This is a genomic window from Sediminispirochaeta bajacaliforniensis DSM 16054 (assembly GCF_000378205.1).
Lineage (GTDB): Bacteria > Spirochaetota > Spirochaetia > DSM-16054 > Sediminispirochaetaceae > Sediminispirochaeta > Sediminispirochaeta bajacaliforniensis.
Window position 1 is genome coordinate 1 of the sequence record NZ_KB899432.1, and the last position, 46,229, is coordinate 46,229.

Consider the following 46,229-nt stretch of genomic DNA (forward strand, 5'->3'; position numbering starts at 1 on the left):
CTTTCGAAGCCGTCGGCTACAAGGTCTTCGTGGATGTTCATGTCTGAGGTGAGGGAGGCTGAGGATGCGAGGCATTGGTGGGCAAGGCGGCGGATACGGTCTGAGACGGTGGAGCAGGAGACGTTAAGGATACGAGAGAGGTCTCTGATGCCGGAGCTGGTGACGAGGTGAGCGAGGATGGTTTTGTAGGAAAGGTGGAAATGGGTCCAGTAGTCGATGCTGAAGGTGCGGGTGGAGAAGGAGAGGCGGCAGGTTTTGCATTTGAACTTTTGGATGCGGGGGGAGGTTTTGGTGGAGTAGGAGCCTGCTCTAAAGAACCAGTGGCCTTTTGGAGAGAAGTGGTTGAGGCAATGGGGATTGGGGCAGAAGGGGGGATGGAACATGGAAACACTCCTTTTTCGTAGCGTTCTTACTATAAGTAACTACGAGAAAAGGAGATTTTATTCATTTTTCACCACGATTCCGGACAGTAGTTACTGTTTACGGCCAGTAAGGATTGCCACATAACGATCTCCCGGAAGCGGCTCCTCTTTATGCCGCTTCAACATGGCAATCAAACCCGCAGTAGACGCAGGAAGGACATTTAGCCCCTCTTTCTCCCGGATGATCCTTGCAAAGGCAACCATCTCCTTATCGGTGGCATCCATAGCCCAGCCTCTGGAGTTGTAAATCGACGAAAGTGCCTGATCTCCGTCGATAGAGTGCCAGTTTATCAGTGGTTCATTAACCGCCGACTCGTGTATCGAATCGGGAGCAAGATCGGAACATTCCGAAAAACCGCTTTTAAAGGCTTTGATGATCGGATTTTTTTTGGTTGCAGACCCTGCGATCAATTTCGGCATTCTACTTGTTTTTCCTCTTCTGTATAGACTGATAAAACCGCGTTGTATTCCCGCCAGGGTTGATCCATTTGAAACGGGGATTGCAACGGCAGCGGGAGCATCACGAAGTTCGTCGTACAATTCATAGGCGATCTGGCCATAGGCTTCCATCTGTAGCACTGAGTTTGTATCTCCCGGGTTTGCATCGTAGATGTCCTTTTCCGTAGCGTATTCCCGACATCGCTCTACAGCATCTTCGTAGTCTCCCGGCGTTCGGATGATTTCCACGCCGTACCCCTGCATCTCGCTGATTCTACGGGTTTTATAGCTCTGAGGAATAAATGCCGTACAGGAAAGTCCCGCGAGCCGGGCGGCAAAGGCCATGGCTCCTCCGTAATTTCCGCAAGTTGCTATGGCGATACCGCTATAACCTCGACGCATCGCATCGCGAACATGGGCGAAGGCAATCCGGTCCTTTTGGGTTCCCGATGGATTTCCTCCCTCGAATTTTAGATAGAGCTGCCTGAGACCGAATTCCCGTTCGATGTTTCTCGCCCGAAGCAGAAGGGTATCTCCGACTTCTGAATCGATGATATCTTCAAAAGCCGATATGCGTTCCTGAATGGGACGGTCATGATCTGAGGCGATAGCCGCTGCATCGTAGATGGCTTCCTGAATCTCCGGGAAGGCGTTCGATGCGTCTGCAAGGAGATCAAAGGTTTGATACTCCGATAGATTTTCCATGGGGCCGATTATATGGACTTTCTTCAATTTTGGCGAGATGATCATGTTTGTACTTTGTTGTTTTTCTGCATTACTATTATCTGTAAGCTAAATGATTTCTTTGGAGGAGGTCCCATATGGCGCCGAAGATCATCTATATTACCGGATTTCGACAACATGCGGGAAAAACGGTAACCAGTCTTGGCCTTATTCATCTTCTTAAGCGATGCTATCCACCGGAGAAGATAGGATATATCAAGCCTGTGGGACAGGAGCTTGTCGAACTTTCGTCCGGGCTTACCGTTGATAAGGATGTGAAGATTGTGACGGCGTTTACCGGGATTGATGATACCGAGACGGAATTTGCTTCTCCTGTTCAGCTTCGTTCCGGCTTTACGAAGGCCTATATCGCTAATCCCGATCGCGAGATGGTCACGATGGAACTTCGCGAGGATATTATGAAAGCGATGGCCCATTTTGCCTCAATGGATGTCATTGTAGCCGAAGGAACGGGGCATCCCGGGGTTGGCGGCATCATAGGCCTTTCGAATGCGGAAGTCGGAAAGCTGCTTGGAGCGGATGTGGTCTTCCTTTCCGGGGGAGGGATCGGCAAGGCTCTGGATATGCTGGAGGTCGATCTCTCGTACTTTATGCATAAAGGGTGCAATGTTCGAGGCATTATTTTTAATAAAATATTACCGGACAAGATTGATCAATCTCGCCGTTATCTCACTGAAGAGCTTCTGCGTAGGGCCTACCCGGGTTTCCCGGAACCTCTTCGAATCCTTGGTTTTCTTCCTGTGATGTCGGATTTGCCAAACCCTTCAATGGACCTTATCAGGCGGAAGTTTAAGGACGCAGAGGTCGTGGGGAATTTTGAAGAAAAAAGTTGGCACAGGCCCTGTCGAAGCGTCCGGATTATTAGTCTGCGTACCGAATACCTCGATCTCGCTCGCTATATCGGTTCCGGAGATCTCATCATTATAGGATCTGGCTCTACCGAAAGACTCCGAAAGGTCTTGGAACACAACGCGAAGCTTACCGATCCTGTCGGCGGGATCATCATAACCTGTAAGGATGATGCGACTCTTGATCCCGAGATCCACCGTATGCTTGAAGAGGCTGATATCCCAACACTTCTTATTGACCTTGATACTGCCGGAACCGAACAGCAGGTGATGCAAGTCTTTGAGAATACGAAGCTGCAACTGTACGATAATGATAAGTATCAGAAAATATGTTCTCTTTTCGAAGAATATTTCGACTTTGAAAAATTTCGGGAGTTGTTTCTCCCCTGAGGGGATAGAGCATGAATCTGCTTTCCCTTGCTTCCTATACTGGATTTCTTGTTTCTATGGTGGCGGGGATTGATGGGCTTCGGCGAAACTCCAGAACGATGAAGGGAGTTCTTTTTTTTCTTTTTTCGCTTTCGGTTGGGATATGGTGTTTGGGGTATGCTTTTTTATATGCGGCCGACAACGAAACCGTCGCCTGGTTCTGGTATCGTCTGACCGCGCCTGGCTGGTGTTTTCTCCCTGCGCTGGTCTTTCATTTTGTCATGATACTTACCGAAACAAAAGACCTGAGAAAAGGTGTTACATCGTTTTTGTATCTGATTGCCCTGGTTTTTTCATGGAAGGCACTCACCGGCGTGCTTATGGCAAAAGAGTTTCTATTTCGTCCAGATGCTTTTGCCACTATTGAGGTCCATGCGGTAGAGTCCCCCTGGTACCGGGCATATCTTGTTTACCAGATTGGATCATTATCGGCAGGCTTCTTTCTTCTTATCAAATGGCGTATGCGGACTAATGTGCTACGCTTTAAGAAACAGGCCAATTTAATTATTGGTTTTTTTCTTGTTACGCTTCTGTTTTTGAATGCCTTTAGTTTTCTTCCTTCTTTTTTTTCTTCTCCTTGGCCGAATATCGCACCGGCCGTTTTAGTCCTTATCATGATCGGTACATGGTATGCAATCACCCGCTACCGTATGCTCGATGTTACTCCTGAGCTTGCTGCCGGTTATATTCTGTCTAAAATGCTTGATGGAGTTTTGTTGGTGGATGCTGCCGGTACTATCCGTGATGCCAATAACCGTATCATTGAAATGCTTGGAATCCGTCGGAGAGCACTTATCGGGCAGAGGCTCATTCGTCTTTTCCCTGCAACGGATTCTTTTGATCCCATGACCGAATTTGATATCGATAAACTTGATTCAACTGCAACCCTGGAACGCGAGGTTTTATGCGGTTTTTCTCCGGAAGATGCAATACCGGTACTGGCTGCCTTTTCTCTGCTTCTTGATTCTGCCGGTGAAGTCGGAGGAGCCGTAGTTGTTGTTCACGACCTTCGGTTTCGTCGGGAACTGGAGACGGCTAAAATAGAGGCGGAGAAGGCCGATCGGGCAAAGGCGCGTTTTCTTGCTCATATGAGTCACGACATCAAAACTCCGCTGAACAGCATTATCGGATATGCACAGCTTTTGGTTTCCGATGATGAACTCTCTTCCCGTAATCGGCGTTTGAGTATCAGTATTTGTGAAAGTGGTAATCACCTGCTCGAGCTCCTTAGCGACATTCTTGATGCTACACAGATGGAAGCGGGAAGGATGGTCATAGAGCGAAAGGGTTTTCCCTTTAGGAACCTTCTGAGAGAGATAGCAATAGGCTACCGCCTTACGGCAAAAAGGCATGGTCTTGATTTTCGGGTTTGCCTCGGATCAAATCTTCCTATGTTTTTGCTTGGTGATAAAAAGAGGATTTTACAGATATTAAACAATATTCTTTCGAATGCCGTGAAATATACCCCTGTGGGAGGGCGGGTGGAATGCAAGGTGGAAACCTCCTTCGATGAAACAACTTCCATCCGAGTCCTCCGCATCATCGTGAGCGATACGGGGCCGGGTATTTCCGAAGAATTACAGAAAAGTATATTTGAGCCTTTTGCCCGGGGAGCGGAATATGCCGGTAGGGTTGAAGGGCAGGGACTTGGACTGACCATCAGTCGTGAGCTTACCAGAATGATGGGGGGAATCCTTGAATATCGGGATGCCGAGATTGGGGGAAGCTCCTTCATCTTTACAATTCCTGTTGAAATCTGTGATGAAAAAAACGATGCTCAATGGTGTGAGGAGGCTTTTGTGCATAGCACCGAAAAATATCGTATGGGAATTGACTCTCGTGTTCCCATCATAGACCTTTTGCCTTCGGAGATTCCTGCTGTCTCTGTTCTTGGGCAGATGCGTTCTCTTATCGGTGATGGAGATATCGGTGCCTTTATTGAGTTTGTCGACGGACATGGAAAAAGTCGTTTCCCTGAATTTTTCAACTACTTTCGTACTTTGGCGGAAGGTTTCCAAATTCACCGTATTCAGGATGAGCTTGAAATCTTTATGTCTTCGGAGAGAGCGCGATGAATGATGACATTATCAATGTTTTAATTATCGATGATACTCCGATTAACCTTGCCCTGCTATACGATGTGCTGGAGGTTAATGGCTGCAAGGTCTTTGTCGCTCAGGACGGACGAAAGGGGGCCGAACTTGCAAAGAATCGACAACCGGACATTGTTCTTCTTGATGTCATGATGCCCGATTTTGACGGCTTTGAAACCTGCCGACTTTTACAAAGCGATGAACACACCAAGGATATTCCCGTGATTTTTCTTTCTGCGCTTTCCGATATGGAAAGCACATTAAAAGGGTTTCGTGCTGGGGCCGTTGATTATGTAACCAAACCACTCAGGCAGGAAGAGGTCCTTGCACGGATACAGGTACAAGTTGAATTGAAGCGGAGTCGTGAGCGTATTCGTGAACTGGAACGAAAGAATACCGTTCTTGCGATGGCGGTCACAACGGCCCATGAAATAACACAGCCCCTGACTATTTTGAAAGGCGCTCTTGATTTACTTTCCATGGAAATCGAGGTCCATGATATATCGAGAGCCATGGAATATGTCGGTCGCTGCCGGATGGCTGCGGCCCGTATAGAACGGCTTATGGAGAAGTATCGATCCGATGTAGGTGTCGGTATCGGAGAATATGGGGGCGGAAGTTCGATGGTCCTTTTCCCGGAAAAGTCGGATTAGCGTTTGAATGGTTGCTGAGTGCGATGGCTTGCTTGACACTGCCGGAGCAAGATTCTACTATTTTCCAGTCCCCATCTGGGGATGACAAGGGGTTTATACATGAAGAAGCTGTATGAGTATCTCGATGAGAAAAATATGCTCTTTACCGATTCATCGGTGAAGGATGACATTTTGGAAACAATGGTTGATGTCTGTTTCTCCGCGGGGAAGGTGAAGGACCTTGAGGAGTTCAAGACTGCCATCTTTGAACGAGAAGCGATCATGAGTACAGGGATCGGTCTTGGAATAGCGGTCCCTCATGCAAAAATTGGGTGTGTTGAAGATTTTTTTATTACCGTCGCCATTCTTGGAGAAGAGGTGGACTGGGGTGCCATCGATGATAAACCTGTCTCCATTGTCTTCCTTATTGGCGGACCGGAAAATCAGCAAACCGAGTATCTTGGGATTCTTTCGAAAATTGTTTTATTTACGAAGAGTGAAACAAGAAGAAAGGCCTTATCCTCGGCTACGACACCGGAAGAGGTTATCAAAATCTTTCGTCCTCTTAACTGACGGGTATTGTTTGTTATGGAATTGAACGTATTTCTCTATCTGTCGGCAATATTTCTTGCCGCCTTCGTCATGAAAGGAGTTACAGGGAAGCTGAAAATTCCCGAAGTAACAGGATACGTATTGGTCGGCGTCATGCTCGGTGTGTCGGTCTTACGGCTCCTCTCTTCCTCGGTCCTTGACCACCTCTCGTCGGTTTCCACCATTGCTCTTGGCATTATTGCCTTTATCATCGGTGTGGAGCTTCGGATTGACGTGATCAAGAAACTTGGAAAGACGATCCTTTTTATTGTTTTGTTTGAGTGTCTGACCGCCTTTGCCTTTGTTTACATCGGCATTATGCTGCTTTTCCCTGGGAACCCCGAGACGGCGCTTTTGTTGGGGGCTGTTGCCTCTGCCACGGCCCCGGCCGCCACGGTTGCCGTTATTAAGCAGTATGGTGCCCGCGGGCCGCTTACCAGTACCATTATGGCGGTGGTCGGTATTGATGACGCGATGGCGCTTATTATCTATGTTATCGCGTCCGCTTTTGTTAAGGCGTCTATCATTGGTGGACAGGTCCACGTATCGAAGATCATCCTTTCGACTCTCGTCTCAATCGGAGAATCTTTGGCCCTTGGCGTCTTCGCGGCTTTTCTGTTCGGTATTATATTGAAAAAGAGTAGAAGCACCGATTGGATCAGACTGTTACTTGCTGCTACGATTCTGGGGCTCCTGGGCCTAAGTGAACTACTGGGCTGTTCCGAGTTGCTGGCGGTTATGGTATTTGGTGCCATGATGATAAATCGTTTCCCGGTGCTTGGAAAAAAGAGTGGTTCAATCATCGATGACTTAAGCCCTTACTTCCTTGCCGCTTTTTTTATCCTTGGAGGAGCTCATCTCGATCTCCGTTCGATCAGCAAGATTGGCGTCATGGGATTAGCCTATTTCGGACTGCGGAGCAGCGGTAAAATCGGGGGTGCTTCGCTGGGAGCGATACTTGGCAAAGCGCCGAAGAATGTTCGTAACAATATCGGTCTGGCGCTACTCCCTCAGGTGGGGGTAGCCCTTGCCCTTGCCTTGTCGATTAATAAAGAGTTCACCAAGCCTGAATATGGTTCGGCCGGTGCTGGGATGGCTAGTGCCATCATTAATATATTGCTTTTTACCACGGTGATAACCGAAGTGGTTGGGCCGTTGCTGACGCGTTTCGCCTTGCGAAGGTCCGGGGAAGCGAAGGGTTCTTCAGAGCACGCTCCCCAAGGAGGATGAAATGTACTATATGATTCTTGAGGTAGCCGATCCCGATTTGAAAGAGGATGTTTTTCTTGCTCTTCAGAGTATCGGGATCACTCATGCTTCCACTTTTGACGGACAGGATATTTCCGGAGCACTTTCCGATGAACTGAATCTTTTTTCGGGCTTTTTTCGCGGAGATAAGATCGAACGCGGAGAGCTGATGGTGATTACAGCCCAGGTTCGAACGAGGGAGCAGGTTCGGGACTTGCTTACCAACCTCCGGGAAGCGGAAATTGACATCGATCGTCAGGATATCATTAATCTGACACTTGTTCCCGCAGTCATGACTTTCTCAAGCCATCATGGCTTCTTCGAGGAAGGAGATAGCTGATGAAGGATATCGACGGGTTCCTTGCCGAGAAGGGGCTGCTTCCCGAGAGCGTTTCTTTCGAAGAAGGGGTTGCGGGATTCCTCACTGAAATGGAAAGAGGGCTTCATGGCGACTCCTCGAGCCTTGCCATGATTCCCGCCTGGGTTGCCGCCGAGGGTGAGGTACCGAAGGAGAAGCCCGTAATCGTCCTTGATGCAGGTGGAACAAATTTTCGTTCGGCTACGTTTCATTTCAATAGCGATGGAGAGCCGGTGATGGAGCATTTCTCGAAGAGTGCGATGCCTGGAACCGGGGGACCTGTCGGACGGGAATCCTTTTTCGAGCAGATTGCCGAGAAAATGGAGGCTTCCGTAGCCGATGCCGATACCATCGGATTTTGTTTCTCCTATCCCACGGAAATTCTGCCCAATAGAGACGGGCGTCTCATTCGTTTCACCAAGGAAGTTGAAGCGCCGGAGGTAGAGGGTGCTCTCATCGGAGAGTCCCTTAACCGGGCGTTGCTGAAGCGGTACGGTTCTTCGCCGAAGCAGATTACGGTCCTTAACGATACCGTTGCAACAATGCTTGCGGGGAAGGCCAGAAGCGGAGAAGGGCGTTACTCAGGGTATATCGGTTTTATCTTCGGGACGGGAACCAATTGTTCCTATCTTGAGAGGACCGATGCTATCGGAACCCTCAAGGCGCCTGCTACCGGGGCCTATATGGCCATCAACATGGAGACCGGAGGATACGCCGGTTTCCTCGGAGGCGAGATCGATCGTGATTTTTTTGCCTCCACCGATAAACCTGATTTATTTCATTTTGAAAAAATGATATCCGGAGCCTATTTGGGCCCTCTTTGCCTTGCCGCTGCGGTGCGTGCTTCGAGGGAGGGGTTTTTTTCCGCTTCCCTTGCGGATTTTTTTCAGGCAAAGCAATCAATGACTACGATGGAGATGGATCGTTACCTTCACGAACCACGGGATCGTGAGCATCCTTTTTATCAGAAGGCCTCAAACGATGAAGACCGGAAGAATCTTTTCCTTTTGTTTGATTCCATTGTTGCCAGGGCCGCGAAGCTTGCCGCCATCAGTTTGGCTGCGGTTGTGTTGAAAACCGGAGAAGGGAAAGATCCAACTGTTCCTGTCGCCATTGTTGCCGACGGAACCACCTTTTATAAGACCTGGGCCCTTGCCGAACGAACCCGGTGTTATCTTTTTCGTGAATTGACCGAAAAGCATGGCCGTTATGTACGATTTCTTTCTGTCGATAATGCACCGGTGATAGGTGCCGCCGTTGCTGGTTTGCTTAATTAGAGAATACGGTAAAAAAATACTGGTAAATTATTGAAAATGTAAAAAAGTTTGTGTTTTTTTGATGTAAAATTCTTTTTTCTTATTTTTTTGTTGCCATTTGTCTCATTTTGTTGCATAATTGACACTACATAACCCAAAGCAGGTGTATAGCGACCAATTGATTTGTTCTCCCATTGTGGAGAATCAAAAGGAGGCACTATGGCGAAAAAGCTTGATCCGACTATTATGCAAGATTGGGAGATTGCCGCAGAAGCTGAAAAAAGTATGAAACCTATTCAGCAGCTGGCTGACGAATTTGGGGTCTTAACCGAAGAGCTTCTTCCCTACGGCCATTATCTGGGAAAACTTGATTACCGAAAGATTCTTTCTCGTCTGGCCGATAGGCCGAATGGGAAGTATGTCGATGTTACCGCTATAACTCCGACACCCCTTGGGGAGGGGAAAACCACAACGACCATGGGCCTTGTCGAAGGGCTTGGCCTTCTCGGAAAAAAAGTTTCGGGAGCAATCAGACAGCCTTCCGGCGGACCCACCTTTAATATCAAGGGGTCGGCCGCCGGTGGCGGTTTAAGCCTTTGTGTGCCGATGACGGATTTCAGTCTCGGCCTTACCGGGGATATCGATACCATCACGAATGCACACAATCTTGCTATGGTGGCAATGACGGCCAGAATGCAGCATGAGTTTAATTATGGTGATGATGTTTTAGAAAGAAAGAACCTAAAGCGACTTAATATCGATCCCTATAATCCCGCAATTGGATGGGCCATCGATTTTTCCGCCCAGGCGCTCAGGGAGATCATCATTGGAATTGGTGGCAAGATGGACGGCTTTATGATGAAAAGCGGTTTTCAAATTACCGTCTCTTCGGAACTGATGGCGATTCTTGCCGTTGCCAAGGATTTAAAGGATCTTCGAAGTCGTATCGCCCGGATGCAGATTGCTTGGGACCGAAAAGGCAACCCTGTTACTGCCGCGGACCTCGAAGTGGACGGTGCCATGACGGCCATCATGGTGAAGGCGATGGATCCGACCCTTATGCAAACTATTGAAGGGCAGCCTGTACTTGTTCATGCCGGCCCCTTTGCCAACATTGCCATTGGGCAGTCCTCCATTATTGCGGATCGTATCGGCTTGAAACTTTCGGAATACCATGTAACCGAGAGCGGATTCGGTGCTGATATTGGGTTTGAGAAATTCTGGAACCTCAAGTGTCGCTACAGTGGTTTCGTACCCGATGCCGCCGTTATCGTTGCCACGGTCAGGGCCCTAAAGATGCATGGCGGAGGCCCCAGGGTTACACCCGGAAAGCCCCTTGATGAGGCCTACACCAGCGAAAATGTTGCGCTTGTTGAGAAGGGATGTGAGAATCTTATTGCTCATATTGAGAATGTCAAGAAAAGTGGAATCACGCCGGTGGTCTGCATCAACCATTTTTATATGGATAGTGAAAAGGAGATTGCTGCGGTTAGGAAAGCGGCCGAAGAAGCTGGTGCCAGAGTTGCTCTTTCCAGGCATTGGGAATTAGGGGGCGAAGGGGCCAAAGATCTTGCCGGTGCGGTTGTCGAGGCTTGCGAAGAGAAGAGCGATTTCCGGTTCCTGTATGAAACCTCTATGCCTCAAAAGCAGCGGATAGAACTCATTGCCCGAGAAATCTACGGTGCAGAGGCTGTCTCCTATACGCCGGAAGCGGATGCGAAGCTTCGTCGGATTCAGGAAGATACCAAACTCGCTTCCATGGGAACCTGTATGGTGAAGACCCAGCTTAGTCTCTCTCACGATCCGGAACTGAAAGGCCGGCCAAAGGGGTGGACCCTTCCCGTTACGGATGTTCTTGTCTATCAGGGAGCCGAACTTATCGTTCCCGTTGCGGGCGGAATAAAGCTCTTACCGGGTACAGCATCGGACCCGGCCTTTCGCCGGATAGATGTAGATACCGAGACCGGCAAGGTTACCGGACTGTTCTGATCGTTTTGCGGGGGGAAAGCACTAATAACTGCTTTCTTCCCGCTTTTTCTTTCTCTTATTTGTTTACAGTACTAAATAATTGACCTGCGTATGTTATTCCTATATACTGCTCTCTAAGGAGCAAATATGATTAAATTCCCCAAGAAACAGAGTGATCTTGCTGAAAAAATAGATAATGGAGCAGGTTTTACCAAATGGAGAGACTGGCGATGGCAGTTGAAACATTCAATACGAAATATATCAAGTTTTGAGACCCTTACCGGAATACAATTCGATAAAGATAAACGGCAAGAACTCGAGGCAACGGTGTCCCAATTTCCCCTTTCTATTACTCCCTATTACCTCAGTCTGATTGAAAAGGATGATTACCAAAACGATCCCATTTTCCTTCAATCCTTTGCCGATCCCAGGGAGTTGGTGGTCCAGAAGTGGGAGCGGGAAGACCCTCTTCATGAAGATAAGGACAGTCCTGTGGAGGGGCTGACCCACCGTTATCCCGATCGTGTTCTTTTCCATGTTAGTAATGTATGCTCTATGTATTGTCGTCACTGTACCCGAAAACGAAAAGTAGGAGATGTCGATTCCATTCCAAACAAAAAGCAGATCATGAAGGGTATTGATTACATTCGAAATACTCCATCGGTCCGTGATGTCCTGCTTTCCGGTGGCGATCCCCTTATGCTTGACGACGACTATCTCGATTGGATTCTGACCGAACTGCGCAGAATCGAGCATGTTGAGATTGTTAGAATTGGGAGCCGCATGCCTGTAGTTTTACCCTATCGTGTCACCGATGATCTGGTCTCGATGCTCAGAAAGCATCATCCGATTTGGCTCAATACCCATTTTAATCATCCTAGAGAGCTGACACATGCAAGTCGAACCGCTCTCGCAAAGCTTGCCGACGCAGGAATTCCCCTGGGCAACCAATCGGTACTGCTTGCCGGGGTAAACGATTGTCCCAGACTCATGAAAACCCTTGTGCAAAAGCTTGTCTATTCCAGAGTCAGGCCCTACTATCTGTATCAGTGCGATCTCTCCGAAGGCCTTACCCATTTTCGTACACCGGTGGGAAAGGGGATTGAAATTCTCGAAAGTCTGATCGGACATACCTCCGGTTTTTCCGTTCCCACCTATGTGATTGATGCCCCGGGAGGCGGGGGAAAGATCCCGATCATGCCGAACTATCTTTTGAGCTGGTCTCCCAACAAGGTCGTGCTTCGTAATTATGAGGGGGTTATTACTACCTATCGTGAGCCCGAGCAATATCACAACCCAGGCTGTGACGGTACGTGTGAAGAGTGCACCCTTCAATTGAAATTTGCCGATGCCGAAGAGCGAAACGCCATCGGTATCGAAAAACTCCTTTCTGAATGGGATGAGACCTATTCTCTTACTCCCGAAGACAATGAAAGGATCGGCCGACGCAATGAATGATGTTATTCAGCAGCTTGAAGGGGCTCTGATCCAACACGGCCCCGACGGAGATCGTATCTATCTTATGGCCTTGGCTGACGAGGCCTCCGCCACGATAGCCATGCAGAAGGACGAGCGGCTGATAGCTTCGCTTTTGATTCTCTATCATAAACGTGGTTATTCAAAGATTTTTGCCAAGGTTCCCATGAAACGGATTGTCCCCTTCCTTCTGGCCGGCTTCTGCATTGAGTCAACCGTTCCGCGGCTTTTTCGCGGTCAGGACGATGTCGCCTTTCTTGCCTACTATGGTGACGAGGGGAAGGAGAGAGGTGTGTCGCAGCGTAGGCAGGTTGATAGAGAGGAAATGCGATCCTTCCAAAGCCTGCTTGCACAGGTGGAACAGGTATCATTCCCTCCTCTCGCTGGACGATATCGATGGTTTCATTGTGTTCCCGATGATATTCCGGAAATGGCGAAACTGTACGGTCGGGTCTTTGACCGTTACCCGTTTCCAATTGATAGCCCCGCATATCTGAAGAAAACAATGGAAAGCCATGTCGAGTATTTGGGTATTAGAGATAGAGAAGACAGGAGACTGATCGCTCTTGCCTCGGTCGAATACCACGCTTTTTCCCGTTGTGTGGAAATGACTGATTTCGCAGTACTCCCCGAAGCCAGGGGGTCAGGCCTTGCTCTTTTTCTCCTCGGTCGCATGGAACAGGAAACAGTGGAAAAAAAGATACCGGTAGCTTACACCATCGCCAGGCTGAAGAGTCTCGGCATGAATGCAACTTTCCTCAAAGGGGGCTACCACTATGCCGGGACTCTACCCAATAATACCTTCATCGGCGGCGGACTGGAAAGCATGAATGTCTATTATAAGGTTCTCCTGCCCGTTTGCCGATGACGCTCTTTCCCGCTTACTCTTTTTTCCCTTTTGTCGATATGCCGAGAGGAATGTAGAGTGGGCAGAAGGCGAAGATAGCGGTAGCAAGGAATATCACCCCGAGGACTCCAATAATTACGGCTAATGGGCCGTTAATCTGTCCCGTGAAGAGCAAAATCGCCGCAATAATCGCAAGAGCGATCCGTATGAGCCGGTCACTGGTTCCTATATTCTGTTTCATCTGTGTTATCCTCCTATATAATTAAAATAATATATTTATGAAATAAGGGCAATTTTTCTTCATACTCGTTTTCTGTTGCGCTTTTCTCCGTTGAATCAGCCCCGGCTTCACGCTACAATGTGTCGTATCCTGTTAAGGAGGATATATGGCTGAAAAAAGCGGTTTCGACGGCAATGCCGTTGTTTATTGCGAAGGCTTTTTTAATACCCCTTATGGCAAAACGGCCCATGGTTTGGTTCGTTTTACCAAACGCTACAAGGTAGTCGCTCTCCTTGATAGCCGCTATGCCGGAAGTGATGCCGGCTTGATACTCGATCGGAAGGCAAACGGCATTCCAATCTATGAAAGTCTTTCCCATGCACGGGAAGCGGCCGAAAAAAGCGGAACCCCCCTCACCCATTTTGTGATTGGCCTCGCTCCCGATGGGGGTGTCCTTTCCGAGAATGCAAGAGCAGCAGTGCTTGAGGCTGTCTCGGCCGGGCTCTGTGTTGATTCCGGACTCCACAGCTTTTTGTCGGATGATCCCGAAATCGCGTCTCTTGCGAGGAAAAACGGGGTTACGCTCCGGGATATTCGAAAGACCCCCGAACGGAAATACCTGCATCCCTTTACCGGTCGTATATCCGAGGTTGAGAGCTATCGGATTGCTTTGCTGGGAACGGACTCCGCGGTGGGAAAGCGAACCACGGCATGGAAGTTGAAAGATGCCTTGGATGCTGCCGATATCGATACCGCCTTCATAGGAACCGGCCAAACGGCTTGGCTCCAGGGGGCCCGCTATTCACTCATTATGGATAGTCTTATCAATGATTTTGTTGCCGGAGAAATCGAACATGCCATTCTTTCTGCCTGGGATGCCGAACATCCCAGGGCCATGGTGATCGAAGGGCAGGGGAGTTTGATGAATCCGATTTATCCCGGTGGTTTTGAAATCCTTGCCGCAGGTAGACCCCAGGCCGTGGTGCTGCAGCATGCTCCCGCCCGCAAGGAGTATGATGGGCTGCCCGGTTACCCCTTGCATTCCCTTGAAACCCAAATTCAGGCGATCGAAATGCTTTCGGGGTGTCCCGTTGTGGCCATCACCATCAACCATGAGGGGCTTGAACCGGAGGCGGTTCCCTCTATATGCGAAGAGATCGCCGCGGCCACGGGATTGCCGACGGCCGATCCCCTGCTGCAAAAGCTCGATGCCTTGGTTGACCTTTTTAAGGGCCGGATCGCATGAAAATTCTTCGCTGTGAGGTGTGGCCGGTGACCCTTAAACTTCGGGCCCCTTTTACCATTGCCTACAGCACCCTTGATGAGACGGTGAATGTCTTTTTTCGCATTGTAACCGATACGGGGCTTACCGGTTGCGGGGTCGCGGCTCCCGATGAAATGGTAACGGGCGAAAACGAAACGACGATTTTGCCGGCCCTTCGTGAAACGGCAGAGCCGCTGCTGCGTGGCAGCGATCCTCTAAAGATGGGAATGCTTATCGAAAAGCTTGGAAAGGCCTTACCCAAGGAGCCGACGGCCCGGGCGGCCGTAGACATGGCCCTCTTCGATCTGCTTGGTAAAAAAGCCCATCTTCCCCTCTTTCAGCTACTGGGCGCTTGCCGCAGCAGCATAAAAACCAGCGTCACCGTTGGTATCATGCCCCTCGAAGAGACCCTAGAAGAAACTCGTCGCTGGATCGCCAAGGGCTTTTCCGCGATTAAACTGAAGGGAGGGCTTAATCTGGAAGAGGACATTCGCAAGGTGCGCCGCCTGCGGGAGCTTCTGGGGCCGGGAGTCGGCCTGCGCTTTGATGCGAATCAAGGTTATAGCGTTGAAGAGGCCCAGCGTTTTATTGAAGAAACCGCCTCAGCAAAACTGGAGGCGATCGAACAGCCGACGCCGGCAGCATCTCCTGCGCTTCTCGGAGATGTTCGTGCCGGTGGTCGCGGGGTTGTTCCGGTTATGGCCGATGAAAGCTTGCTGAAACTTTCCGATGCTTTTCATCTTGCCCGTAAAAAGCTGGTGGATATGCTTAACATCAAGCTCATGAAAACAGGGGGTATTCGCCCTGCCGAGCGCATTGCCGCTATCGCCCGGGCAGCCGGACAGGAGATCATGGTCGGCTGCATGGATGAGGCAGGCCTCGGTGTGGCTGCCGGCCTCCATTTCGCTCTTGCCCAGCCCGATGTTCGCTACGCCGATCTGGATGGCTGTTTCGACTTCACCAACGATACCACGGCTGCGGCGGTGCGGGTGAAAAATGGACTTCTCTCTCCCACCGGAGAACCCGGCCTTGGCTTTGAGGTATCGATGTGAAAAAGCTTCGCTCCAATGTTCTTGTCGTCCTCACCCTTATTTTGAGTGTTATAACTCTTTTTGTGGAACAGAGCAGCCTTGCTGTTGATTTTGCCTTTTATTCGAATATCCTTGATTTTATTGTTCTTTTCCTGCTTCTTTTCGAGGTGTATCGCGATTTTGCCGAGGCAAAGCTGAGATGGCTCTATTTTCGGCGAAACATCCTTTCCCTGCTCTTTGTTCTCGCTTTTGCCGTACTCTTTGTCTATAACAAGCTTATCTATGTCGGTCGGGCACCCGACGATCTCATGGGTCTAAGTCTCGGTGTTGTCATCGTGAGGAATATTTTTATTCTTTTAAAGACCTTCAGCAGAATCATGCGCCTGAATACCTTTGTAGAAAGCATCTCTGTTCATCCTGCCCAGACTATCCTGTTTAGCTTTCTGTTGGTGATCCTGACCGGAGCCCTTTATCTTATGGCTCCCTTCACTACCATCTCGCCGGGGGGGCTCGGTTTTCTTGATGCGCTTTTTACCTCTACCAGTGCTGTTTGTGTTACCGGATTGATTGTGGTGGACACCGCTACGGTTTTTACCTTCTGGGGACATCTTGGTATCCTGATTCTGATTCAGATCGGCGGCCTCTCGATCATGATCATCAGCTATTTTACCATCTTCCTTTTTCGTCGTCAGGTGAGCCTGGAAGAAAAGCTGTTGATCAGTTATATGCTCAGCGAAAAGGATATGACCAATCTTGCCAGAAATCTACGAACAATCATCTTTTCCAGCTTTTTTTTAGAGGCGGCCGGCGCCCTTTTGCTCTATTTCCCCATGAAGGGAGCAGCTGGTGGAGGTTCTGAGAGTGCCGTGTTTCTCGCAGTTTTTCATGCCGTATCCGCCTTCTGTAATGCGGGTTTCGCCCTCTTTTCCGACAGCCTCGAGCAATTTCGCGGCATGCTTTCGGTGAACCTTGTGGTGGCGGCGCTTATTATCATCGGCGGAATCAGTTTTGCGGTGATTAGCGATCTCCGACATTTTTTTTCTGTCCGTATCGTTGCGCTTTTTCGCAGACGGCGACCGGGAATAGGCTCTATTAGTTTGAATAGTAGGCTGGTTCTCGTGGGAACGGCCGTTCTTCTGCTTTCCGGTACCTACCTTGTTTATGGTCTGGAGCATACGGGAGCCCTTGCGCAGCTTCCTCTTGCGCAACAGTACCTCTCTGCTTTTTTTCAGTCGGTAACCCTGCGAACGGCCGGCTTTAATACCATCCCCTTTGATTCTCTGAAGAGCCCCACCCTTTTAGTTATGATCGTGTTTATGTTTATCGGGGCTGCTTCGGGAAGTACGGCCGGCGGTGTGAAAATAAACAATATTGCAATTGTGTGGGCTTATATTCGTTCGGTACTTCGCGGAGGGGGGCAGGCGACGATCATGCGTCGTTCCATCGAACCGGAGCAGGTCAACAGCGCCTTTCTTGTGCTCCTTTTTGGGGTTTCCGCTGTTTTCGGGGGGACTATCCTGCTTTCCGCCAGCGAACGTGCTCCGCTGGATCGGATTCTTTTCGAGGCGGTTTCTGCTTTTGGTACCGTCGGTCTTTCGACGGGAATCACCGCAGGGCTAAGCAGTATGGGGAAATGGGTGATCATTTCTTTGATGTTTATGGGGCGTCTCGGTCCCTTGACGATTCTTGCCGCCGTTTCCAGGCAGGGGAAACGGTCCCCGGTTGCCTATCCTACAGGTAATATTTCTACGTGATGTGTGACGAGAGGGAGGAAATATGGCACGAGAGCGTGTTTTTGCGGTAATCGGACTTGGTACCTTTGGTCGCCAGGTCTCTCTTGAACTTTCGGCTCGGGGAGGAAAGGTGATCGCCGTTGATAATCAGCCTAAACAGGTGGAGGCTGTGAAAGATGCGGTGACACAGGCCGTTTTGGTGGATGCCACCGACGAGGAGGGGCTCTCCGCTCTTAGCCTTGAAGAGGTGGATGTCGCCATCGTGGCAATAGGCGACGCCGTTGAATCGGGGATTCTTACCACCGCCATACTCAAACGCAGCGGGGTTCCCTATATTGTGGCCAGGGCCATCAGTGAGATTCACGCCCAGGTTCTTCGGCAGGTAGGTGCCGACGAGGTGATCAACCTTGAAGTCGATGAAGGAAGAAGGATTGCCCAGCGACTTATTGCCCCCCATGTTCTTGATCGAATCCCCATAAGCAGTTCCATCAGCTTTGCCGAGGTCTATGTCCCCCGCAGCTTCGTCAACAGTACCCTGGTTCGACTCGATCTTCGCAAACGCTTCTCCATCAACGTTATCGCCATAAAACGGACCACCCTTTCGGTGGATGAAGTAGGTAATCCCCTGAAAAATGAAGAGGTGATATTCCCGGACAGCGAAACGGTACTCCTCGAGCAGGATGTTTTGCTGGTAGTCGGAAAAAATGAGGATATAGAAGCGGTTAAAGATTATTAGGAGCTGATATGATCATTGTATCGAAGCGGAACATTCTTCTTCTTGGATTTTTAACGGTTTTGACCGTTCTTGTCCTCGGAGTAATCGGATATCGGTTTTTTCTCCACCCCGAGCTTGCTTCCCAGCTTGGTTTTAAACTGACGGCGGAGCGTTTTTTGTTTATTGCCGTGGTTGTGGCTACAATCCTTGCACTTTTTTACGGTGCCGCACTGATGCGAAGCCGCAACGTGAGTCGTGAAATCGAAAAGATGATCGAACATACCGGTTCCGATGATTACAAACCGGAAGTGAGCTTGAGAAAACTTGGGCGCCTGGGACGGCAGATCAGCCGTCTCTACACCAGGCTCAACGAACTCAACCGTAAACTTGTGCTCAGAATCGGAGCCCAGTCTTCTCTCATCGGTTTTCTTGTCGGCAATATGAACCAACCCATCCTTATCACGGATATTCTTGGCCGTATTCAGTACATCAGCAAAGGCTATGTGGAAAAAAAGAAGGCAAGCCGTTCCGAATTGCTAAGCGATTTTGTGGAGAATCTTTCTGCGGATATTGTGACCCAATCGATTTTGTCCAAGGCTGCAAACAGCCATGCGGCCGTCGATGTTTACCTTGAAAAGGAAAAAGAACAGATCACCGTTCATCCCGTCTATAATCGTGACGGGGATGTATCCTACCTTGTCTTTGATTTCAGCCATGAGCACTTCTTTTCCAGGGAAGCCCTCGTGCCCGAGACGCGGGATGCCGAGGGTGGACGACAACATCGGCCGAAAAAAGACTCTTTTTTCGGCGGGATTGGTGCTATCTTTAGACGCAATGGAAAGAAGGGCTAAGAAACAGCAATTGGAGATTTTTTTTCGTTGAATATCCTTCGCCTTTTCGTTAACCTTAGTGCTGTTTGAATTCATGAATGCCTGTCCGGTGGAGTGGGGTGGTGTTCCACCGGCGGACAGGCGCTCTTAAGCGAAACTATAACTGGGAGGACAATGGTGTCGTTACAGAAGAATGCTCTCAACGATCTGGGAAGAAAAATCTTTCTTGATCGATATGCATTGAAAGACGGATCGAAGAAATCACTGAAAGTGGGGGATATTGTTGTCGTCGTTAGCAATCCCCAAACCGGTCAGCGGGAGATCGGTTCCGTCACTGCAATGGAAAACGGCACCGTTATCGTCAAACTTGATACAGGCGAAGAGGTCGAGCGGAACCTTGAGCATGTAGATAAGCCTCTTGAAACGACCCCTGCTCAGATGATAAAGCGAGTGGCCTCCGGTATTGCCATGGAGGAGAGCGAAGAGAAGCGTGAAGAGTGGACGGAACGTTTTCGCTGGCTTCTCGAGGATTGGCGTTTTGTGCCCGGCGGACGTATCCTGACAGGAGCGGGAACCGATCAGAATCTTACCTATTACAACTGCTACGTTATTCCCAGCCCCGAAGACAGCCGGGGCGGGATCATCAAAACCCTGGGACACATGACCGAGATCATGAGCCGGGGCGGTGGGGTCGGTATCAATCTTACCTCGCTGCGGCCTCATCACGCTTATGTGAAAGGGGTAAACGGCCGTTCTTCCGGATCCGTAAGTTGGGGAGCCCTCTATAGCTTTGTTACAGGTCTGATCGAGCAGGGGGGCAGCCGTAGGGGGGCCTTGATGCTTATCCTCAATGTCTGGCATCCCGATATCCTCGAGTTTATTTCAAGTAAGCGGCAGATGGGGCAGATCACCAATGCGAATATCAGCGTCGGTATTACCGACGACTTTATGAAGGCCGTCAAAGAGGACCTTGATTGGGAACTGGTGTTTCCCGATACCAATTATCCCGGTTATGATAAGGAGTGGGACGGCGACTTCGTGGCCTGGAAGGCTGCGGGCAAGCCTGTTAATGTCTATCGTAAGGTGAAAGCTCGGGAGATTTGGAATTCCATTATCGAAAGCGCCTGGGCAAGCGCCGAGCCGGGAATCTTTTTCGTCGATCGCTACAATGCCATGAGCAATTCCGGTTATTACGCCAGGATCCAGTGTACCAATCCTTGTGGGGAGCAGGGACTGCCGAGTTGGGGGGTCTGCAATCTCGGGGCGGTCAATCTATCGCGCTTTGCAAAAGGTAACGATGTGGATTGGGATAACCTTGGCCGCACCGTTCGCTATGCCGTCCGTTTTCTTGATGATGTAATCGACAATACTCCCTATTTTTTTGAGGCAAACAAAGAGCAGCAGCTTTCGGAACGAAGGGTGGGGCTCGGCACAATGGGCCTTGCGGAATTGATGATCAAGCTGAAGATTCGCTATGGTAGTAAGGAATCCGAGGCTTTTCTTGATAAACTGTATCGCTTTATAGCTGTTGAGGCGTACCGTTCCAGCAGCGATACCGCCAAAGAGAAGGGAAGTTTCCCCAAGTTCGAGGTCGTACCATTTCTTGAAAGCGGCTTTATGAAAGGGATGCCTGAGGAAATTCGGAAAAAGATCACCGAGAATGGTATGAGAAATGTTACGCTTCTGACCCAGGCTCCTACCGGGACTACCGGAACAATGGTTGGAACTTCCACAGGAATCGAACCCTATTACTTTTGGGAATGGGAACGACGCGGAAGAATGGGGAGCAATATCGAGCGGGTTGGTGTCTATGACGAATGGCGGAAGGCCAATCCCGATGCGGAGCAGCTTCCCGACTATTTTGTTTCTGCCATGGATCTTTCTCCGGAAGAGCATGTCAGGGTCCAGGCCTCCATCCAGCGCTGGGTCGATTCAAGTATCAGTAAAACCTGTAACGTCCCCAACCAGTACACCGTAGAGCAGACAAAGCAGCTCTATGAACTAATGTATGATCTTGGCTGTAAGGGTGGCACCATCTATCGTGACGGCAGCAGAGACGAGCAGGTATTGAACCTGAAGAAAGAGGAAGAAAAGAAAGAAGGTCCGGTCGATGTGAAGCAGATCAAGCCGAGGGTCCGTCCTACGATGCTTCGCGGAGTCACCTATCGCAAACATACTCCCATCGGAACCGCGTACATTACCGTTAATGCCGACGGTGCCAGTATGGAAGAGCCCTTCGAGGTCTTTATCAACGTTGCAAAGGTGGGATCGGATGTTGCTGCCGATGCCGAAGGTCTGGGACGACTTATTAGTCTCATTCTGCGCATACCCAGCCCCCTGGGGCCGGTCGAGCGGGCAAAGGCAGTGATTGCTCAGTTACGGAGCATTGGCAGCGGCCGTCAGCGTGGTTTTGGAAAGAACCGGGTGATGAGCCTTCCCGATGCGGTGGCCCAGGCCCTGGAAGAACATATCGGTACGGTCTTCGGTGAAAGCAGCTATCCGGTACTGCCGGATGAGGAAGAAGAGGAGGCTGCAAAGCAGTTCGCCTTTTCCTTCGATGCACTTCATGCCGATATCTGTCCCGTCTGCGGAAATGCTACCTTTATGTTTATCGAGGGCTGCAAGAAGTGTCACAGCTGCGGCCATAGCGAGTGCTGAGCCCTTTGGGGAGCCATTGCCCATGGCTGCTTTTGATATGCATAAGCGAAAATGAAAAAGGCCGGCCGCAGTAAATGTCCTCGGCCGGCCCTGCCGTCTTTTATGCTTCTGTTATGTATGCTGTTGTCACTGATTTTCCTGCAAAAGCAGCCATATAGAGATCTTTGATCTCATTGATGAGAGGGTAACGGGGATTTGCCCCGGTGCACTGATCGTCGAAGGCCGCCTCTGCCATGGCATCCAGCTCCTTCGTAAAGGCTTCTTCCTTGATACCCGCTTCAGCAATACTTTTCGGAATATCCAGCTCCGCTTTTAGTTTTGTGATCGCATCAAGCAGCTTATCGACCTTTTCCTCCATTGTCCCTCCCCCGAGACCGAGATAATCGGCGAGCCTGGCGTAGCGCTCTGCCGCCTGGGGATGAGTGTACTGGGGAAAGGTACCTTGCTTTGCCGGAGCCTCCGAAGCGTTGAAACGCACTACCTGGTTGATCAGGAGGGCGTTTGCCAGCCCGTGGGGGAGGTGAAAAAAGCTGCCGAGCTTGTGGGCCATGGAATGACAAACCCCGAGAAAGGCATTTGCAAAAGCCATTCCTGCCATATTCGAAGCATGGTGTACTTTTTCCCGTGCCTCCATATCGGCCGCACCGAATCGATAGGCCCTTGGCAGATATTCAAAGAGAAGGCGTATGGATTCCATAGCCAGAGGAGTTGTATATTCAGTGGCAAGCATACTTGCAATTGCCTCAAGTCCATGAGTGACTGCGTCGATACCGGAGTATGCTGTCAGCCTTGCGGGCATCTGAGCGGCAAGTTCCGCATCGCAGATTGCCATGTCGGGGGTAAGGGCATAGTCGGCAATGGGATACTTGATGCCTGTTTCATCGTCGGTAATGACCGCAAAAGGGGTTACTTCGCTTCCCGTTCCACTGGTGGTGGGAATTGCGATGAGGCTCGCCTTTTGGCCCATCTCGGGAAAGCGGTACACCCGTTTTCGGATATCCATAAAACGCGCCGCGAGATCCTGAAAGTGCACCTCCGGGTGTTCATAGAGAACCCACATGATTTTAGCAGCGTCCATGGGGCTTCCGCCGCCAAAGGCAATAATCAGATCCGGTTGAAAGGCGTCCATCCGCCTGACCCCCGTTCGGGCGTTGGAGAGGGTGGGATCGGCCTGTACCTCGCTGAAAATTTCCGTTTTGATGCCCATCCTTTCAAGACGGTCGGTAAGCACCTTGGTCATTCCCGAGTCGAAAAGAAAGCGGTCGGTGACGATGAAGGCTTTCTTTTTCCCTTCAAGTTCTTCGAGGGCAACGGGAAGCGAACCTCTTTTGAAAAAAACCTTTTTTGGGGCACGAAACCACAACATGTTTTCCCTCCTTGCCGCAATGGTTTTATAGTTGAGTAATTGTTCCGGTCCGACATTCTTGCTTACGGAATTGCCTCCCCAACTCCCGCAGCCAAGGGTAAGGCTCGGCTCCAGTGAAAAATTATAGATATCGCCAATGGCACCCTGACTCGCCGGCATGTTGACCAGGGTCCTTCCCGTTTTCATGGTTGCTCCGAATCGTTCGATTCGTTCTCTGTTTGCAGGGTTGGTGTAAAGCACACTGGTATGACCAAGCCCTCCGAAGGTGACCAAAGCTGCGGCTGTTTCCAGGGCCTGTGAAAACTCTTTTTTCTTGTAGAGGGCCAAAACCGGGCTTAGTTTTTCAGCGCTCAGCGGCTCCTTGCTTCCCACTGCTTCGACTTCGGCAACCAGCACTTTAGTGGATTCGGGAACCGTGAAACCCGCCATTCCGGCAATAGTCGAGGCTTTCTGGCCGACTACTTTGGGAGATAGTTTTCCTTCGCCGAACATCAGCCGACCAAGCTTTTCTTTTTCCTCTTTGTCGAGAATGTAAGCGCCGCGGCACACCAGCTCGCTTTTTACCTCTCGGTAGATTTTCTCGACAACCACAACGGACTGTTCACTGGCGCAGATCATGCCGTTGTCGAAGGTTTTGCTCATCAAAATGGAACTCACCGCCATTTTGACATCCGCACTCTCGTCTATCAGTGCCGGAGTGTTACCGGCTCCGACACCTATGGCTGGGGTTCCGCTCGAATATGCCGCCTTTACCATGCCTGGGCCTCCTGTTGCGAGGATAAGGCTGATAGACGGGTGTTCCATCAGTTGCCTGCTTAGTTCGACCGAAGGTTCTTCGATCCAGCCGACGATATCTTTCGGTGCCCCTGCAGCCACCGCTGCTTCAAGAACGATCCTGGCGGCCTCTATGGTACACACCTTTGCCCGGGGATGGGGACTGAAGATGATACCGTTTCGTGTTTTAAGGGCAAGGAGGGCCTTGAAAATGGTTGTGCTTGTCGGGTTCGTTGTAGGCACTACACCGGCAATGACACCAAGTGGTTCGGCAATTTTTGTGACCCCAAAGGTGAGGTCCTCCTCTATGATCCCACAGCTCTTCATGTCTTTATACTTATTGTAGATATATTCCGATGCAAAGTGGTTTTTGATCACCTTATCCTCGGTGACTCCCATTCCTGTTTCCTTGGCGGCAAGCTTAGCCAATTCGATTCTTGCCCCGGCCGCCGCCATGGCAGCGGCTCGGAAGATGGCGTCCACCTGCTGTTGATTGTATCGGGCATAGCGGGCTTGTGCCGCCGCTACCTTCCGAATACTGTCGTTAAGCATTGCTTCACCGCCGATCGGCTGTGCTTTATGTGGTTCCCGCTTGAGTTTGCTTTCGATAGACATGGTTACCTCCTTTAATCGATAAAAAAATATCTAAAAACTGTGTATATAGTATCGAGTAATTATCGAAAAGGCAAGTATCGATAAATAAATATCGTGTTAAAAAGAACGAAATCTGCCAATAAAGAGAATATTTTTATTACTACTGTAATAGTTACTATGCGTTGCGTCATTTTAAAAAAATGTATACCATATCTTCTCATGATCAATGTGACCAATGAGATAGGAACGTTGCGGTCTGTGCTTGTACATCGCCCCGGCCGGGAGTTGGAGCGGCTTACCCCAAGATACCTGGAAGAGATGCTCTTTGAAGATATTCCGTGGTTGAAGAAGATCAGGGAAGAGCACGACCTTTTTGCCCAGACACTTTCAAAACGAGGATGCAAGGTCTACTACTATCACGATCTCCTTGCCGATATTCTCAGGAAGGAGGTCGTCTGTCGTTCCATGATCGACGACGTACTCTCTGCCTGCCGAATCGGATCGACCCTGCTGAAAGAGTCCATTCGGGATTATCTGCGTGGGATGGAGGCGGAACGGCTGGCAGAGGCTTTCATCTCCGGTTTGGAGAAAAAAGAGATCGATCGTTTGGCCGGTCGGTCACGTCTCTCGAGCTACATTCGGGAGGCTTACCCTTTCTACATCAACCCTCTTACAAACCTCTACTTTACACGGGACCCCGGCGCTGTCATCGATTCGGGGCTTGTCGTCAGTGCAATGAAGACTCCGGCGAGAAACCGTGAATCGCTGATACTTCAATATCTTCATGATTATCATCCTCTGTTCGCCGATCCTCAGGGTGAGGGACAGATTCCGCTCTGGTACAAGCCTTCTGATCTGGATAGTATTGAAGGGGGAGATATCTTGATGCTCTCTCCCGAAGTTGTCGCGGTGGGATGTAGCGCGAGAACTGGGACCGAAGGGATAGAGCGGCTTGCCGAGCGGCTTTTTTCCGGCCCCTCCGGGATACAAGAGGTCCTGGTAATACAGATCCCCTTTGCTCGTGCTTTTATGCACCTTGATACCGTCATTACCATGGTAGATCGGGACACATTTACTATTTTCCCCGATATTCGGGAGAAGATTACGCTCTTTCGCCTTAAGCCGACAAAAAGAGGAGGAATAAGCATCTCTCCTCTTGACAGTTTAGAGAAGAGCCTGAAAGAATCTCTCAGGCTTCCGGCGATCCGTTTGATTGAAAGTGGTGGTGGCGATGATTTGACCGCCGCCCGTGAACAATGGAATGATAGTACCAACACCCTGGCCCTTGAGCCGGGAGTCGTCGTTACCTATGATCGAAACGTCGCCTCAAACGATACGCTTCGTGCTGCAGGCATCGAGGTGGTCGAGATAGAGGGATCGGAGCTTGTTAGGGGCCGGGGAGGCCCCCGCTGTATGAGCATGCCGCTTCAACGTGAAGCGATTTGAGAAGGCACGAGATAAGGAGGAACCCATGCCTGTAAATTTGAAAGGAAGAAGCTTACTGACCTTGAAGGACTACACACCTGAGGAGATTCGCTATCTTCTCGACCTTTCTGTTGATCTAAAGCGTAAGAAACGTTCAGGAATTCGGGGGAACCTGCTTGTCGGAAAGAATATCGTTCTGCTTTTTGAGAAGGCCTCTACCCGTACCCGTTGTGCCTTTGAAGTTGCTGCCTTCGACGAGGGTGCCCAGGTGACCTTTCTCACCAATAGCCAGATGGGAAAAAAGGAATCGATCGAGGATACCGCCCTTGTACTTGGCCGTTTCTACGACGGTATCGAGTTCCGGGGATTTAAACAGGAAACGGTTGAGGCGCTTGCACGGTATTCCGGGGTTCCTGTATGGAACGGTTTGACAGACCTCTATCATCCCACACAGATTCTTGCCGATTTTATGACCATTATGGAACATGTGGACAAGCCGCTTTCAAAGGTGAAGCTTGTTTTCGTAGGTGATGCCCGCAATAACATGGGCAACAGCCTTATGCTTGCTTCGGCGAAAATGGGAATGACGTTTGTCGCCGTTGCTCCAAAGGAACTCCACCCTTCTGGTGAGATGGTTGATTATGCCGCTTCGGTTGCGAAAGAGACCGGTGCCGTTATCTCCATGACCGACAATATCGCCGAAGGTGTAAAAGATGCGGATGTCATATACACCGATGTATGGGTTTCGATGGGTGAGGAAGCCCAGTTCGCCGAGCGGATCAAGCTGCTGAAGCCGTATCAGGTCAATATGAAGATGATGAAATCGACAGGGAACCCCGACACCCTTTTTATGCATTGCCTTCCTTCTTTTCACGACCTCGAAACCAGTATCGGAAAAGAGATTCACACTAAATTTGGTCTTGCCGAGATGGAGGTTACCGATGAGGTGTTCCGCAGCAAACAATCGGTAGTCTTTGACGAGGCTGAGAACAGAATGCACACCATCAAGGCTGTTATGGTCGCCACGATCGGGGCCCTATAGCCATATAAGCCAAACCTATTCTTGCAGTAAGGCGTTTCAGCCAGGCAGGCTGAAACGCCGATGTGAGCATTGATGGTGGTTTCCCTGGATTATCCTATGATTATCCTATCTCTCCGCCTTTGCCGGCCGAAACCAAGCTTGAATCCTTTATCTCGGGAAAGCTGATGAAAAAGGTCGTGCCCTCTTTTCCATAGCAACAAACCGATCCATTGAGCTGTTCTACAAGCAGATGCACCAGCTGGAATCCCAAAGAGCGTTTTTCGCTGAACAAACTCCTCGGAAATCCCTTCCCATTGTCGGAGACCGTGAGCTCCACCATTTTCTGTTTATCGCGATTCCCTTTGATACTTATGCGTGCCTTCTTCTCGTCCGAAAAAGCATGACGAAGAGCATTGCAAACCAGTTCGGTAAGGATAAGGCCGCAGGGCATGGCCTGCTCGACAGAAAGGTTGAGATTGTTTGCATCGACCGTGAAGGAAATAGCGCGGCCGTTTACCGTGTGCATTTCGGCAAGATGTCCCACAACGGCCAGAAGATAGGGTTCCAATTCTATATGGTCGAAACTATTACTCTGATATAGCTGTTCATGGACGAGGCTGATGGAATAGATATGAGCAATACTTTCGTGGAAACCTATAGCTTCTGCCGAACCGCGAAGCTGTGACTGCTTGAGATTGAGAAGGCTGATGATCAGCTGCAGATTGTTTTTTACCCTGTGATGGACCTCTTCAAGGAGTACCTCTTTTTCCCGAATTGCTTTTTGAAGACGAGTAATATCCGAGCCGACCGAAAGGATTTCGACGAGGTCTCCTTTTTCGTCTCGAAGCGGCATCGAGGTCCACTGAATCCATGCAAGCTCTCCGTTTCCCTTATGATTTATATTTTTATACGAGGAGAAGGATTCGGGATCATTCCAGATGTCGGCGGATAGGATAGGGTCGTTTGCTATTATTATGCGGGCGAGAGGAATAGGCTGTATGGTGCTGTCGAAATTGAAAAAACGGGCGGCAAATTCGTTGTAATAGGTGATGAAACCTTCCTTGTTCCAGCGAATGATGATGGTCTGAGCGTTTTCTACAAGCAGACGGTAGTTTTTCTCACTTTTCTGTAGTTCCAACTCTCTGGTTCGGATTCGTTCGGCCATGGTTTTCATTGCATTGAGAAGCGCCTCCGCTTCCCTGAAGCTCTTTTTGCCATTAACCTCGTACCTGCCGTCTGCTATCAATTGTGCTTGTCTGGTTAATGCTTCAATGGGGTTGACGATACGCTTGCCAAGGAAAAGGATGATCCCGATGAGGAAGATCGAAAATATGACGGTTACAATAATAACGGTGAAACCTAAGGTGTGTACCGGAGAAAAGAATTCATCTGCGGGAGAGAGGACATAAAGAGGCCAACCCGTCTTTTCTATGACCAGCCGTCGGGAGAAGTACCGGGTTCCCGCGATCTTAAGAATTTCCGACGGCCGCTTTTGATGGTCCGAAAAGAGCTTATGCTGTTGTTCCACCAATGTTTTATTTTCAAAGGTGATGACCGTTCCCGTTTTATCGGTTATAAGGATCGACCGATTCCCTGATTGTCTGACATCCTGTACGAAAGCCGACAGAATGTCCAGGTTAAGATCTGCCATGAGCACTCCCGCTTCGAAGGGAACACCATAGCGGATTGTAGGTTTCGACGTAATCGAAGAGATGAAAGAGTTGCTCCAGTATCCGGTCTGATCTGCTTTCACGGTACGAAAGAACGTGGTGTTTCCCAAATTACTGCCGACAAAGTTCTCATCGTAGGGAACGGTGGTCACGACATCGCCGGAAGCATTTAAAATCGTTAGTCGTCTAAAAGGGGGAATCGTTTCAAGCAACGAGGAGAGGAGTTCTTCGTAGTCATTTGATCTCTTATTTTGCAACCAGATACTCTCTTTTGTAATTGTTTGTGTCATGGCCGTCGCTCCCTCCAAAAAAAGTGAAATTTCCCTTTGAATAGAGCGGGCAAGGAATTCATTATCCTGTCGAATTTGCCGTAGTAAGATGTCCGATGTGGTTCTGTACATGATGATGGAGAAGAGTAAGATTGAGGGGACCAGCAGCGGAAAAAGTACTAAGGTGAGCAAGCTTCTGATACCCCGCCGTCCCTTGCTACCGAATAGTGGCAATATGTCCATCCTTTATGTTGCTGATGAGCACCGGAGTAATCGTTTTTTGCTTATAGAGCTGTTGTGCTGTATTACGGATGGTTAACCTGTTCCTATCCATGGGAAGATTATAGGGGATTCACCCGCTCCTGGAAAGAATTAATGCTGGAGAGAGACAGGTAAATGGGTTAGACTCTTCCTATATGAAACGATCTATTTTTTATGCAACGGCATGTTTCCTTGTGCCGCTTTCTTTCTTTATGACGGGGTGTGGTTCGAAGATGGCTGAAACCGCCGCTTTCGCCCCTATGGTCGAAAAGAGCGTTGGCAGTGCCGATTTGCGGCGCAGTGTGGAAAACTTCGCAAGCTTTGATACCGGCGGAGGGGCCCTTGCACAGGCGGCTCAGGAAGCTCCTGATACAAGTGATCGAAAGCTTGTAAGTACGGGTTCGATGGAACTTGAGGTCGACGACCTTGATATTGCCGAGAGCGCCGTTCGTAAGGCGACGGATTCGGCCGGCGGCTATGTGCAGTCTTCGAGCAGATATGAAGATACCCTTTCCATGGAATTGAAAATCCCCGCAGAGGCTTTTTCTTCGTTTCTTGATGCGGCAGAAGGATTCGGTCGGCTGGAGTCCCGCAGTATCAATGTAGAAGATGTTTCCGATCGCTATTACGATCTGGAGCATCGGATCAAAAATAAGGAGATCCTCGTTGAACGCTATCAGAAGTATCTGCAGGATGCAGAAAGTGTTGAAGATCTTCTGACAGTGGAACGGGAACTAAACGATGCAACAACGGAGCTCGAGCAGCTCAAGGGCTCTTTTCAGAACCTTGACCATCGGGTTTCTTTCTCGACCCTTCATATGATGGCTCACTTACCCTCCTGGGAACAGCAGGAAGATCCGTTGCCCTCTATTCGGGCAGGCCTGAAACGTTTCGGACGAATGATCATTCAGGTCCTTTATGTGATTCTTTTCCTTTTGCTTGGGATTATCGTCTTTGGGATTCCCGGCGTGCTTGTGGTCGGGGCCTTGTATTGGCTTGCCTTTGGAAGGGTCGGCCTGGTACGCCGATTCTGGCATAGACTACGGCCCAGCCGACGGACAAAGAAAACAACGGAAAAGGAAGAGAAATAGATGGAAGATCGAATTGCTTACGCAACCCTCGATCATGCGATTCCCGCATCAGGACCGCAGGGAATTGTCCGAAGAACCCTTGCCTGGAATAAAGAGGCCATGACCTGCCATTTTCTACTCGAAAAGGGGGCTGTTATTCCGATGCACCGCCATTCGGCGGTACAAAGCGGTTATGTCATCCGCGGGAAAGCAAAATTTATGAGAGGAAACGGGGAGTCTTTTATCGGCGAAGCCGGAACGAGTTATGTGTTCGACCCGGATGAAGAACATGGGGTGGAGGTCTTCGAAGAGAGTGAAATCATCGAATTTTTCACTCCCGCACGGCCCGAATATCGATAGTATTATGAGGAAGTCATAATACTATGCTGGCCTTTCTTCGCCTCTTCGACGAGAAAAGCGTGGAGGCGGAGAGCCAGGGATTCGTCGAGTCCCGCTTCAAAAGCAATCCGTTTGTAACGTTCTATCTGCTCTTGTTCTCTGTCTGGATCTGCGATTGCCCTTTGCTCTTTCTTTTTTAGATTGCCTATCTTTTCCGTCGTTTTGAATCGTTCCGCCATGAGACGGAGTAAGGCGGCATCAATATTATCGATACTACGTCGTAAATCATTCAACTGATCGCTGCTCATATGCATGAGCTTATGCTAATTACCCTCCGGGGACAAGGGGTTTTCGTCTTCCGGGGAAATGGAAACCCTGTTCCTTCCACTCCTTTTTGCCGAATAGAGCGCCTGATCGGCCAGTTTGACAAGAATGTCCCTGTCGGTCCCAGGGCGTACATGTTTTTCCGCTATTCCCAGGCTTACGGTAACCACGGGAGCAACCTCCGAGTAGGCATGAACGATATTGAGATCCTGGATCCCCTGCCGCAATCTTTCCGCTACCTTTGCCGCACTTTCCAGCGGATGCCCCGGAAGAAGGATGATAAACTCCTCTCCACCATAGCGGGCGACAAAATCCTCACCCCGTTTTAGACTTTCCTGAACCAGGGTCGCAATTTTCTTTAGGCAGATATCTCCCGTAGGGTGGCCATAGTTATCGTTATACGCCTTGAAATAGTCGACGTCCATCATAATAAGGGAAAGGGGCAGATCTTCCCGTTCACTGCGTCGCCATTCTCCCGTATATACCTCCTCAAAGTAACGTCGGTTTGGAATCTCCGTGAGAGGATCGATTCTTGAAAGCCGTTCTAATCTTTGATTCACCTGCCCAAGTTCCCAGGTCCGCTCTTCTATCTTTTCTTCGAGTTGATCATTGAAGAGTTTGACTTCTTTCGCCAGGTGCTCCGCCTTTTTGTAGGAACGGTCGAGCTTCCAAGAAAGAAAATACGCCTGCAACAATAAAAAGAAAAGGATTCCGAAGCTTAGAAGTTCCGGCATATTGATGTTATTGATTTCTCTAAAATAATCGGAAAGTGCAGCGGTCAAAACAATGACGCCGCCGACCGTCAACAAAATCGTCCCCGTTTTACTCGTGAGTACCTTCCCGGAAAATATAACCACTATAACGTAACAGCCGAAGGCGATGGATATGAAGAGTGCATACTGAAAAAACCAATCATAGATGCTCACAGGAAAAAAAAGCAGAAGTACACCGGAAGCAATAAGTAGCCCTCGTGCCAGCATGAGCGGCAGGCGGGATGCCTTATTGCCGGCAATACCCCAGATATAGAGAATGATGAGCGGCAATAAAAGGAAAACCGGCATATAGCCAAGTTTCATCATTACTTCACCAGGCATGCCGGGCCATAACCGAACAAGAATTCGTTCGTCGACGATTCCTTCTCTCAATGCCGTTATGAACGCAATGATCGCAAAGTACAAAAGGGTTTTGTCCCTTCTGTATGTGAGGAAAAGGAGCATATGATAGAGCGAGAGCATAAGCAAGCTGCCGAAAAGGATGGCATCCCGGATGATATGGCGATGGGTCATTTCCCGTATGGCTGTCTCTGTTCCAAACAGAATTCTATTCAGACTCATCCGACGATGGTGGTAGTTTGCGACTTGAATGACGATGTCAGCTCTTTTTCGCCTGGTCGAAAACTGAATAACCCGAGGGATATATCGAGGAATAAAGGGAGTGATGGAACCGGTGATCATCCGAAGGGAACCGTCGATCCATACCTTAGACGCCGCCCCGAAATAGGGCATTTTAAGGGCAAAATTGTGCATCCTGTTCCCATCGTTCATAGGAAGTTTCAGTCTCAGGCGTAGGGTCGCCGTACCCCGATAACCGATCAGCTCCTTGGGAAGCATTAGGAAGCTGGGGGGCTCACTCTCGGTAAATTCTCCCGGTTTTAGGAGCATCTGAGGATAAAACTCCCACCTTCCATCCAGGGGAACGATTCCCATAGTTTCATAGCGTCTCATGCTGAGGTCGACCATGGCGTCGTCGACCGTCTTTGACGCATATATCATAAGAGGGCTTATCAAAGAGATAAAAAATATAAGGCAAAGGCGACAACGATTATACATCACAAAAATGATAGCGAACGGGTTACTATCATGCAAGACGAAAAAGTAGCGCTATTTTTCTAGAAAGCCGGAAAATGCCGAATCGATTTCTTTTACAAGGGTACCCTGAAGTTCCTGTTTTAATTTGGTGATTTTGCGATAGTCACTGAGCAGATGTTGCTCTTTTTCCGGAAGAAGCAACTGATATGGTTCGAGCTGTAATGCCGAAGCCAGCCTTACAAAGGTATCTGCCCCCAACCAGCGTCTGGAACGTTCGATATCGTTCATATGACCAGTAGAAATTTCAGCCCGTTCGGCAAGTTCCATCTGACTTAAGCCTTGAGATTTACGCGCATTGCGGATATTTATAGCCAATAATTCCAGCAGTTGTTCCGATTTCATTATGTATGAGTATCCGATCGTTGTCTTTGATTGCCAATAGTGTGTAAGCGTAAAAAATATGTAGCACATAACGGATGACTTGTAGACACAAATCGTTTAATTTGATCAAATACTCCCATGTCGTTATTGCCGAGAATGCAAACGTTTATCCTGGTAGAGCCGAACGAGCTTTATCGTCTTGGGCTGGCACTGCTTCTTCGGTCTGTGGGATGTGGGGTCTTCCCCGTTTCTTCGGGCGGTGCTGCCGTTACGCTCATGTACAGTAGGGAATTCTGCGACGGGATATTGATGAATAGCAACCTGGGGGCGGGGGTGAATGCCGCCGATGCAGTCTCCATGATTCGGAGCTTTTCACAGGTTCCCATTCTTCTTTTTGATGCAACTTTTCATGTCAGGCCTTGTGATTCGTTTTGTTGTGAGAGTATGCCCTTTTGACTATACTGAAACCGGGGGTGCAACATGAAGATGATTTCCCGTTACACAAAGAAAATCGGGCTGCCTCCCGGAACGGTAGTACATACCGGAGACCAAAAGATCAAGGCGGCGAAGGTTTCCGTGATGCACTACTCCGGAGCCAGTTGCGAGGAGCACGTCCTTGATACAGAGACCGATTTCACTTCTTTGGCAACGTTGAAAGGGGTTACCTGGATCAATATTGATGGTCTGCACGATATTTCCCTGATTCAGCGTATCGGTACGGCCTTTGATCTTCACCCTTTAATTCTGGAGGATATTACCAACATTGGGCAACGGCCGAAGTTCGAGGAGTATGGCGACCGCCTTTTTGTTATTCTGCCCATGATCAGTTTCGACGATCACAATATGGCTATTGACGTGGAGCAGATCAGTCTGGTCTTCGGGAAGGGGTTCGTCTTATCGTTTCAAGAGCGAACCGGTGATGTACTCGACTGTGTCCGGGAGAGGATACGGCATGGGACAGGACGGCTCCGTAAGGAGGGGGCCGACTATCTTACCTATGGACTGATCGATGCCATCGTCGACAATTATTATCTTGTCCTCGAGCGGATGGGTGATAAGATTGAGCTTCTTGAGGATGAGCTTATCGGTGAGCCCAACGAAACAACGCTCCACCGAATTCACGATTTGAAGCGGGAGATGATAGGGCTCAGGCGTTCAATCTGGCCTCTTCGGGAGTTGGTAAACGGTCTGATACGTAGTGAATCGCTTTTGATCGGGAAAACTACCCGAATGTATGTACGAGATGTGTACGATCATACCGTCCAGATCATCGATACCCTCGAAAGCTATCGTGATATGACCTCTTCTATGCTGGATATTTATCTTTCCAGTGTCAGCAATAAAATGAATGTGGTGATGAAGGTCCTCACCATCATCGCCACCCTCTTTATTCCCCTTAGCTTCATTGCCGGAGTATACGGCATGAATTTTCGTTACATGCCGGAGCTGCAGTGGCGGTGGGCCTATCCCATATTTTGGCTCGTCTGCTTTTTAATTTTGATCGGAATGGTGATTTTTTTCAGAAAAAAGCGATGGATATAAGTTCTTTACTTGACTTTTATGAACAATGTTCATAAAGATATAAGGGAATGCCGAAGCTTATCAAGAATATTGAGTCTCGTCTTATAGATGAACTTGAGAACATGATTTTTACCGAGGGCCAGGAGCTGACGCTCCGGTCCCTTGCCGAACGTGCAGGAATTGCTGTCGGAACAATCTACAATTACTTTCCGGATAAAGACGATCTCCTGAAGGCTCTCTTCCAGCGGGAATGGTCCAACGTTATTGCCGAGATTGTGAAGGAGTTGGATTCTGTCGAGGCATCTCGCAACGATCAAATCCGGAAGATTGTCGGTATGATTTATTCGTTGAGTGAACAGGTTGGGCGAACGCTTCCCCAACGAAAGACGTTACTCGGCGGCTGCAAGGAAAAAGGTGCTTTTCGCCTGCCAAGCTATCCCCATCGGCCTGAGGGGTGGTTCTGGCTTAGGGAAGCATTTCGTCCGATCTGGAATCGGGTATTTCCCGATTCCAATATTGATGTCGATCGGCTTACCATTATGGTAGTCTCGATCGTGCCCCGCCTTATTTTTCTTTTCCCTGAGCAGGGTGAGGAAAATATGCAATTTATTACGCAACTGATTCAGCGCGGGACAAAAGAAAATGGAGCGATAGATGGCAGATAATTACAATAATGAACGAATCCAATTACTGGCAGAGGGAGACATCGGCTCGGCCCTTTTCAAGCTTTCGGCTCCGGCAGTGGCCGGAATGATGGTTATGGCAATCTATAATGTAGTGGATACGTTTTTCGTGAGCCTTTTGCGGGATACCACGGCAGTTGCCGCTACAGGGATTGTCTTTCCCCTTTTTCAGCTTATCGGTTCCATCGGCCTTACCTTTGGGATGGGGGCCGCCAGCGTTATCAGCAGAAAACTGGGGGAAAATGATTACAAAGAGGCAAACCGCACCGCTGCTACCGCTCTTTATACCTCTTTGGGCGTCGGTATAGCATTTGCCCTTGTCGGTGCGACCTTTATAAAGCCACTTCTGGTTCTCTTTGGGGCCACGGACTCGATCCTGAGCACCGCAGACCTTTACGGCAGAGTCATTGTGGGTGGTTCCATCTTCCAGGTTACCAACATGACCCTCAATAATATTCTCCGTTCTGAGGGCGCTGCATTACATAGCAGTACCGGACAGATTATCGGTGCAGTTATGAATATTATCCTCGATCCACTTTTTATCTTTGCCTTGAATATGGGTATAACCGGAGCCGCAATTGCAACGGTGATTTCCCAGGGCATCTCGACACTCTATCTTGCCAGCTACTATTTTCGAGACAAGGGAGCCATTAATCCCTTCAAGCGTTCTTATTTTCACCCCAGGGTAAGGACCTATCGAAATATTATGAACATGGGAATTCCCACCTTCGTACGGCAGATTTTGGGAAGCATCTCCTTTGGTATCGTCAATAACGCCGCAGGCGTCTACGGGGATTCCTCTATTGCGGCTGTGAGTATCAACTTTCGCCTTTTCAGCCTTCTGATGATGGCGCTTTTCGGATTGGCCCAGGGCCTGCAGCCTTTGGCCGGATACAACTATGGCGCTCGCCGTTTCGACAGGGTACGACAAACCATTAGGATTGTTTTCGGTGTTGCAAGTGGAATCGGCCTGTTTGCCGGAATCCTTTGTTTTATCTTTGCCCCGGCGATCATGCGGGTTTTTGCACCCCAGGACCCTGATGTCATTGCCATGGGCTCAGAGGCGATGCGCATGATGGCCCTTTCCCTTATTCCCGTGGGCTTGGTAATTATGTTCGGCGGGATTTTTCAGGCCCTTGGAAATGGACGGTATGCCTTGATTCTTGCGGCGGGTCAACAAGGGCTTTTCCTGATTCCTCTGGTGCTTATCCTTCCCCGTTTTTTCGGCATCTCGGGCGTGTTCGCCGCCCAGCCTGCGGGATTTGTCTTTGCCCTCCTTGTAGGAGTGATACTCTTTCTCCGGCAAAGCAATGTTTTGAAGGCCCGAGAAACCAATATGCTGGAGGGATAAAAAAGGAAATCATTTAGGCGACGGGAATGCCTACTTCCTGCATTGCCCGTTGCTGTTTCCGTTTTTCGTTTTTTGCGAAGTTCAAAAAATCGGTCCTGGTTACAATACCGGCGAGTTTTTCCGCTTTGATGATCGGAAGATGACCAATGTTATTATCGAAAAGTTTCTCTTCGATTTCCCGGACCGTGGTTTCCGGAGCGGCGGTGATGAGGTTTCTTGTCATGTAGCCTTTCACCGGAGAGTGCATTTGTTCAGCCCTTCTTCCCTTCATGATGTCCCTAAGGGTGATGAAGCCGGCAAGGGCCCCGGTTTCGCATATCACGGGAATACCGGTGTGACCCAGCTTTTCCAGAAGTATTGAGGCCTCCAGCAGACTCGCCGTATCAAGTATCGTATGGACTGGGCTGCTCATAAGTTCCTCGGCAGTAATCGCCGGGGCAAGCATTTCCTCGAGGTGCTCGAGCAGCTTTTTGTGCACGAAACGTCCGTCTTCATGTTTTACCATGGCCGAACCCGCTTTCGGATGCCCTCCTCCACCGAAGATTCTGAGGATGTCGTTAAGATCGATGGTATTCTTTTGATTTCGTGCAATGATAAGTGTTTTCTTCTTTTTGGGAAAATGAAATGTGGCGAAAAAAAGATCTTGGTTTTCCACCTCGAATACCTTTTCCACCACTGCACCGAGCCCTTCCGTTTCCGTTTCTATCTCCCAATAACTGGTAATAACTTGATGTCCGTGAATCGAATGATATGTCAGCCTGTTGAGAAGCTCGTGAAAGAGGGTTACCTGGTAGGTTCCCGACAAAGGCTTTAGAAATCGCTTTACCATGGGGAGGGAAGCGCCACAGGTTAGAAGATAGGAGGCAACGGAAAAATCGACCTCCTGGACATTCTCATGAGTGAAATTGCCGGTGTCTGCATAGATCCCCGCCAAAGCAACGGTGGCATCTTCCGGATCCACAGCAATCTTGCGTTGCATCAATTTCAGGCCTATCTGACTTGTATTCGCTCCGCAGGGCATGCTGTGGATAAGGGCGGCAGGAAAACCTTCCGCTTCTCCGGGGTGGTGGTCAAAGATTTCCACCTCATAGTTGTCGTTTTTGATGAACTGGAAATATTCCTTCACCCTCGACATTGCCCGTGTATCTACTATGACGATTTTTTCCACCGTTTCCCCCTCGAGATCCTTGGGGTTGAGAAAGGTAAGCTTATGCCGATAGATATTGTGCATCTTTCGTGCAACGGGGTGGAGGAGTCTGCTACGTATCGCTTGATGGTCGGGAAAAAGATACTTTGCCAAGACGATCGAGCCGATACAGTCCAGGTCCATGTTGGTGTGCCCGATAATGATCTTCATCCTACCTTATATGGTAGCAAAATCCGGCAAGTTCGCAAGTAAAAAGATGGAAAGCGATAAAGAACTTTCAAGGGATTTAAGTAGGCACTTCCTCGATCCTCTGTATTCCCTGGTGGGTGAGTATAAGCCGGTATCGGAAAAGTTGTTCTTCTTCTCCCTTGCTCGAAAGGACCAGAATGAGATTAATATGGTAAACCCGCTTTCCCTTGATGGCCTGGACCTCTCCCCCGTACCAGGTTCTCAACAGCTTCTTGGATGCGTCCATCTCTTCCTGAAATCGGTCGAGCTTCAACCGAATAATTTCGGTTATCGCTTCCACACGGGAATGTTCTCTGAGCAGTTTGCGGCTGTCGATAACCACCTCTTTCCTGAAATGGATGACGTTTTCCGGAGGAAGAATCGAACGAAAAGGATTAGAGCCTGCCTGCCGTACCGTCCTTACATTTTGCGGAAGCTCTTCCGGGGAGATGATACGGACCATACTGCGTGTTTTCCCCACATGCCTGTCGACCGCCCGGTCTACCAATCGCTCTGTTCTGTCCGCTATGAATCGAGGCATTATTTTTACCAATATGCCTCGCAGAATTTCCTTGATACGGTCTTTCAGCATGTAACTGACGACTACAATAAAGGCCCAGGGAACACTGTAACTTGCAAAAAGGGTATTTGCAAAAAAAGTGGCGACAACCGAAAAAATCATAGCCGTTGCCGCTGCCATTGCCGCTAGTATATGTCCTATCTTGCGATTGGTACCTGTTTCCTCACTGGACATATAGAGAACGGTCTGGGACCATTTCTTCAGGATGCTTTCACGATAGAGCATCCCTTCAACCTCTACTTCCGTTCCGTTTGTGATAACCGACGGGTAACCCATTTCTTTGCGATAATACTGCTCGTGCTCCATGAGTACCGTAATCTTTTCCACCAGTTCTTCCTGCCGGAGCATACCGTGAAGGTAAAAAAGCATTTTCTCCGCCGATAAGCTGATCGATTCGTCTGTCCACCGAAGGGCCGTTCTCAGCCGTTCGGTGATGGACGGTTCCATGAAACGGGCATGAAGAGCACGAAAGACATGGAGGAAGGTTTCGGTCTCCTTGAGAAACAATTCAATCTTCGTGATGACTGTCGGATTGGTTCCCTCTTTTGCGATACCGCTCAACAGTCTGTGGGTCGCTTTCATTTCCGCCGAAAAGAGGTTTGCAAGGGTCCGCAGTTCGTAGAGTATCCGGTTTTCGTCGATATCACTCGATAAATTCGCCTTATCCAGAAACTTCCCGATGCGTGCGATGGGACTGATGGCGCAGTCCGGATCCATCAGCCGCGAAAGGGGAATGTACGAGATGGAAAAACGAGTGTGGCTTTTAACGTCCGAGAAAAAATGGTCCACCCCGTAACGCTTGGCCGTTATACCAAGTTGTGCCGGAGTGAACATATATGTTTCAAGTGTGTAGAATGCCCGATTCTCTTTTGGATCAAGAGGGTATCTGTTCTTTAACTCTAATTGGGTCTTCCCGTGGGCCCGAATTGAGGATTTATATTCGGTCATTCCGTCTCCTTTCAATGCCTGACTTATTGAGCACCTATCTCTTGTAAATTCTGAAGAACTCCTTTTTAAAGGAGAAAGCAATCTCCTGGCCATAACGATAATTATGGATCTCACCTTGGGTATTCGGCGTAATCGCCGTCATAAATCCGTCGGCGTACTCGATTTTGTATTCGGTAGTTGCCCCAAGAAAGCTACTAACCTCAATCTTACCGTTAAACGCTCCTTTTCCTGGTCTAACTTCAACCGCCTCCGGTTTTATGGCCAGGACAACTTCGTCTCCCTTTAAAAATGATTGTCCGGCGGTAGAGAGAGGAACTTGCACCTCGGATCCGAGTAGAGAGACCGAAATAAAACGACTGTCGATCTCCGTCACCACACCGTCGAAGAAATTTGCGTTACCGATAAAATCGGACACAAAGGGATCTGCGGGGTGATTGTAAATCTCCTCGGGGCTGCCGCTCTGAACAATTTTACCATTGTTCATAATAACAATAGTATCACTGATACTCAAGGCTTCACTTTGATCATGGGTAACGTAAAGTGCGGTGATACCCAAGAGTTGTTGTACCCGTTTGATTTCCGTTCGTGTCTGGATTCGTAGCTTTGCATCCAAATTCGAAAGAGGCTCATCGAAAAGAATGATTTCCGGTTTTAAAACCAGAGCCCGGGCAAGAGCCACCCGTTGCTGCTGCCCTCCCGACAATTCTCCAGGATAACGATCTTCCAATCCCACAAGATTAACCATCTGTGCTGCCAGAGCAACGTCGTTTTTGATCACCTCTTTCGGTATTTTGCGTATTTTCAATCCGTAAGCGATATTTTCAAAAATGGTAAGATGTGGGAAGAGGGCGTAGCTCTGGAATACCATCGGCATGTTGCGGTCGAAAGCTGGAATTGTATTTATTTTCCTTCCGTCCAGGATGATGTCGCCGGTACTCTGCACCTCGAAACCTGCAACCATTCGAAGGGTTGTGGTCTTCCCGCATCCCGAGGGCCCAAGGAGTGTGACAAAATCCCCCTTGGCGATGGAGAGCGAAATATCATCTACAGCACGTACGGTATTGCCTCGTCCGTCGTGAAAGTCCTTGACCAAGTTTTTTAGCATCAGGTAATCGTTCTGTTTCATCTTCTTTTCCTTTATTTCGTCGTTCCGAAAATTTGTTCGCGTCCCAGGCCCGTGAGTTTCATGATGATGAAGATGAACACCATGATGACTACAATCAGGGCGAAGGACATGACCGAGGCGACTCCCAGTCGCATAATCTCCGTCTGGGCAAGAACAAGAACCGTCATATGGTTCCAGCGTGCAGATACAAGAAAAATAATAGCGCTTATGGCCGTCATGCTTCTGACAAAGGCAAAGGTCGCTCCGGAGAAAAAGGCCGGACGGATCAGCGGCAGGGTAATCTTTCTGAAGGTAAGGGCACTGGTTGCCCCCAGATTGATGGAGGATTCCTCGATTTCATTGGAAATCTGCTTCAGTGCCGCTATACCTCCTTCCACTCCGATCGGAACATTTCTAAAAACATAGCAGGTGATCAGGATAAAGGCGGTTCCCGAAAGTTCGAAAGGCGCTTTATTGAAGGCTAAAATATAGCCGATACCGACGGCGGTTCCCGGGATGGCGTAGCTGAGCATGGAAAGGAACTCCATAAGATGTTTACCGGGGAAGTTTTTTCGCACGACGATGTAGGCAATGACCATGCCGAAGATGGCAGTGATAGGTGTGCTGATAATCGCAAGAAAGAGGGTATTCTTCATGGTTGTGCGCCCAACATCCCAGCTGTAGGCAAAGTGGTCGAGGGTAAGATGCCAGTTAATTCCCCACAATTTTACAAAGCTACCACTTATGATGGTGGCGTACAAAAGCAGGACAAAACCGGAGATGATGCCGCAGGCAAGGGTTAAAAGAATTGTAACCCCTTTTCCCGTTTGTGCGGTGCTTCGCCTGCTCGATTTACCGGTTACCGTGATGTAGCTTTTCTTTCTCATAATATACTTCTGAATAAAGAAAACACTAACCGTGGGAATCAACAACAGAATTGCAAGGGCCGTTCCCCGGGGAAGGTTCCCCATACCGGTGAATTCCATATAGGCCTGGACAGAGAGGACATCGAAGTTTCCGCCGATAATGATAGGATTTCCGAAATCGGTGAGGCTGCTGACAAACACGAGCAGCCAGGAGGCGAAAATCCCCGGAAGAGCAAGGGGAAAGGTAACGGTCAAGAATGCCTTTCCCCGTTTTGCTCCAAGATTCATGGCACAGGTCTCGAGGTCCGGGTCGATACCCTGGAGGATGCCTGAAAGTGTCATGTAGGCTATGGGAAACATACTGATGGTCTGGACGATAATCAGGCCTTTTAGACCATAGACATTTGCCATGTCGATTCCCAATAGTTTTGCCGTGATAAGTCCGTTTCTTCCGAAAAGGAGAATAACGGAAAGGGCAAACATGAAGGGTGGTGAGATGATCGGAAGAAGAGCCATCCCCTGGAAAAATTTCCTTCCGCCGATTCGGGCTCTTGTAAGGGCGAAGGCAAACAAAAAGCCGATGGCTGTTGCCAGCGTGGCTACGATCACCCCGAGGGTGACGCTGTTTCGTATCGCCCGCAAATATTGTGAATGGGTAAAAATCTGACGGTATACGTCGCCGGTAAGTTTTCCCTCCGGGGCAAGGCTCAATTTTGCTGCAGAGGCGAGAGGGTAGAGGATGAACAATGCCAGCAGCGCAAAGATGACTATTACGCCGATCATGAGGGCCGGTTCTCTTGTTAATTGGTAAAAACGATTATTTAGGTTCCGGCCGGTGGTCGTGTTTGTCATGCACGGTGCTCCTTACGAATAAAGACGACTATAGGGGCCGCTGAGGGCCCCTATAGCTTTCCGGTAAACTATTATTTCTTTGGTTCGGTACGAGATTCACCGCCTATGACGGCGTTCCACTTTTCCACTAGGCGGGTTTTGTTGGCTGCGGCCCATTCATCGTCCTGATTGATGGTGTTGACCTTGCTGATGGGAAGGGCACCCTTGGGAAGGGGAACATCAACAAAGGGAACGGTAAAGGCCGTGGTATAGATTTTTGCGGCGGTTTCACCAAGGGCCCAATCGTAGAGCTTCTTTGCATGTGCGAGCTCTTCGGCAGGACCGTTTTTGATCAGGCTGATGGAGGCAACCTCATAGCCTGTTCCTTCGGAGGGGAAGGTAATTTCCAGGGGATATCCTTCGGCAATCAAACGTACACCGTCGTGAGCGTATCCGATGGCAATCGTGGTTTCTCCAATGGCTGCATTCTTTCCGGGGGCCGAGCCGCTTCTTGTATACTGGGTGATATTGGAGTCCAGCCGCTTCATGTATTCAAAGGCCTTCTCCTCTCCGTAGAGCGTTACCATGGTGGCAAGAACGTTATAGGCCGTTCCCGAAGATCCGGGATTCGCCATCTGCACGTGTCCCTTATATTTGGGATCGGCAAGTTCTTCCCAGGATGTGGGAGCGGTGAGACCGTATTTTTCCAAGGCCTGGGTATTGCTCTCAAAACAGAGGGGCCCTGCGTAGATTCCCGACCAGTATCGATCCGGGTCTCTGAATTTTTCAGGCATTGTAGCGGCGGGGGAATCATAGGGCATGGTCAACCCTTTGTCCTTCGCCTCGATATGACCGAGACCTACACCTCCGTACCAGATGCTGGCCTGGGGGTTTTCTTTTTCCGCTTCCATCCTGGCGGTACATTCGCCGGTGGAAAGGCGTACCCAATCGACCTGAATGCCGGTCTCTTCGGTAAAGGCGTTGAACACCTTACGGGCAAGCTCTTCGTCGAGGGTGGTATAGGCGGTTACCTTTCCGGCGTTCTCCTTCTCTCCTCCTGCGAACAACGCAAATGAGGTAACAAGCAGCATCGCCAGGGCAATTGCTACAACTCGTTTCATGACGGTTCTCCTCCTGTTTGGGTTTGTGACTATATCCCTTACAGTGTAGGATCTCCCCCGAACGGAGACAAGAAACAATCCGGTTACAATGGAGTTACGAAATAGTAACGGGAAGAGCGAAGCGGTAACCGCGCCCCCACTGGTTGACGATGACCCGCGGATTATGGGGATCCTGTTCCACCTTGGTGCGAAGACGCTGAATGTTCACTTTAATCATTTGGCGATATCCGTCCCACTCTTCGGTTCCCCACACTTCCCGAAGGATTTCTTCCCAGGTGACCACCGCTCCCTTTTGCTTCATCAGCAACACAAGAAGAAGATACTCGGTAGGAGTCAGTCGGACCCTTTCTCCCCTGCATAGCACCTCTTCGGAATCGAAGTTGACGGAAAGTCCTTCGCTGACTATCCTTTGCGGCTTTTCATCGCTGTCGTTTCTTCCAATCAGATTCGCCACCCGAAGGATTAACTCGCGGTGATTAAAGGGCTTGCGAACATAGTCCAGAGCTCCCAGCTCCAGGCCTGAAATGACGTAATCATCCTCGTCGTGACTGCTTAGTATCAAAATCGGAATGCCCTTGTCTCGGAGGGTTCGACAGACCGAAAAGCCGTCTATACCGGGTAAGGCCAGGTCCAGGACGACCAAATCGAAGTCTTCGCCGTCGGCGGTCTCTACTGCGGCTTCCCCCGTCTCCACGGTAGTAACCTGATACCCCTCGTCGGTCAGGAGAAAATGGAGGATCTGCAAAATATGCGGCTCATCGTCGACAACGAGAATATGTTTGTCGCTATTCATTTTCGGTAACTACTCCGTCAAGGGGAAGCGTGAAGGAAACCGTGGTTCCCGAACCCTCCACCGATCCCACATAGACCTTCCCATTATGCTTTTCGATTACCCGCTTGACAATAGCTAAACCAAGCCCGGCCCCCTCGAGCTGGGCACCCGAGAGAATTCCACCCTGAAAAAACTCGGTAAATACCTGCGGCTGCTCTCCTGTTCGAATCCCGGAACCATTGTCGTTTACCGATACCACCACCGCCTGTTCGTTTTCGTTGACCGATATGATGACACTGCCCCCTCTTCGCATGTGCTTGACGGCGTTGTGCACCAGGTTGACTAAGACCTGATGTATCCATCCCTCATCGGCAGGGGGGCGGGAGAGCAGTTTCGGAAAAGAGTAACGCAGCTCGATTCCTTTAGCTTCGAGGATCGGCCGCATGTGAAGGGCCACATTCTTGATGACCTTTCTGATGTCGATGGGCTTAACCTTGATGGTAAACCAGGCACTTTCTACTTTGATACTTGCCAGAATGGTATCGGAAAGGGTGACCAGCCTTTGTACATTGCTTCCTACCGAAGAGAGAAATTGGTGTTGGCGTTCTTCCAGGGGCCCAATCCTTTCTTCGATCAAAAGATCGACGGTAGACTGAATGACGGTGAGGGGGGTGCGTATTTCGTGGGCCAGGGTGGAAAGAATTGCCTCTTTTGTTTTAAGGCGCTTCTCTATTTCCAGCCGTTTCGCTTCCTGATTCCGTATCAGAAGAAAGGTAAACAAGAGGGCCAACGGAGTGACAATTGCGGCTGCCACGAAGAACGGGAGAAGGGGAGAAAGCGATAGGAGGCCCGCCGCACAGGGACCGATCACGCTTACGGCAAAGGGGAGACGCAATTTCCAGCCGCTGTTTTGTGCTGCGTCGACGGCGATTCTTGATCCGATCAGAGGGGCGAAGAATAGAAGCGGAGTCAAACCGGATGCAGCCGCCCCGAAAACGATGAAAAGTAATTCTCCGAAAAGCGCCAAAGAGGAGGGGATAATGGGAAGAAAGCGTAATCCCATGGTTGCGAATGTCAGGGCAAGGGCAATGATTGAGGCTTTCGTCGAGAACGGGTAGGCGAAAGGTAAGGCGATGAGAACGGACAGCGCCAGAATGCGGCATCGATAATGGTCGAAACGAAGCATTACGGCTCCCATTATACTACATTTAGCTACTGTCAGGAATCGTGGTGATTCCTTTACCTTTAAGCCCATGCATAAGAAGGAAGATAGTCAATCATCCACCGTAAGGCCGTGGGAATGCACCTGACCCACAGCTCCCTCCCACTCCGATTCATGGGCTGGTTCCGTAAGAAAAACCTCCGCCTGGTATACAGACTCCTCAACTCGGATGCTATCCGCTTCCCCTCTATCCCAGCCACTATCCCATGTGTCAGCCCCCGCTTCTCATCCTTTCCCCCAACCCGATAGGGCTTCATAAAGTTGTGATAATATCGGTAGATCTCAAGCCGCTCCAGCATGTTCACCGTACTTCGGGCAAACTGTACCGTCTGCCTCACATGATCCGAGTCATCCTTCCGGATCTCCCGGTCAAGGTAGTTCACACTAAAGAGGGGATTACACAGATCCCGAACCCGCTTCGAGCTGATCCTGTGGTGCTCTATCATTCCGGCCACCCCAGCCGGTAGAGCTTTCATCACCCTTTTGTACTGCATGTGTTCATCGGTATAGAGCTTCACCCTATCCCTTTCCGATTGTTCGGTCAGGGATAGGACCTTTTCAACGACATGCTGAAACGACTGATAAACACTTCCTCTATAGACCTTTAGCTGCTCTTTGATCACCGTGTTTCTCTTCTTCTGATAGCAGGTCATACGTCCCTTTCTGGTCAGCTGAGCATAATCGGAGAGGAACCAGAACTGGGAGTCTTTTCCTGCCAGGATCTGGATGTTGTTGGGAAGGTACTGGGAAC

At 49.5% G+C, this 46,229-nt stretch carries 39 protein-coding genes and 1 pseudogene; 25 read left to right on the top strand and 15 right to left on the bottom strand.

Translation table 11 applies throughout. The annotated features are described in order from the left end of the window. The first annotated feature begins 167 nt into the window (after positions 1 to 167). Positions 168 to 404 (top strand): hypothetical protein, encoded by a 237-nt coding sequence (locus tag F459_RS24020; RefSeq protein ID WP_020614359.1) that lies wholly within the window; start codon positions 168 to 170, stop codon positions 402 to 404. 69 nt (positions 405 to 473) lie between these two features. On the opposite strand, the gene F459_RS0119390 is transcribed toward F459_RS24020, so the two are convergent. Then, the gene (locus F459_RS0119390) at positions 474 to 1,565 is read right to left on the bottom strand and encodes a pyridoxal-phosphate dependent enzyme (RefSeq protein ID WP_245540237.1); all 1,092 of its coding nucleotides are present in this window, start codon (positions 1,563 to 1,565) and stop codon (positions 474 to 476) included. Between the two features lie 116 nt (positions 1,566 to 1,681). Here F459_RS0119390 and F459_RS0119395 point away from each other — a divergent pair, with 116 nt between their 5' ends. From F459_RS0119395 to ablB, 10 genes are all read left to right on the top strand, one after another. Beyond that, positions 1,682 to 2,842: an AAA family ATPase gene (locus F459_RS0119395; protein ID WP_020614361.1), complete on the top strand. Its 1,161-nt coding sequence runs from the start codon at positions 1,682 to 1,684 to the stop codon at positions 2,840 to 2,842. Between the two features lie 11 nt (positions 2,843 to 2,853). Next, on the top strand, positions 2,854 to 4,956 hold the full coding sequence (locus F459_RS0119400) for a sensor histidine kinase (protein WP_020614362.1): 2,103 nt from the start codon (positions 2,854 to 2,856) through the stop codon (positions 4,954 to 4,956). Continuing rightward, positions 4,953 to 5,627, top strand: a complete 675-nt coding sequence (locus F459_RS0119405) for a response regulator (protein WP_020614363.1) — start codon at positions 4,953 to 4,955, stop codon at positions 5,625 to 5,627. Before F459_RS0119400 ends, F459_RS0119405 begins: the two co-directional genes overlap by 4 nt. A 99-nt stretch (positions 5,628 to 5,726) precedes the next feature. Beyond that, positions 5,727 to 6,179, top strand: coding sequence for a PTS sugar transporter subunit IIA (locus F459_RS0119410; protein WP_013256530.1), 453 nt, complete (start codon positions 5,727 to 5,729; stop codon positions 6,177 to 6,179). A gap of 15 nt (positions 6,180 to 6,194) precedes the next feature. Beyond that, the gene (locus F459_RS0119415; RefSeq protein WP_020614364.1) at positions 6,195 to 7,427 is read left to right on the top strand and encodes a cation:proton antiporter; all 1,233 of its coding nucleotides are present in this window, start codon (positions 6,195 to 6,197) and stop codon (positions 7,425 to 7,427) included. A 1-nt stretch (position 7,428) separates the two neighbouring features. Then, on the top strand, positions 7,429 to 7,785 hold the full coding sequence (locus tag F459_RS0119420; protein WP_020614365.1) for a hypothetical protein: 357 nt from the start codon (positions 7,429 to 7,431) through the stop codon (positions 7,783 to 7,785). After that, positions 7,785 to 9,080, top strand: a complete 1,296-nt coding sequence (locus F459_RS0119425; RefSeq protein ID WP_020614366.1) for a hexokinase family protein — start codon at positions 7,785 to 7,787, stop codon at positions 9,078 to 9,080. The genes F459_RS0119420 and F459_RS0119425 overlap by 1 nt, the downstream gene beginning before the upstream one ends. A gap of 198 nt (positions 9,081 to 9,278) precedes the next feature. Beyond that, entirely contained in the window at positions 9,279 to 11,048 is a 1,770-nt protein-coding gene (locus tag F459_RS0119430) for a formate--tetrahydrofolate ligase (protein WP_020614367.1), read from the top strand. 126 nt (positions 11,049 to 11,174) lie between these two features. Continuing rightward, complete coding sequence (gene kamA / locus F459_RS0119435) at positions 11,175 to 12,485, top strand: lysine 2,3-aminomutase (RefSeq protein ID WP_020614368.1); 1,311 nt, start codon at positions 11,175 to 11,177, stop codon at positions 12,483 to 12,485. Continuing rightward, a complete protein-coding gene (gene ablB, locus F459_RS0119440; RefSeq protein WP_026295124.1) occupies positions 12,457 to 13,371 on the top strand; it encodes a putative beta-lysine N-acetyltransferase in 915 nt (304 codons plus the stop codon). The genes kamA and ablB overlap by 29 nt, the downstream gene beginning before the upstream one ends. A gap of 13 nt (positions 13,372 to 13,384) precedes the next feature. Here ablB and F459_RS0119445 read toward each other — a convergent pair whose 3' ends face one another. Further along, positions 13,385 to 13,591, bottom strand: a complete 207-nt coding sequence (locus F459_RS0119445) for a YgaP family membrane protein (protein WP_020614370.1) — start codon at positions 13,589 to 13,591, stop codon at positions 13,385 to 13,387. A gap of 145 nt (positions 13,592 to 13,736) precedes the next feature. Between F459_RS0119445 and F459_RS0119450 the strand changes: the two genes are divergently transcribed. The 6 genes from F459_RS0119450 to F459_RS0119475 all read left to right on the top strand — a co-directional run bounded on the left by F459_RS0119450 (position 13,737) and on the right by F459_RS0119475 (position 21,801). Further along, positions 13,737 to 14,816: a DUF1611 domain-containing protein gene (locus F459_RS0119450; RefSeq protein ID WP_020614371.1), complete on the top strand. Its 1,080-nt coding sequence runs from the start codon at positions 13,737 to 13,739 to the stop codon at positions 14,814 to 14,816. Continuing rightward, positions 14,813 to 15,886 (top strand): mandelate racemase/muconate lactonizing enzyme family protein, encoded by a 1,074-nt coding sequence (locus tag F459_RS0119455; protein WP_020614372.1) that lies wholly within the window; start codon positions 14,813 to 14,815, stop codon positions 15,884 to 15,886. The genes F459_RS0119450 and F459_RS0119455 overlap by 4 nt, the downstream gene beginning before the upstream one ends. After that, positions 15,883 to 17,619: a TrkH family potassium uptake protein gene (locus tag F459_RS0119460; RefSeq protein WP_020614373.1), complete on the top strand. Its 1,737-nt coding sequence runs from the start codon at positions 15,883 to 15,885 to the stop codon at positions 17,617 to 17,619. Before F459_RS0119455 ends, F459_RS0119460 begins: the two co-directional genes overlap by 4 nt. A 22-nt stretch (positions 17,620 to 17,641) precedes the next feature. Further along, the gene (locus F459_RS0119465) at positions 17,642 to 18,334 is read left to right on the top strand and encodes a potassium channel family protein (protein WP_020614374.1); all 693 of its coding nucleotides are present in this window, start codon (positions 17,642 to 17,644) and stop codon (positions 18,332 to 18,334) included. An 8-nt stretch (positions 18,335 to 18,342) separates the two neighbouring features. Continuing rightward, positions 18,343 to 19,164, top strand: coding sequence for a hypothetical protein (locus tag F459_RS0119470; RefSeq protein WP_020614375.1), 822 nt, complete (start codon positions 18,343 to 18,345; stop codon positions 19,162 to 19,164). A 153-nt stretch (positions 19,165 to 19,317) separates the two neighbouring features. Further along, the gene (locus F459_RS0119475) at positions 19,318 to 21,801 is read left to right on the top strand and encodes an adenosylcobalamin-dependent ribonucleoside-diphosphate reductase (RefSeq protein WP_020614376.1); all 2,484 of its coding nucleotides are present in this window, start codon (positions 19,318 to 19,320) and stop codon (positions 21,799 to 21,801) included. Positions 21,802 to 21,901: 100 nt separating this feature from the next. Here F459_RS0119475 and adhE read toward each other — a convergent pair whose 3' ends face one another. Beyond that, a complete protein-coding gene (gene adhE, locus F459_RS0119480) occupies positions 21,902 to 24,556 on the bottom strand; it encodes a bifunctional acetaldehyde-CoA/alcohol dehydrogenase (RefSeq protein ID WP_020614377.1) in 2,655 nt (884 codons plus the stop codon). A gap of 198 nt (positions 24,557 to 24,754) precedes the next feature. Here adhE and F459_RS0119485 point away from each other — a divergent pair, with 198 nt between their 5' ends. Together F459_RS0119485 and argF are read left to right on the top strand one after the other, a co-directional pair. Beyond that, complete coding sequence (locus tag F459_RS0119485) at positions 24,755 to 25,981, top strand: arginine deiminase (RefSeq protein ID WP_026295125.1); 1,227 nt, start codon at positions 24,755 to 24,757, stop codon at positions 25,979 to 25,981. 25 nt (positions 25,982 to 26,006) lie between these two features. Beyond that, positions 26,007 to 27,002 carry an ornithine carbamoyltransferase gene (gene argF / locus F459_RS0119490; protein WP_020614379.1) on the top strand — a complete coding sequence of 332 codons (996 nt, stop codon included), beginning with the start codon at positions 26,007 to 26,009 and terminating at the stop codon, positions 27,000 to 27,002. Between the two features lie 100 nt (positions 27,003 to 27,102). Here the strand turns inward: argF and F459_RS0119495 are convergent, their stop codons facing one another. Beyond that, on the bottom strand, positions 27,103 to 29,163 hold the full coding sequence (locus F459_RS0119495; RefSeq protein ID WP_033302130.1) for a sensor histidine kinase: 2,061 nt from the start codon (positions 29,161 to 29,163) through the stop codon (positions 27,103 to 27,105). Positions 29,164 to 29,336: 173 nt separating this feature from the next. Between F459_RS0119495 and F459_RS0119505 the strand changes: the two genes are divergently transcribed. Both F459_RS0119505 and F459_RS0119510 read left to right on the top strand, forming a co-directional pair. After that, complete coding sequence (locus F459_RS0119505; protein ID WP_020614382.1) at positions 29,337 to 30,272, top strand: DUF4349 domain-containing protein; 936 nt, start codon at positions 29,337 to 29,339, stop codon at positions 30,270 to 30,272. Further along, entirely contained in the window at positions 30,273 to 30,611 is a 339-nt protein-coding gene (locus F459_RS0119510) for a cupin domain-containing protein (protein ID WP_020614383.1), read from the top strand. A gap of 2 nt (positions 30,612 to 30,613) precedes the next feature. Here F459_RS0119510 and F459_RS0119515 read toward each other — a convergent pair whose 3' ends face one another. The 3 genes from F459_RS0119515 to F459_RS0119525 form a co-directional block, all read right to left on the bottom strand. After that, positions 30,614 to 30,904, bottom strand: a complete 291-nt coding sequence (locus F459_RS0119515) for a chorismate mutase (protein WP_020614384.1) — start codon at positions 30,902 to 30,904, stop codon at positions 30,614 to 30,616. Positions 30,905 to 30,913: 9 nt separating this feature from the next. Then, complete coding sequence (locus F459_RS0119520; RefSeq protein ID WP_245540238.1) at positions 30,914 to 32,686, bottom strand: sensor domain-containing diguanylate cyclase; 1,773 nt, start codon at positions 32,684 to 32,686, stop codon at positions 30,914 to 30,916. Positions 32,687 to 32,794: 108 nt separating this feature from the next. Beyond that, positions 32,795 to 33,124 (bottom strand): helix-turn-helix domain-containing protein, encoded by a 330-nt coding sequence (locus tag F459_RS0119525; RefSeq protein ID WP_026295126.1) that lies wholly within the window; start codon positions 33,122 to 33,124, stop codon positions 32,795 to 32,797. Positions 33,125 to 33,259: 135 nt separating this feature from the next. On the opposite strand from F459_RS0119525, the gene F459_RS0119530 reads away from it, so the two are divergent. Genes F459_RS0119530 through F459_RS0119545 form a run of 4 tightly spaced genes read left to right on the top strand, consistent with a single transcriptional unit; the run spans position 33,260 to position 36,658 of the window. Next, positions 33,260 to 33,559, top strand: coding sequence for a hypothetical protein (locus tag F459_RS0119530; protein ID WP_020614387.1), 300 nt, complete (start codon positions 33,260 to 33,262; stop codon positions 33,557 to 33,559). A 24-nt stretch (positions 33,560 to 33,583) separates the two neighbouring features. Beyond that, complete coding sequence (corA, locus tag F459_RS0119535; protein ID WP_020614388.1) at positions 33,584 to 34,645, top strand: magnesium/cobalt transporter CorA; 1,062 nt, start codon at positions 33,584 to 33,586, stop codon at positions 34,643 to 34,645. 47 nt (positions 34,646 to 34,692) lie between these two features. Then, positions 34,693 to 35,289 (top strand): TetR/AcrR family transcriptional regulator, encoded by a 597-nt coding sequence (locus tag F459_RS0119540; protein ID WP_020614389.1) that lies wholly within the window; start codon positions 34,693 to 34,695, stop codon positions 35,287 to 35,289. Then, positions 35,279 to 36,658: an MATE family efflux transporter gene (locus F459_RS0119545; RefSeq protein WP_020614390.1), complete on the top strand. Its 1,380-nt coding sequence runs from the start codon at positions 35,279 to 35,281 to the stop codon at positions 36,656 to 36,658. Before F459_RS0119540 ends, F459_RS0119545 begins: the two co-directional genes overlap by 11 nt. A gap of 13 nt (positions 36,659 to 36,671) precedes the next feature. On the opposite strand, the gene F459_RS0119550 is transcribed toward F459_RS0119545, so the two are convergent. The 8 genes and pseudogenes from F459_RS0119550 to F459_RS24195 form a co-directional block, all read right to left on the bottom strand. Next, positions 36,672 to 38,015 carry a CBS domain-containing protein gene (locus F459_RS0119550; RefSeq protein WP_020614391.1) on the bottom strand — a complete coding sequence of 448 codons (1,344 nt, stop codon included), beginning with the start codon at positions 38,013 to 38,015 and terminating at the stop codon, positions 36,672 to 36,674. A gap of 76 nt (positions 38,016 to 38,091) precedes the next feature. Then, a complete protein-coding gene (locus F459_RS0119555) occupies positions 38,092 to 39,561 on the bottom strand; it encodes a hypothetical protein (protein WP_020614392.1) in 1,470 nt (489 codons plus the stop codon). Positions 39,562 to 39,595: 34 nt separating this feature from the next. Beyond that, a complete protein-coding gene (locus tag F459_RS0119560; RefSeq protein ID WP_020614393.1) occupies positions 39,596 to 40,687 on the bottom strand; it encodes an ABC transporter ATP-binding protein in 1,092 nt (363 codons plus the stop codon). Between the two features lie 11 nt (positions 40,688 to 40,698). Continuing rightward, positions 40,699 to 42,384, bottom strand: coding sequence for an ABC transporter permease (locus F459_RS0119565; RefSeq protein ID WP_020614394.1), 1,686 nt, complete (start codon positions 42,382 to 42,384; stop codon positions 40,699 to 40,701). A 71-nt stretch (positions 42,385 to 42,455) separates the two neighbouring features. Next, positions 42,456 to 43,484, bottom strand: a complete 1,029-nt coding sequence (locus F459_RS0119570) for an ABC transporter substrate-binding protein (RefSeq protein ID WP_020614395.1) — start codon at positions 43,482 to 43,484, stop codon at positions 42,456 to 42,458. Positions 43,485 to 43,578: 94 nt separating this feature from the next. Then, positions 43,579 to 44,277 carry a response regulator transcription factor gene (locus F459_RS0119575; protein ID WP_020614396.1) on the bottom strand — a complete coding sequence of 233 codons (699 nt, stop codon included), beginning with the start codon at positions 44,275 to 44,277 and terminating at the stop codon, positions 43,579 to 43,581. Continuing rightward, a complete protein-coding gene (locus F459_RS23330) occupies positions 44,270 to 45,442 on the bottom strand; it encodes a sensor histidine kinase (RefSeq protein ID WP_051086191.1) in 1,173 nt (390 codons plus the stop codon). The genes F459_RS0119575 and F459_RS23330 overlap by 8 nt, the downstream gene beginning before the upstream one ends. A 59-nt stretch (positions 45,443 to 45,501) precedes the next feature. Beyond that, positions 45,502 to 46,229 (bottom strand): annotated as a pseudogene (locus tag F459_RS24195) (hypothetical protein); the annotation flags it as partial.

What these genes read in the sequence shown, in the direction of transcription:
- F459_RS0119390 (WP_245540237.1), bottom strand. Translation starts at nt 1,565, where the DNA reads ATGGAAAATCTATCGGAGTATCAAACCTTTGATCTCCTTGCAGACGCA.
- F459_RS0119395 (WP_020614361.1), top strand. Translation starts at nt 1,682, where the DNA reads ATGGCGCCGAAGATCATCTATATTACCGGATTTCGACAACATGCGGGA.
- F459_RS0119400 (WP_020614362.1), top strand. Translation starts at nt 2,854, where the DNA reads ATGAATCTGCTTTCCCTTGCTTCCTATACTGGATTTCTTGTTTCTATG.
- F459_RS0119405 (WP_020614363.1), top strand. Translation starts at nt 4,953, where the DNA reads ATGAATGATGACATTATCAATGTTTTAATTATCGATGATACTCCGATT.
- F459_RS0119410 (WP_013256530.1), top strand. Translation starts at nt 5,727, where the DNA reads ATGAAGAAGCTGTATGAGTATCTCGATGAGAAAAATATGCTCTTTACC.
- F459_RS0119415 (WP_020614364.1), top strand. Translation starts at nt 6,195, where the DNA reads ATGGAATTGAACGTATTTCTCTATCTGTCGGCAATATTTCTTGCCGCC.
- F459_RS0119420 (WP_020614365.1), top strand. Translation starts at nt 7,429, where the DNA reads ATGTACTATATGATTCTTGAGGTAGCCGATCCCGATTTGAAAGAGGAT.
- F459_RS0119425 (WP_020614366.1), top strand. Translation starts at nt 7,785, where the DNA reads ATGAAGGATATCGACGGGTTCCTTGCCGAGAAGGGGCTGCTTCCCGAG.
- F459_RS0119430 (WP_020614367.1), top strand. Translation starts at nt 9,279, where the DNA reads ATGGCGAAAAAGCTTGATCCGACTATTATGCAAGATTGGGAGATTGCC.
- kamA (WP_020614368.1), top strand. Translation starts at nt 11,175, where the DNA reads ATGATTAAATTCCCCAAGAAACAGAGTGATCTTGCTGAAAAAATAGAT.
- ablB (WP_026295124.1), top strand. Translation starts at nt 12,457, where the DNA reads ATGAAAGGATCGGCCGACGCAATGAATGATGTTATTCAGCAGCTTGAA.
- F459_RS0119445 (WP_020614370.1), bottom strand. Translation starts at nt 13,591, where the DNA reads ATGAAACAGAATATAGGAACCAGTGACCGGCTCATACGGATCGCTCTT.
- F459_RS0119450 (WP_020614371.1), top strand. Translation starts at nt 13,737, where the DNA reads ATGGCTGAAAAAAGCGGTTTCGACGGCAATGCCGTTGTTTATTGCGAA.
- F459_RS0119455 (WP_020614372.1), top strand. Translation starts at nt 14,813, where the DNA reads ATGAAAATTCTTCGCTGTGAGGTGTGGCCGGTGACCCTTAAACTTCGG.
- F459_RS0119465 (WP_020614374.1), top strand. Translation starts at nt 17,642, where the DNA reads ATGGCACGAGAGCGTGTTTTTGCGGTAATCGGACTTGGTACCTTTGGT.
- F459_RS0119470 (WP_020614375.1), top strand. Translation starts at nt 18,343, where the DNA reads ATGATCATTGTATCGAAGCGGAACATTCTTCTTCTTGGATTTTTAACG.
- F459_RS0119475 (WP_020614376.1), top strand. Translation starts at nt 19,318, where the DNA reads ATGGTGTCGTTACAGAAGAATGCTCTCAACGATCTGGGAAGAAAAATC.
- adhE (WP_020614377.1), bottom strand. Translation starts at nt 24,556, where the DNA reads ATGTCTATCGAAAGCAAACTCAAGCGGGAACCACATAAAGCACAGCCG.
- F459_RS0119485 (WP_026295125.1), top strand. Translation starts at nt 24,755, where the DNA reads ATGATCAATGTGACCAATGAGATAGGAACGTTGCGGTCTGTGCTTGTA.
- argF (WP_020614379.1), top strand. Translation starts at nt 26,007, where the DNA reads ATGCCTGTAAATTTGAAAGGAAGAAGCTTACTGACCTTGAAGGACTAC.
- F459_RS0119495 (WP_033302130.1), bottom strand. Translation starts at nt 29,163, where the DNA reads ATGGACATATTGCCACTATTCGGTAGCAAGGGACGGCGGGGTATCAGA.
- F459_RS0119505 (WP_020614382.1), top strand. Translation starts at nt 29,337, where the DNA reads ATGAAACGATCTATTTTTTATGCAACGGCATGTTTCCTTGTGCCGCTT.
- F459_RS0119510 (WP_020614383.1), top strand. Translation starts at nt 30,273, where the DNA reads ATGGAAGATCGAATTGCTTACGCAACCCTCGATCATGCGATTCCCGCA.
- F459_RS0119515 (WP_020614384.1), bottom strand. Translation starts at nt 30,904, where the DNA reads ATGCATATGAGCAGCGATCAGTTGAATGATTTACGACGTAGTATCGAT.
- F459_RS0119520 (WP_245540238.1), bottom strand. Translation starts at nt 32,686, where the DNA reads ATGATATATGCGTCAAAGACGGTCGACGACGCCATGGTCGACCTCAGC.
- F459_RS0119525 (WP_026295126.1), bottom strand. Translation starts at nt 33,124, where the DNA reads ATGAAATCGGAACAACTGCTGGAATTATTGGCTATAAATATCCGCAAT.
- F459_RS0119530 (WP_020614387.1), top strand. Translation starts at nt 33,260, where the DNA reads ATGCAAACGTTTATCCTGGTAGAGCCGAACGAGCTTTATCGTCTTGGG.
- corA (WP_020614388.1), top strand. Translation starts at nt 33,584, where the DNA reads ATGAAGATGATTTCCCGTTACACAAAGAAAATCGGGCTGCCTCCCGGA.
- F459_RS0119540 (WP_020614389.1), top strand. Translation starts at nt 34,693, where the DNA reads ATGCCGAAGCTTATCAAGAATATTGAGTCTCGTCTTATAGATGAACTT.
- F459_RS0119545 (WP_020614390.1), top strand. Translation starts at nt 35,279, where the DNA reads ATGGCAGATAATTACAATAATGAACGAATCCAATTACTGGCAGAGGGA.
- F459_RS0119550 (WP_020614391.1), bottom strand. Translation starts at nt 38,015, where the DNA reads ATGAAGATCATTATCGGGCACACCAACATGGACCTGGACTGTATCGGC.
- F459_RS0119555 (WP_020614392.1), bottom strand. Translation starts at nt 39,561, where the DNA reads ATGACCGAATATAAATCCTCAATTCGGGCCCACGGGAAGACCCAATTA.
- F459_RS0119560 (WP_020614393.1), bottom strand. Translation starts at nt 40,687, where the DNA reads ATGAAACAGAACGATTACCTGATGCTAAAAAACTTGGTCAAGGACTTT.
- F459_RS0119565 (WP_020614394.1), bottom strand. Translation starts at nt 42,384, where the DNA reads ATGACAAACACGACCACCGGCCGGAACCTAAATAATCGTTTTTACCAA.
- F459_RS0119570 (WP_020614395.1), bottom strand. Translation starts at nt 43,484, where the DNA reads ATGAAACGAGTTGTAGCAATTGCCCTGGCGATGCTGCTTGTTACCTCA.
- F459_RS0119575 (WP_020614396.1), bottom strand. Translation starts at nt 44,277, where the DNA reads ATGAATAGCGACAAACATATTCTCGTTGTCGACGATGAGCCGCATATT.
- F459_RS23330 (WP_051086191.1), bottom strand. Translation starts at nt 45,442, where the DNA reads ATGCTTCGTTTCGACCATTATCGATGCCGCATTCTGGCGCTGTCCGTT.